48 protein-coding genes (1 of these 48 only partly in view) are annotated in these 56,845 nt (G+C 72.1%); 28 read left to right on the top strand and 20 right to left on the bottom strand.

All coding sequences use genetic code 11. The features are described 5' to 3' along the window. The 8 genes from ACIRQF_RS14850 to ACIRQF_RS14885 form a co-directional block, all read left to right on the top strand. Positions 1-504, top strand: the 3' portion of a protein-coding gene (locus ACIRQF_RS14850) for a hypothetical protein (RefSeq protein WP_404092309.1). 144 nt of this gene lie to the left of the window's left edge; 504 of the gene's 648 nt are visible here — the last part of the coding sequence; its start codon lies off the left edge, out of view; the stop codon is at positions 502-504. Beyond that, positions 504-5,066 carry a putative T7SS-secreted protein gene (locus ACIRQF_RS14855; protein WP_404092853.1) on the top strand — a complete coding sequence of 1,521 codons (4,563 nt, stop codon included), beginning with the start codon at positions 504-506 and terminating at the stop codon, positions 5,064-5,066. Before ACIRQF_RS14850 ends, ACIRQF_RS14855 begins: the two co-directional genes overlap by 1 nt. A 1-nt stretch (position 5,067) precedes the next feature. Continuing rightward, positions 5,068-5,559: an Imm50 family immunity protein gene (locus ACIRQF_RS14860; protein ID WP_404092312.1), complete on the top strand. Its 492-nt coding sequence runs from the start codon at positions 5,068-5,070 to the stop codon at positions 5,557-5,559. After that, positions 5,546-5,953 (top strand): Imm50 family immunity protein, encoded by a 408-nt coding sequence (locus tag ACIRQF_RS14865; protein WP_404092315.1) that lies wholly within the window; start codon positions 5,546-5,548, stop codon positions 5,951-5,953. Before ACIRQF_RS14860 ends, ACIRQF_RS14865 begins: the two co-directional genes overlap by 14 nt. A 376-nt stretch (positions 5,954-6,329) precedes the next feature. Next, a complete protein-coding gene (locus ACIRQF_RS14870; protein ID WP_404092855.1) occupies positions 6,330-6,545 on the top strand; it encodes an HNH/endonuclease VII fold putative polymorphic toxin in 216 nt (71 codons plus the stop codon). After that, positions 6,545-6,937, top strand: a complete 393-nt coding sequence (locus ACIRQF_RS14875; protein ID WP_404092318.1) for an Imm50 family immunity protein — start codon at positions 6,545-6,547, stop codon at positions 6,935-6,937. Before ACIRQF_RS14870 ends, ACIRQF_RS14875 begins: the two co-directional genes overlap by 1 nt. 395 nt (positions 6,938-7,332) lie before the next feature. Further along, positions 7,333-7,641, top strand: a complete 309-nt coding sequence (locus ACIRQF_RS14880) for a hypothetical protein (protein ID WP_404092321.1) — start codon at positions 7,333-7,335, stop codon at positions 7,639-7,641. Between the two features lie 233 nt (positions 7,642-7,874). Beyond that, a complete protein-coding gene (locus ACIRQF_RS14885; RefSeq protein WP_404092893.1) occupies positions 7,875-8,057 on the top strand; it encodes a hypothetical protein in 183 nt (60 codons plus the stop codon). A gap of 58 nt (positions 8,058-8,115) precedes the next feature. Here ACIRQF_RS14885 and aspS read toward each other — a convergent pair whose 3' ends face one another. Beyond that, a complete protein-coding gene (gene aspS / locus ACIRQF_RS14890; protein WP_404092324.1) occupies positions 8,116-9,933 on the bottom strand; it encodes an aspartate--tRNA ligase in 1,818 nt (605 codons plus the stop codon). Positions 9,934-10,075: 142 nt separating this feature from the next. Here aspS and ACIRQF_RS14895 point away from each other — a divergent pair, with 142 nt between their 5' ends. Together ACIRQF_RS14895 and ACIRQF_RS14900 are read left to right on the top strand one after the other, a co-directional pair. Further along, the gene (locus ACIRQF_RS14895; protein ID WP_404092327.1) at positions 10,076-12,166 is read left to right on the top strand and encodes a SpoIIE family protein phosphatase; all 2,091 of its coding nucleotides are present in this window, start codon (positions 10,076-10,078) and stop codon (positions 12,164-12,166) included. Between the two features lie 390 nt (positions 12,167-12,556). After that, on the top strand, positions 12,557-13,372 hold the full coding sequence (locus tag ACIRQF_RS14900) for an MBL fold metallo-hydrolase (protein ID WP_404092330.1): 816 nt from the start codon (positions 12,557-12,559) through the stop codon (positions 13,370-13,372). Positions 13,373-13,522: 150 nt separating this feature from the next. On the opposite strand, the gene ACIRQF_RS14905 is transcribed toward ACIRQF_RS14900, so the two are convergent. Then, the gene (locus tag ACIRQF_RS14905; RefSeq protein WP_404092332.1) at positions 13,523-14,596 is read right to left on the bottom strand and encodes an AI-2E family transporter; all 1,074 of its coding nucleotides are present in this window, start codon (positions 14,594-14,596) and stop codon (positions 13,523-13,525) included. A 507-nt stretch (positions 14,597-15,103) separates the two neighbouring features. Here ACIRQF_RS14905 and ACIRQF_RS14910 point away from each other — a divergent pair. Then, entirely contained in the window at positions 15,104-15,964 is an 861-nt protein-coding gene (locus ACIRQF_RS14910; protein ID WP_404092858.1) for an RNA polymerase sigma-70 factor, read from the top strand. Positions 15,965-16,074: 110 nt separating this feature from the next. Next, positions 16,075-16,440 carry a hypothetical protein gene (locus tag ACIRQF_RS14915; protein ID WP_382487682.1) on the top strand — a complete coding sequence of 122 codons (366 nt, stop codon included), beginning with the start codon at positions 16,075-16,077 and terminating at the stop codon, positions 16,438-16,440. Between the two features lie 12 nt (positions 16,441-16,452). Here ACIRQF_RS14915 and ACIRQF_RS14920 read toward each other — a convergent pair whose 3' ends face one another. Together ACIRQF_RS14920 and ACIRQF_RS14925 are read right to left on the bottom strand one after the other, a co-directional pair. Next, positions 16,453-17,415, bottom strand: a complete 963-nt coding sequence (locus ACIRQF_RS14920) for a pirin family protein (protein ID WP_376627159.1) — start codon at positions 17,413-17,415, stop codon at positions 16,453-16,455. Positions 17,416-17,531: 116 nt separating this feature from the next. Further along, the gene (locus ACIRQF_RS14925; protein ID WP_376627630.1) at positions 17,532-18,050 is read right to left on the bottom strand and encodes an SseB family protein; all 519 of its coding nucleotides are present in this window, start codon (positions 18,048-18,050) and stop codon (positions 17,532-17,534) included. A gap of 173 nt (positions 18,051-18,223) precedes the next feature. On the opposite strand from ACIRQF_RS14925, the gene ACIRQF_RS14930 reads away from it, so the two are divergent. The 3 genes from ACIRQF_RS14930 (at position 18,224) to ACIRQF_RS14940 (ending at position 22,120) form a co-directional block, all read left to right on the top strand. Next, positions 18,224-20,053: an acyl-CoA dehydrogenase gene (locus ACIRQF_RS14930; RefSeq protein WP_376627632.1), complete on the top strand. Its 1,830-nt coding sequence runs from the start codon at positions 18,224-18,226 to the stop codon at positions 20,051-20,053. 159 nt (positions 20,054-20,212) lie between these two features. Next, positions 20,213-21,559, top strand: coding sequence for a M18 family aminopeptidase (locus tag ACIRQF_RS14935; RefSeq protein WP_404092336.1), 1,347 nt, complete (start codon positions 20,213-20,215; stop codon positions 21,557-21,559). Positions 21,560-21,562: 3 nt separating this feature from the next. Next, the gene (locus ACIRQF_RS14940; protein WP_404092338.1) at positions 21,563-22,120 is read left to right on the top strand and encodes a DUF6434 domain-containing protein; all 558 of its coding nucleotides are present in this window, start codon (positions 21,563-21,565) and stop codon (positions 22,118-22,120) included. A 110-nt stretch (positions 22,121-22,230) separates the two neighbouring features. Here the strand turns inward: ACIRQF_RS14940 and ACIRQF_RS14945 are convergent, their stop codons facing one another. After that, positions 22,231-24,066, bottom strand: a complete 1,836-nt coding sequence (locus ACIRQF_RS14945) for an NHL domain-containing thioredoxin family protein (RefSeq protein ID WP_404092340.1) — start codon at positions 24,064-24,066, stop codon at positions 22,231-22,233. 131 nt (positions 24,067-24,197) lie between these two features. Between ACIRQF_RS14945 and ACIRQF_RS14950 the strand changes: the two genes are divergently transcribed. Further along, positions 24,198-24,689: an LURP-one-related/scramblase family protein gene (locus ACIRQF_RS14950; RefSeq protein WP_404092343.1), complete on the top strand. Its 492-nt coding sequence runs from the start codon at positions 24,198-24,200 to the stop codon at positions 24,687-24,689. A gap of 131 nt (positions 24,690-24,820) precedes the next feature. Here the strand turns inward: ACIRQF_RS14950 and ACIRQF_RS14955 are convergent, their stop codons facing one another. Next, complete coding sequence (locus ACIRQF_RS14955) at positions 24,821-26,017, bottom strand: trans-sulfuration enzyme family protein (RefSeq protein WP_404092345.1); 1,197 nt, start codon at positions 26,015-26,017, stop codon at positions 24,821-24,823. A 73-nt stretch (positions 26,018-26,090) separates the two neighbouring features. Here ACIRQF_RS14955 and ACIRQF_RS14960 point away from each other — a divergent pair, with 73 nt between their 5' ends. Then, positions 26,091-27,593: a PLP-dependent aminotransferase family protein gene (locus tag ACIRQF_RS14960; protein ID WP_404092348.1), complete on the top strand. Its 1,503-nt coding sequence runs from the start codon at positions 26,091-26,093 to the stop codon at positions 27,591-27,593. Between the two features lie 51 nt (positions 27,594-27,644). Beyond that, positions 27,645-28,253 (top strand): hypothetical protein, encoded by a 609-nt coding sequence (locus tag ACIRQF_RS14965; protein ID WP_404092351.1) that lies wholly within the window; start codon positions 27,645-27,647, stop codon positions 28,251-28,253. Between the two features lie 58 nt (positions 28,254-28,311). On the opposite strand, the gene ACIRQF_RS14970 is transcribed toward ACIRQF_RS14965, so the two are convergent. Beyond that, on the bottom strand, positions 28,312-29,094 hold the full coding sequence (locus tag ACIRQF_RS14970; RefSeq protein ID WP_376627173.1) for a carbon-nitrogen family hydrolase: 783 nt from the start codon (positions 29,092-29,094) through the stop codon (positions 28,312-28,314). A 206-nt stretch (positions 29,095-29,300) separates the two neighbouring features. Between ACIRQF_RS14970 and ACIRQF_RS14975 the strand changes: the two genes are divergently transcribed. Continuing rightward, complete coding sequence (locus ACIRQF_RS14975) at positions 29,301-30,128, top strand: maleylpyruvate isomerase family mycothiol-dependent enzyme (protein WP_376627175.1); 828 nt, start codon at positions 29,301-29,303, stop codon at positions 30,126-30,128. A gap of 4 nt (positions 30,129-30,132) precedes the next feature. On the opposite strand, the gene ACIRQF_RS14980 is transcribed toward ACIRQF_RS14975, so the two are convergent. The 5 genes from ACIRQF_RS14980 to pdhA (ACIRQF_RS15000) form a co-directional block, all read right to left on the bottom strand. Next, the gene (locus ACIRQF_RS14980; protein WP_382477268.1) at positions 30,133-31,446 is read right to left on the bottom strand and encodes a nitrate/nitrite transporter; all 1,314 of its coding nucleotides are present in this window, start codon (positions 31,444-31,446) and stop codon (positions 30,133-30,135) included. After that, positions 31,443-32,111: a GntR family transcriptional regulator gene (locus tag ACIRQF_RS14985; protein ID WP_376627179.1), complete on the bottom strand. Its 669-nt coding sequence runs from the start codon at positions 32,109-32,111 to the stop codon at positions 31,443-31,445. Before ACIRQF_RS14985 ends, ACIRQF_RS14980 begins: the two co-directional genes overlap by 4 nt. Positions 32,112-32,286: 175 nt before the next feature. Beyond that, entirely contained in the window at positions 32,287-33,690 is a 1,404-nt protein-coding gene (locus tag ACIRQF_RS14990) for a dihydrolipoamide acetyltransferase family protein (protein WP_389750763.1), read from the bottom strand. Positions 33,691-33,721: 31 nt separating this feature from the next. After that, on the bottom strand, positions 33,722-34,702 hold the full coding sequence (locus tag ACIRQF_RS14995) for an alpha-ketoacid dehydrogenase subunit beta (RefSeq protein ID WP_382477270.1): 981 nt from the start codon (positions 34,700-34,702) through the stop codon (positions 33,722-33,724). 2 nt (positions 34,703-34,704) lie between these two features. Further along, positions 34,705-35,880 carry a pyruvate dehydrogenase (acetyl-transferring) E1 component subunit alpha gene (pdhA, locus tag ACIRQF_RS15000; protein ID WP_376627183.1) on the bottom strand — a complete coding sequence of 392 codons (1,176 nt, stop codon included), beginning with the start codon at positions 35,878-35,880 and terminating at the stop codon, positions 34,705-34,707. 343 nt (positions 35,881-36,223) lie between these two features. Between pdhA (ACIRQF_RS15000) and ACIRQF_RS15005 the strand changes: the two genes are divergently transcribed. The 3 genes from ACIRQF_RS15005 to ACIRQF_RS15015 all read left to right on the top strand — a co-directional run bounded on the left by ACIRQF_RS15005 (position 36,224) and on the right by ACIRQF_RS15015 (position 38,558). Beyond that, the gene (locus ACIRQF_RS15005; RefSeq protein ID WP_404092355.1) at positions 36,224-36,883 is read left to right on the top strand and encodes a response regulator; all 660 of its coding nucleotides are present in this window, start codon (positions 36,224-36,226) and stop codon (positions 36,881-36,883) included. Between the two features lie 133 nt (positions 36,884-37,016). Beyond that, entirely contained in the window at positions 37,017-37,493 is a 477-nt protein-coding gene (locus ACIRQF_RS15010) for a pyridoxamine 5'-phosphate oxidase family protein (protein WP_404092357.1), read from the top strand. 15 nt (positions 37,494-37,508) lie between these two features. After that, positions 37,509-38,558 carry a phosphotransferase gene (locus ACIRQF_RS15015; RefSeq protein ID WP_376627189.1) on the top strand — a complete coding sequence of 350 codons (1,050 nt, stop codon included), beginning with the start codon at positions 37,509-37,511 and terminating at the stop codon, positions 38,556-38,558. A gap of 7 nt (positions 38,559-38,565) precedes the next feature. On the opposite strand, the gene ACIRQF_RS15020 is transcribed toward ACIRQF_RS15015, so the two are convergent. Beyond that, complete coding sequence (locus ACIRQF_RS15020; protein ID WP_404092361.1) at positions 38,566-40,251, bottom strand: protein kinase; 1,686 nt, start codon at positions 40,249-40,251, stop codon at positions 38,566-38,568. A gap of 277 nt (positions 40,252-40,528) precedes the next feature. Here ACIRQF_RS15020 and ACIRQF_RS15025 point away from each other — a divergent pair, with 277 nt between their 5' ends. The 6 genes from ACIRQF_RS15025 (at position 40,529) to ACIRQF_RS15050 (ending at position 48,409) form a co-directional block, all read left to right on the top strand. Further along, on the top strand, positions 40,529-42,178 hold the full coding sequence (locus tag ACIRQF_RS15025) for a protein kinase domain-containing protein (RefSeq protein WP_376627193.1): 1,650 nt from the start codon (positions 40,529-40,531) through the stop codon (positions 42,176-42,178). 178 nt (positions 42,179-42,356) lie between these two features. Continuing rightward, entirely contained in the window at positions 42,357-43,079 is a 723-nt protein-coding gene (locus tag ACIRQF_RS15030) for a hypothetical protein (RefSeq protein WP_404092363.1), read from the top strand. A gap of 96 nt (positions 43,080-43,175) precedes the next feature. Beyond that, the gene (locus ACIRQF_RS15035) at positions 43,176-43,823 is read left to right on the top strand and encodes a PadR family transcriptional regulator (RefSeq protein WP_404092366.1); all 648 of its coding nucleotides are present in this window, start codon (positions 43,176-43,178) and stop codon (positions 43,821-43,823) included. A gap of 325 nt (positions 43,824-44,148) precedes the next feature. Next, on the top strand, positions 44,149-44,886 hold the full coding sequence (locus tag ACIRQF_RS15040; protein ID WP_376627199.1) for an ABC transporter ATP-binding protein: 738 nt from the start codon (positions 44,149-44,151) through the stop codon (positions 44,884-44,886). Next, positions 44,883-47,750 (top strand): FtsX-like permease family protein, encoded by a 2,868-nt coding sequence (locus ACIRQF_RS15045; RefSeq protein ID WP_404092368.1) that lies wholly within the window; start codon positions 44,883-44,885, stop codon positions 47,748-47,750. The genes ACIRQF_RS15040 and ACIRQF_RS15045 overlap by 4 nt, the downstream gene beginning before the upstream one ends. A 107-nt stretch (positions 47,751-47,857) precedes the next feature. Continuing rightward, positions 47,858-48,409: a bacterial proteasome activator family protein gene (locus ACIRQF_RS15050; protein WP_376627203.1), complete on the top strand. Its 552-nt coding sequence runs from the start codon at positions 47,858-47,860 to the stop codon at positions 48,407-48,409. A gap of 187 nt (positions 48,410-48,596) precedes the next feature. On the opposite strand, the gene ACIRQF_RS15055 is transcribed toward ACIRQF_RS15050, so the two are convergent. The 7 genes from ACIRQF_RS15055 to pdhA (ACIRQF_RS15085) all read right to left on the bottom strand — a co-directional run bounded on the left by ACIRQF_RS15055 (position 48,597) and on the right by pdhA (ACIRQF_RS15085) (position 56,837). Then, complete coding sequence (locus ACIRQF_RS15055) at positions 48,597-49,583, bottom strand: NAD(P)H-quinone oxidoreductase (RefSeq protein WP_404092371.1); 987 nt, start codon at positions 49,581-49,583, stop codon at positions 48,597-48,599. 57 nt (positions 49,584-49,640) lie between these two features. Then, on the bottom strand, positions 49,641-50,699 hold the full coding sequence (locus ACIRQF_RS15060; RefSeq protein ID WP_389750764.1) for a potassium channel family protein: 1,059 nt from the start codon (positions 50,697-50,699) through the stop codon (positions 49,641-49,643). Between the two features lie 20 nt (positions 50,700-50,719). Then, positions 50,720-52,081 carry a molybdopterin molybdotransferase MoeA gene (locus ACIRQF_RS15065; protein WP_404092373.1) on the bottom strand — a complete coding sequence of 454 codons (1,362 nt, stop codon included), beginning with the start codon at positions 52,079-52,081 and terminating at the stop codon, positions 50,720-50,722. Continuing rightward, positions 52,078-53,082, bottom strand: a complete 1,005-nt coding sequence (locus tag ACIRQF_RS15070; RefSeq protein ID WP_404092376.1) for a DUF6457 domain-containing protein — start codon at positions 53,080-53,082, stop codon at positions 52,078-52,080. The genes ACIRQF_RS15065 and ACIRQF_RS15070 overlap by 4 nt, the downstream gene beginning before the upstream one ends. A 211-nt stretch (positions 53,083-53,293) precedes the next feature. After that, positions 53,294-54,646, bottom strand: coding sequence for a dihydrolipoamide acetyltransferase family protein (locus ACIRQF_RS15075; protein ID WP_404092378.1), 1,353 nt, complete (start codon positions 54,644-54,646; stop codon positions 53,294-53,296). Beyond that, entirely contained in the window at positions 54,646-55,677 is a 1,032-nt protein-coding gene (locus ACIRQF_RS15080; RefSeq protein ID WP_376627213.1) for an alpha-ketoacid dehydrogenase subunit beta, read from the bottom strand. The genes ACIRQF_RS15075 and ACIRQF_RS15080 overlap by 1 nt, the downstream gene beginning before the upstream one ends. After that, the gene (gene pdhA, locus ACIRQF_RS15085; RefSeq protein WP_376627215.1) at positions 55,674-56,837 is read right to left on the bottom strand and encodes a pyruvate dehydrogenase (acetyl-transferring) E1 component subunit alpha; all 1,164 of its coding nucleotides are present in this window, start codon (positions 56,835-56,837) and stop codon (positions 55,674-55,676) included. The genes ACIRQF_RS15080 and pdhA (ACIRQF_RS15085) overlap by 4 nt, the downstream gene beginning before the upstream one ends. Between the last annotated feature and the right edge of the window lie 8 nt (positions 56,838-56,845).

The raw sequence follows: 56,845 nt of genomic DNA on the forward strand, positions 1-56,845 counted from the left end.
CTGTCCGGGCTGGAGTTGGGGCACGGCGGTCTGACGTCGGAGTTCGAGACGTTCTGTGGCCGGTGGGAGTGGGGTGTGCGGGCGCTGGCGATGCGGGGGAACGGGTTCGCGCAGGGGGTCGGACTGTCGGCGGGGTCGTTCGCCGAGCAGGAGCAGTACATCAAGGACACCTTCAAGATCGGTGTGAACGCCCTGAACGGCAATCCGCATCTGTCCGAGGACGAGGTCAAGCAGATGAGCTGGGAGACCGTCCGCGACCAGAACACGTGGGACGGTGCGGACTGGAGCCCGGAGTCGTTCTCGAAGGCGCACGACGAGGTCAAGCAGACCTGGAAGAACACCGGCTACGACGTGATGGACGCGGAGCTGGACCAGATGGAGCGCTCCGGGCTGATCGACCCGCGCGACCGCGACCTCATGGACGCGAAGCTGAAGGAGAAGCTCGCCCCTGACCAGGCGACGGTCGACCAGGCCGAGGAGCCGCGGTGGGGGGAGAGCCGCTGATGGTCGACTGGAAGGGGTGGGGCGACAAGATCGTCGACGGGGTCGACCGGGGGCTCGACCGGGGCAAGGAGCTGGTCGGCGAGGGCGTCGACTACGTCACCGACAAGACCGGGCAGGCGCTGGACAAGGCCGGTGCGCACGACTGGGCGGACGCCGTCGAGGACTGGGGCGACGAGACCGCCTCCTCCCTGGGGGCGGAGGTCGGCGAGCAGCAGCTCGGGCAGACCGAGCAGGCGGACGAACTGATCCACGGCAAGCCGGACAGGATCACGGCCGCGGTGAAGAACCTGCGGGACTTCCAGAAGGCCTTCGACCTGGTCGGCGGCGGGATGAAGAAGCTGGACTCCGCGCACTGGAAGGGCGCGGCGGCGGACACGTTCCGGGAGAAGTTCCAGACGCTGCCGACGGACTGGCTGCACGCGGCGGACGCGATGGAGAACGCGGCCAAGGCGCTCGAGACGTACGCGCACGCGGTGACCACCGCGCAGGGCAAGGCGCGTGAGGCGATAGCCCTGTACAAGGAGGGCGACAAGGACACCAAGGACGCGGACGAGGCCTTCCGGAAGAAGTCCGCCGCCTACGAGGCGGCCCGCGACAGCGACAGCCCACTGCCCCACCCGGGCACGTTCACGGACCCCGGTGAGTCGAAGCGGAAGCGCGCGCAGGAGATCCTGAACGCCGCCCGCAAGGCCCGGAACGAGGCCGGCGAGACGGCGAAGGGCGCGGTGCGCGCCGCCCTCGCGCACGCGCCGAAGGAGCCGACCGGCCTGGAGAAGGCCAAGCTCGAGCTGATGGACTACGGGGTCGGGCAGGGCTTCGAGCTGGCCCACTTCGGCGGCGGCATCGTCAAGGGCACGGCGGGCCTGCTCAACTTCGTCCGCGCGGTCAACCCGATGGACCCGTACAACCTGACCCACCCCGCGGAGTACTACAAGGGCGTCAACACCACCCTCGCCGGCCTCGTCTCGACCGCCGCCAACCCGGACCGGGCCCTGAAGAACGCCTGGGACGCGGCCAAGGGCGACCCCTCGGAGTTCCTCGGCCGACTCGTCCCGGAACTCATCGGCACCAAGGGCGCGGGCGGCCTGAAGTCGCTGACACGGCTCAAGCACCTGGACGACGTGCCGGGAGGCTCCAAGCGGCCCGGTCGCACCGCTCAGACGGAGGACCCCCACGGCGCCGGACGCAAGCCGGACGAGAAGTGCGACTGCGGCGACCCCGTGGACATGGCCACAGGACGGGTCTTCCTGCCGCAGACGGATCTGGCCCTGCCTGGCGCCCTCCCACTGGTGCTCGGCCGGCACTACGAGTCCTCCTACCGGGCAGGACGCTGGTTCGGGCCGTCGTGGGCGAGCACGGTCGACCAGCGTCTGGAGATCGACGCGGAGGGCGTGCTCCTGCTCTGCGAGGACGGCAGCCTCCTCGCCTACCCTCACCCGGCCCCCGGCGTACCGGTCCTGCCCACACACGGCACCCGGCGCTGGGCCCTGGACCGGGACGCGTCGGACGCCACGTACACGGTGACGGACCCGGAGACGGGCCTCGTACGCCACTTCGCCACTGTCGGTAACGGGGACGAGGCCGTCCTCGTCCAGATCGACGACCGCAACGGCAACTGGATCACGGTCGGGTACGACGCCGACGGCGCACCCACCGAGATCGCCCACCACGGCGGGTACCGGCTCCGCCTGACCACCGACGGATCCCGGATCACGGCCCTGCACCTGGGCGACCAGGAGATCCGCCGCTACGGCTACACCGACGGTCACCTCACCTCCGTCGCCGACTCCGCGGGCCGCCCGCTGTGCTTCGGCTACGACGAGCGCGGCCGGATGACGTCCTGGACCGACAGCAACGGGCACCGCTACGAGTACGTCTACGACGACCACGACCGGTGCGTCTCCCAGTCGGGCCGGGACGGCGTCATGGCCGGCCGTTTCACCTGGGGCGACGGCGAGACGACATACACGGACGCCCTCGGCCGCACGACCACCTTCCAGGTGAACGACCAGGCCAGGGTCACGGCCGAGACGGCACCGGACGGCGCGACCACGCGGTCCACGTACGACAGCCGGGGCCGCCTGCTCTCCCGCACGGACCCCCTGGGCCACACGACCCTCTTCGTCTACGACGACGAGGGCCGGCTCAAGACCGTCACCCGCCCCGACGGGCGGACCACGACGGCCGAGTACAACGCCCTCGGCCTGCCCACCAAGGTCCGGCGCCCGGACGGCACGACGGTCCACCAGACGTACGACGAGCGCGGCAACCGCACCTCGGCGACGAGCCCCTCGGGCACGCGGACGGAGTTCGCGTACGACGACCGGGGACGGCTCACCACGGTCAGGGATCCGCTGGGCGGGGTCACGCGCGTCCGCAGCGACGCCGCGGGACTCCCGATCGCGGTCACCGATCCGCTCGGCGCGACGACCACGTACGGCTACGACGCCTTCGGCCGCACCGTCCTCGTCACGAACGCGGTAGGGGCGGTGATGAGGCTGGAATGGACGCCGGAAGGCCGTCTCGCCCGCCGCACCGCGCCGGACGGGTCCGTGGAGACGTGGACCCACGACGGCGAGGGCAACTGCCTCACCCACACCGATGCCGTCGGCGGCACCACGACCTTCACCTACGGGGACTTCGACGTCCTCGCGACCCGCACCGACCCGGACGGGACGCACTACTCATTCAGCCACGACGCGGCCTTGCAGCTGACGGGCGTCACCAACCCTCAGGGTCTGACCTGGTCGTACACCTACGACGGGGCGGGCCGCACGATATCCGAGACGGACTTCGACGGCAGGACCCTGACCTACACGCATGACGCGGCGGGCCGCCTGGAATCCCGCACCAACGGCGCCGGCGAATCGGTCCGATTCGAGCGGAACGCACTCGGACAGCTGCTGCGCAAGGACGCGGGCGGCGCCGTCACGACGTACGAGTACGACGTCTTCGACGAACTGGCGATGGCCGTGAGCCCGGACGCGACACTGACGCGTATGCGGGACCGGTACGGCCGCCTGATGTCGGAAACGGTCAACGGCCGTACGCTCACCTACTCCTACGACGAGGTGGGCCGGAGAACGGGCCGGACGACCCCGGGCGGATCCGCGAGCTCGTGGCGGTACGACGCGGCAGGCCGGCGCACGGAACTGACCACGTCCGGCCGGACGATGTCCTTCGCGTACGACGCGCTCGGCCGCGAACTTCACCGTACGGTGGACGACTTCGCCTCCCTGTCCTCGACCTTCGACGAAGTGGGCCGGCTGACCGGGCACGAGGTGACGAGCCGCGGTCACCGCCTCCAGCAGCGGTCGTACCACTACCGCGCGGACGGCAACCTCGTCGGCATCGACGACCACCTCGCGGGGCCGCGCCGCTTCGACCTGGACACGGCGGGCCGGGTGACGGCGGTCAGGGCGGACCGGTGGACGGAGCGGTACGCGTACGACGAGGCCGGCAACCAGACGGACGCCGACTGGCCCCGCGACACGGAAGCGACGGGCCCGCGCGCCTACACCGGCACCCGGATCGTCCGAGCGGGCGGCGTCCGCTACGAGCACGACGCACAGGGCCGGACGGTCCTGCGCCAGAAGACCCGCCTCTCGAGGAAGCCGGACACCTGGCGCTACACCTGGGACGCGGAAGACCGCCTCACGTCCGTCACCACCCCCGACGGCACGGAATGGCGCTACGTCTACGACCCCCTGGGCCGCCGCATCGCGAAGCACTCGCCCACGGAAACCGTGCACTTCACGTGGGACGGCACCACGCTGTGCGAGCAGTCGACGGAAACCCTCACCCTCACCTGGGACCACGCGGGCCTGCGCCCGCTCGCCCAGACGGAACGCCGCCGGGACACCGACGAGGCCCGCTTCTTCGCCATCGTCACGGACCTGATCGGCACCCCGACCGAACTCGTCGACGAGACAGGCGAACTGGCCTGGCGCTCCCGCACCACCCTCTGGGGCACGACCTCCTGGACGACGTCGGCCACGGCCTACACCCCACTCCGCTTCCCGGGCCAGTACTTCGACCCCGAATCCGGCCTCCACTACAACTACTTCCGCTACTACGACCCGGAATCGGCCCGCTACCTCTCACAGGACCCACTGGGCCTGGCTCCGGCACCGAACCCGGCGACGTACGTCCACAACCCACATACGTGGGCGGACCCGCTCGGGCTGGCGCCGGATGATTGCCCCAAAACGCCCAAGGTCGGCCGCACGCTTGCCGACGTCAAAGCGCAAGCACTGAGGGAGGCTGGAATCCCAGAGGGCGCCGTCCCGCTTGAGGTAAACGATTGGGCGAAGGCGACGAAACCGGAGTACGAAGGGGGCGGACAGCTCCTAAATGCGAACAACCAGCCGATCTATTACCGGGAAGAGGTCTACGAGCACCCCAACGGTCAGGATCTCGTCGTATTCCAGGACCATTGGTTCGGTCACCGGGAGCCCGGCGAACCGGGGCACCAGCCGTCACACGTTCATGTGAGACCGTTTGACAACACGCGGAACGGTCACATTCCCGGCACAGAGAAGCATTACTACTATGACCGATAGAATGAACATCGCCAACCTGGAACTGCTCACGTCCCTGTATGGAGAGATCCCCACCCTGAGCGGACTCCGCCTGCGCTCCATTAATGTGAACTGGCGAGGTCCGACTGTCACCTTGCGCGTCGACCTCCCCGAATTTCCCGAAGCAATTCCAAAAGATTGGCTGGAATCGGGGGTCGACACCATTCAGTGTCACCTACAGTTCCTCGCCGTGGCAGACCTCTCCCTGACGACTTGGGCGCCACCTGCCTGCAACGTCTCTTTCAGCGTGCAACCCCTGGAAGGCGAAAGCAGGGTGAGAGTGGAAGCGATCGCCCCTGAAGTAAATCTACACTTCACCAGTAGCCAGTCCGTCCTCGTCGGACACGTGAGCGCCTTCAGGGCACAGCCTGACGGGTCGGATTCCGGCCCCCATCTCTTCACACGCATACTGGACAGGCGACTTCACCATTCGCTCCCCGAGCCTAGCGAAAAGACGTTCTATGAGCGCCTCTGAATGGACTTCTCTTGTCGACCCGGAAGGTACATTGAGCGGCCTCTTCGGGGCCACTAACCTGCCCCTTGCCTCCTGCGAGCTGTTCTACCTGCAGATCGACGAGCGGGAGCGATCCGTGACCATCGGATTCGAGACGCCGAACCTGCCGCCGCACCCGCCCGCATCATGGGGCGAACGGCCGTACAACATGTTTGAATTCTACCTGGAATTCACGGACGTTTCCGGACTGTCGATTTCCGGGTGGGCCGCCAGCGCACGCGCAGGAATCGCGTTCGAAGCTCACGGGAGCCGATCAGTGCGAGTGTCCATCCGTCACGCCGACACCCATCTCCATTTCACGGCGACAGGATCCTCGGTGAGTCGGTTGCACCCCTACCTTGCCGGCGGTGAATAGCGACACCGGCCGTGAGCACGAGAAGGGGGCTACCGTTGCGTTCGAGGATCGCCGCCCCCGACGACGTTCCGTCGTCTTCCGTTGCGACGGTGCGCAAGGGCGACAAGGCCCGGGACCCGTCCGCTCGCGGACTGTCCCGCCACTGAGGTCGTGAGGCCGACAAGGTACGAGGCGCCCTCCTGTGCAGCCGCTCCCTCCGGGTTTACGGGGACGCGCGCGGATCGAAAGGGCGCGGGCGCCCTTCGCGCGACCGCCCCTCCCATCAAGGTCGCTGCCTCAACAGGCAGGCCGCCGGACGGAACTGACCACGTCCGGCGGGACGATATCCAGACAAATCGCCAAGGTTCCCATGACGGATCGATCGGGTCATCAAGTCATGACCGAGGACGGGAAACCGATCATGGCTCGCGAATACCGCTACACACGGGAGGACGGAAGTCAGGCGATCACACAAGATCACTCCGCGGGTCATTACTGCAACGAAGGCGGCGTTGGCGACCAGGAGGCGCATTACAACGTGCGCCCCGTCGAGAACCCTCGAACCGCCACGTTCCCGGGACAGCGAAAGATTACGAATACTGACAGGATATAATGAGCTGGGTCTCTCTACTCGTAAACCCCGCCGGCATCGAGCGAATCTACGAAGGCCGCGTACCAGATCTCACTGGAGTGCATTTCCACAGCGTTGAACTCAACAGAGAAGGCCCGTCTCTGCTCCTCCGATTCGACATGCCCTCCTATCCCGAAAATCTACCCCATAAGTGGCAGAAGCAAGGATTCAACGTCGTTCAGGTGACCCTGGGACTGTCCGGAGTGGAAGAACCCATATTGCACGGCTTCGCAATCGATCCTGTGGCCGACATTTCTCTGAGATCACAGGAAAGAATCACGCTCGACGTTCACTCTGCCTCGCTGCGACTTCACGCGACGGCGGCCACCGTCTACGTCGCCAACATCTCTGCGTACCGAGCCTGCCCCGAATGATCGGCTCCCCGAGTCAGCCGCTCCGACGCATGCCCGGGCAACCTCTTGGAACGACAGCCAAGGAGACGTCGCGGCCTCCCTGGGAGAGGCTCCGCGCGTCGAACGCCCAGTGACCCTCGCCCCTGACCACGAACTGCTCGGTCGAGGTGCAAGCACTGATCGAAAAAATTGGAGCTGTGGCTGTGACCGGCATGGAATTCCTCGCCTCCTTCCTCACCACCGGAGAGCTGTAAGGCCTCGGCGGCGGCTCGACGCTCGACGAGGTCGACCGGGCACTCCCCCACCCCTTCGTCGACGTCGTCGGGGAGGAAGGGGATTGGCTGCGACGGGACTACGGGCTCGTCGAGTTCGCCTTCACCCCGGAGCCGGATCCGGGACCGGCGTCGGAGTGGCTCGTGGCCACCGTGACGGTCCAGTTGCACCGCCTCGCGTCCGACGACGACCTTGCGTGTGCATGGGAGCGGAGCACGGGCGTCGCGTTCCCGCGGTACACCTCCTGGGAGGAGTTGCGCGAGGAGCTCTCCCGAACGCACGGGATCCCGGAACTGAAGGTCACCGACCAGGGCGGGTTCCTCCAGTACCGGGCCGCCTCCTCGAACGTCTCCGTCCTGGTGGTGGACGACCGTGACGAGGAGCGTGGCGAGCGCGTCGGCGACGGCGACGTGTGGAGCCTCGATCTGTGGGCGCCGTTCCGATCGGGCTGACGGGGGAGCAGGAGGGCTCGGAACCGCGAGAAGAGCTCCTATGAACGCCTCTGACTGGGCCTCGCTCGCCATAGCGAGAAGGCCCGGGACCCGTCCGGTCGCGGGCTGTCCGGCCACTGAGGTCGTGAGGCGGACAAGGGGGCGAGGCGCCCGCCTGGGGCAGCCGCTCCATCCGGGTTCGGACGGGGGGCCGTTCGGGCCCCCATTCCGTGGCGAGCCAACCCAGGCCACAGGTGTCGAAGACCGGATCCGGAACGGGTGCGGTCAGCATCCGGTCAACCGGGTTCCCGGACATCCACCCCACACCCGGCGGACCGCGCTACGCCACGCGGAGGGACCTCGTCTACGGCGAGGACGTCACCGTCGCCGGGTGGACCGTCTCGACCCACGACCTTCCTCGCTACGAGAACGAGTGAGGCCCGGACCCGTCGCACAGGACGACGGATCCGGGCCCCTCGCAAGGTGCCGGCAGGCTTACCGCGCCGCGTCCGGGTGGACCGACTCCGTGATCGGGCGGTCCTCCGTGGCCTTCTTCTCGACCGGCTTGCGGAGCTGGATGTTCAGCTCGCGCAGGCGGGACTCGTCCAGCTCGGTCGGGGCGCCCATCAGGAGGTCCTGGCCGTTGCCGTTGAGCGGGAAGGCGATGATCTCGCGGATGTTGGGCTCGTCGGCGAGGAGCATCACGATGCGGTCGACGCCCGGGGCGATGCCGCCGTGCGGCGGGGCGCCGTACTCGAAGGCGCGGAGCATGCCCGCGAACTCGGCCTCGACGGTCTCGCGGGAGTAGCCCGCGATCTCGAAGGCCTTGAACATGATCTCGGGCTCGTGGTTCCGGATCGCGCCGGAGGAGAGCTCGATGCCGTTGCAGACGATGTCGTACTGCCAGCCGAGGACGTCCAGCGGGTCCTGGGTCTCCAGGGCCTCGAGGCCGCCCTGCGGCATGGAGAAGGGGTTGTGCGAGAAGTCGATCTTGCCGGTCTCCTCGTCCTTCTCGTACATCGGGAAGTCGACGATCCAGGCGAAGCGGAAGACGTTCTCCTCGAACTGGCCCGCGCGCTTGGCGGCCTCGACCCGGACCGGACCCATGATCTTGGAGACCTCGTCGAACTCGCCGGCGCCGAAGAACACCGCGTGGCCGGGCTTGAGGCCCAGACGCTCGGTGAGGACCTTGACGTTCTCCTCGGTGAGGAACTTGGCGATCGGGCCGGTCAGCGCGTTCTCCTCGCCGACGCGGACCCAGGCGAGGCCCTTGGCGCCGAGGGAGACGGCGAAGTCGCCGAGGCCGTCGAAGAACTTGCGCGGCTGGTCACCGGTGTCCGGGACGGCGAGCGCGCGGACGTGCTTGCCGGCGAAGGCCTTGAACTCGGAGTTCTCGAAGACGTCGGTGATGTCGACGAGCTCGAGGTCGGTGCGCAGGTCCGGCTTGTCGTTGCCGTACTTCAGCATCGACTCGCGGAACGGGATCCGCGGGAACGGGGAGGTGACGGGGCGGCCGCCGCCGAACTCCTCGAAGAGCTCCGTCATCAGCTTCTCGATCGGCTGGAAGACGTCCTCCTGCTCGACGAAGCTCATCTCGACGTCGAGCTGGTAGAACTCGCCCGGCGAGCGGTCGGCGCGGGCGTCCTCGTCGCGGAAGCAGGGCGCGATCTGGAAGTAGCGGTCGAAGCCGGAGATCATCAGCAGCTGCTTGAACTGCTGCGGCGCCTGCGGCAGCGCGTAGAACTTGCCCGGGTTCAGACGGGACGGGACGACGAAGTCGCGGGCGCCCTCGGGGGAGGTCGCGGCGAGGATCGGGGTCGCCATCTCGTTGAAGCCGAGGGCCACCATCTTGGAACGGATGGAGGCGATGACGGCCGAGCGCAGCATGATGTTGCGGTGCATGCGCTCGCGGCGCAGGTCGAGGAAGCGGTACTCCAGGCGCCGCTCCTCGTTCACGCCGTCGTCGGCGTTGATCGTGAACGGGATCTGCTTGGCCGCGCCCAGGACCTCGACCGTGGCGGCCTCGATCTCGATCTCGCCGGTGGCGAGCTCGGGGTTCACGTTGTCGGCACCGCGCGAGACGACCTTGCCGTCGACGCGGACGACCGTCTCCTTGGTCAGCTTGTCGAGGACCTCGGCCGCCGGCGTACCGGGGCGGGCGACCAGCTGGGTGATGCCGTAGTGGTCGCGGAGATCGATGAAGAGGATGCCGCCCAGGTCGCGCCGATTGTGCAGCCAGCCGCTCAGCCGGACGTCGGTGCCGACGTCAGAGGCGCGGAGCTCGCCGCAGGTGTGGGACCTGTACCGATGCATCGTCGTTCATCCAGTTCTTCGGGATCCTTGGTGGGTGCCGGACACACACACGTCCAGCCGTCCCAGGGTACCGGGACACCCAAGATCGCGATTCGAATACTCTCAGTGGCGACCTGCTGTCCGATATTCATAAAGTGGGGCAATGCGCACCGAGGACGTCCTGGCCGCGATCGCGACCGGCCTGTGGCGCTGGGACAACGCTTCCGGGGTGGTCACCCTCGACGCCGAGGCGGCCCGGCTGCTCGGGCTGCCCGCCGAACCCGTGCAGCTCACCGAGGCGGCGGTGCGTTCCCGCTTTCATCCGGTCGACTGGAACGAGATCGACGGGGTCGTCGCCCTCGCCGTCGCCGAGGACACCCTCGCCGAGGCCCGGCTGCGGATCATGGACGAGCGCGGGCGGGTGATCCGTACGGTACGGAGCAGGTCGAAGCCGCTGATCGAGGGCGACGACTACCGGCTGGTCGGCACCCTCCAGGAGGTCGCCGAGCCGCAGCCCGGCACCGCCGCCCGCACCCCCGTCACGGGCGACTGGCGCCGCTCCCGCGAGGCCTTCCTGCTAGACGCGGGCCGGGCGCTCGCCGAGGCCCGGTCGACGGCGGAGGTGCTGCGGGTCGCGGCCTCGCTGTCGATGCCGGGGTTCTCCCCGGACGGGCTCGCCGTGTTCGGCATGTCGGGCGAGCGGCTCACGGTCATCGGGCACCACGGGCACGGCGACGGCGACGAGGGGCCGTTCACCTCGATGACCCTGGACACCGACTATCCGGCCGCCGAGGTCGTCCGGACGGGGCGGGCGATCTATCTGCCCACCGAGGAGGAGTACGCGCGCCGCTTCCCGATGACCTGGCCGCTGGCCCGGCGCTTCGGCCGCCACTCCTGGGCCTTCGTCCCGCTCGTCGTCGCCGGGCGCACGATGGGCGCCTGGATGGCCGCGTTCAAGCACCCCGTGGCCTTCACACCGGACGAGCGGAGCGTCCTGACGACGGTCGCCCGGATGCTGGCGCAGGCGCTGGCGCGGGCCGGGGTGGCCGAGTCGGAGCGCGAGCTGTCGCTCGGTCTGCAGCGGACGATGATGCCGGTGCTCGGGCCCGGGATCCCCGGCATCGCGGTCGCCGCGCGGTACGTGCCCACGGGCGGCGGTCTCCAGGTCGGCGGCGACTGGTACGACGTGATCCGGCTGCCCGGCGGGGCCGGAACGGGACGGATCGCCCTGGTCATCGGAGACGTGCAGGGGCACGACGTGCGCGCGGCGGGGCTCATGGGCCAGCTGCGGATCGCGCTCCGGGCGTACGCCTCCGAGGGTCACCGTCCGGACGCCGTGCTGTCCCGGGCCTCGCGCTTCCTCTACGGCATCAACGACGGCACGGACGGCGACGAGGGCGCGTACGGCGGGTCCCGGTTCGCGACCTGCCTTTACCTGGAGGTCGACCTGGACTCGGGCGTGGTCGAGATCGCCCGGGCCGGGCACCCGGACCCGGCGGTGCGGATGACCGACGGGACGGTCCTGCTCCGGCCGACGGCCGGCGGCCTGCCCCTCGGCATCGACCCCGACACCGACTACCCCACCACCCGGCTCACCCTGGAGCCCGGCGAGACCCTGATGATCTGCACCGACGGGCTCCTGGAAACCGGGGGCCACGACCTGGACAGCGGCTGGGAGCGGGTCAGGAAGCTGCTGGAGGCCGATGCGGGCGAGGACCTGGAGGAGCTCGCCGACCGGCTCGTCGAGGCCGTCCACGGTCCGGGCTCCCACCACACCACCGGTCCGCTCGCCGACCGCCGCGAGGACGACATCGCGGTCCTCCTGCTGTCCCGCCAGGGCACGGCCGTGCAGGAGGCCCCGCGGCGCACGATGATGACCGTCGCCCAGGCCGAGCCGGAGCGGATCGCCGCCGCGCGTGAGCAGGTGCGGCAGCTGCTGCACGACTGGTCGGACCCGGACCAGGTCGACTCGGCGGTCCTGATGGTCTCCGAGATGGTCACCAACGTCCTCGTCCACACCGACGGCGACGCGCTGCTCGTGGCCGAGGTCGTCTGCCTGGGGAACGCCCGCCGGCTCCGCGTCGAGGTCGCCGACGCCAGCGACGAACTGCCCCACCGGCGCCACCCAGGCGAGATGGCGTCCAGCGGGCGCGGGCTGATCCTCATGGAGATGCTGGCCGACGCGTGGGGCGTGGACCCGCGGGGCGAGGGCAAGGCGATCTGGTTCGAGCTGCACGAGTCGGGCTCGGCCTGACGGGTGCCACGCGGGGGTCCGCGGGCTGCCGGGCGCACTCACGGGCGCGGGCCCGCCGCGCGGGCGGCCGACGCGGGCCGGGCGTCGGGCGGGCGGCCGACGCGGGCCGGGGCCGGGCGCGGGCCGGAGCCGGGCGGGGCCGACCGGGGCCGGGCGGGGCCAGGCGGGGCCAGGCCGAAGCAGGGCGGGGCCAGGCGGGGCCAGGCGTGAGACGGCGCGGGACGGGTGGGAGCCGCGCGGAGGCCGGGCGCGGGCCGGGCGGAGGCCGGGCGCTGGCCGGGCGTGAGCCGGGCGGAGGCCGGGCCCGGGCCGGGTGGCCTGGCGAGCGGCCTCCGGCCCCTCGCAGGACACTGGTGGAGTACGGCCGCCGGGGGAACCACGGAGCGCGACATGGACACCCACAAGGTCGGCAGCGACACCACGGTCCTGGCAGACAGCCTCGAAGTGCCGGGGATCGGGCACATCCCCGTCAACGCGTACGTCCTCACGGCCCGCGAACCGGTCGTCGTCGACACCGGTATCTCGCTCTCCGACCGGGACTTCGTCGCCGCCCTCGGCTCGGTGATCGACCCGGCCGACGTGCGGTGGATCTGGCTCACCCACCCCGACCGCGACCACACCGGCGGCATCTTCGACCTCCTCGACGCCGCCCCGGACGCCAAGCTGGTGACCACGTTCATCGCGGCCGGGATCATGTCCACCGAGCGGCCGCTGCCCATGGACCGGGTCCACTTCCTCAACCCCGGCCAGGCCCTCGACGTCGGCGACCGGGTCCTCGACGCCTTCCGGCCCCCGCTCTTCGACAACCCCGCCACCGTCGGCTTCTACGACGGGAAGACCCGCATCTGCTTCAGCTCCGACTGCTTCGGCGGCCCCATGCCGACCGCCGAGCTCGCCGAGAGCGGCCACGCCAACGACCTCAAGCCGGAGGAACTGCGGAACGCGCAGCTGCTGTGGGCGACGGTGGACAGCCCCTGGGTGCAGATCGTGGACCCGCTGAAGTACGGGACGTGGGTGGACCGGATCCGGCAGATGAACCCGGAGATCGTGCTGAGCACCCATCTCCCGCCGGCCGTACGGATGACCGGCCGCATGATCGAGACGATCACCATGGCCCCGGACGTCGACCCCTTCGTCGGCCCGGACCAGGCGGCCCTGGAGGAGATGCTGCGCGCCTTCGAGCCGGGCGGACTGACGCCCGCGTAGCCCCGGCGCCCGGACGGACTCCGCCGGCCCCGGCCACCCAGGCAGCCCCGGCCTCCCCGGCCGCCCCGGCCGCCCCGGCCGCCCCGGCCGCCCCGGCCGCCCCGGCAGGCGCGGCAGCCCCGGCCGCCCCTGCGGCCCCGTCACCCCGGCCTACTCCGTCGCGTCCGCCCCCGTCCCGTACCGGCTGCGCAGCTCGCCAAGGACCCCGAAGAAGGCGGCCGTCAGCGGTACGGCGAGCAGCATGCCGAGGATGCCGGCGACCGATGCCCCCGCGGTGATCGCCAGCATCACCACCGCCGGGTGCATCTGCACCGTCCGGCTCTGCACCATCGGCTGGAGCACGTTGCCCTCGATGACCTGGACGGCGAGGACGACCCCGAGCACCCACAGGGCGATGACGAAGCCCCGGTCGGCGAGGGCGACGAGGACGGCGACGGCGCCGGACAGGAAGGCGCCGAGGTACGGGATGTAGGCGGTGACGAACACCAGCGCGGCGAGGCCCACCGCGCCCGGGACCTGGAGGACGAGCAGGCCGATCCCGATCAGGACCGCGTCGACGAACGCCACCAGGGTGGTGCCGCGCATGAAGCCCTCGACGGCCTCGAAGGCGCGTCGCCCCATGGCCTCCGCCGTGTCGCCGGTCGAGCGCGGGGCGAGCGAGCGCAGGACGTCGGCGGCGCGGTCGGAGTCGCGCAGGAAGAAGAAGATGAGGAGCAGGGCGAGGACCGCGGTGGCGAGCATCTCGCCGACGACGCTGAGCCCCGAGATCACCCCGGAGGCGGCCGTCCCGCCGAACTTCTCCAGGAGCTTCTGGGCGTTCTTGGCGAGGTCGTCGAGGGAGGTGCCGGCCGCGCCGAAGTGTTCGGCGATGTCGACGGCGGCCTGCCGCAGCGAGGCGACGATCTGGTCGCCGGTCTCGACGATCGCGGCGACCACGATGTACGTGGCGCCGCCGACGACCGCGAGCACGGCGAGGACGGTGAGCCCGGCGGCGAGCGACTTCTGCACCTTCATGCGCAGCAGGCGCCGGTAGAGGGGGCCGAGCAGGGCGGTGCCGAGGAGGGCGAGCAGGACGGGGGTGACGGCGGTCTTGAAGGCGACGCACAGCCAGATGAAGACCGCCGCGACGCCGGCGACCAGCAGCGCGACGACGCACCAGGCGGCGGTGCGGCGGGCGCCCTCCGGCAGCAGCGGGCGGTCGGCGGCGGGTCGTTCGGTGGGCACGCCTCCACCGGACCACGCCGCTCGGCGTGTCGTCGCGCGTTCGGCGCCGTACGGGTGACGGCTCGTCAGCACGGGCTCGGGGTGGAGCGGACGGGGCGCCTCTGCCCTGTTCTTCGTGACCCGCGTCACATTCCGTAAGAGCGCCGTGGTCGCCGGTGTCTTGTGGCCGAGCCTGGGCCCGCACCCGGCCGACGCCGTACGGACGGCGTGACCAGGTGCCACCCGTGAAGGAGAGAGGGACACATGACCGGCCGCGCCACCGACCCGACCGACCCGACGGCCCGGACCGCCCCGACGAGGCAGGCCGACCCCACCGACCGGACCGCCCCGACGAGGCAGGCCGACCCCACCGGCCGGACCGACCGGACCGACCGGACCGCCCCGACAGAGCCGGCCGACCCCACCGACCGGACCGCCCCGACAGAGCCGGCGGATCCGTCCGCCCCCACCGACCCCACCGACCGGACCGCCCCGGCGGATCCGTCCGACCCGGCGACCGGGACCTTCCTGGCCCACCGCAATCTGCTCTTCACCGTCGCCTACGAGATGCTCGGCTCGGCCGCCGACGCCGAGGACGTGCTTCAGGAGACCTGGCTGCGCTGGGTCAAGGTGGACCTGGCGGGGGTCGAGGACCGGAGGGCGTACCTGGTCCGGATCACCACCCGGCAGGCGCTCAACCGGCTGCGCACGCTGCGGCGGCGCAAGGAGGCGTACGTCGGGCAGTGGCTGCCCGAGCCGCTGCTGACCGCGCCGGACGTGGCCGAGGACGTCGAGCTGGCCGACAGCCTGTCGATGGCGATGATGCTGGTCCTGGAACGCCTCTCGCCGACCGAGCGCGCCGTGTTCGTGCTCCGCGAGGTCTTCGACGTCGGGTACGACGAGATCGCCGCGGCCGTCGACCGGACACCCGCGGCCGTCCACCAGATCGCCCACCGCGCCCGCAGGCACGTCGAGGCCGACCGCCCCCGCGGGCCGGTGTCCCCCCGCGCCGCCCGGGCGGCCGTGGAGTCGTTCCGGCGCGCACTGGAGACCGGGGACCCGCAGGTCCTGCTGGACGTGCTCGCCCCGCAGGTCGTCCTGGTCAGCGACGGCGGCGGCGTGAAGCGGGCGGCGCTGCGGCCCATCGTCGGCGCCGAGAACCTGGCCCGCTTCTATCTCGGCGGGAGGACCGGCGCCTTCGGCACCACGGTCACCTCCGAGCCGACCGTGGTCAACGGCCAGCCGGCCCTCGTCATGCACCGGGACGGCGAGCTCGACGGCGTCATGGCCTTCCGCGTCGAGGACGGCCTCATCACCGGTCTCTACTACGTCCGCAATCCGCAGAAGCTGACGCGCGTCACGTCGGAGACCCCGCTCACCCTGCGCTGAACCCCGCACACCGGATACGAGGAGTCGACATCATGGCCGGACAGACGACGACCGCACAGCCGACGACCGCACAGCCGACGACGGCGCCCCGGGGCGGCGGTGGCGGCGTCATGTTCCTGAGGATCTCGGTCGCCCTGCAGACCCTGTCCCTCTTCTTCCAGGCGACCACCGCCGGACTGCTGCTGACCTCGGCGCTCGGCGAGACGCTGCACGGCGTCGGCGCGCGCGTGATGTACGGCGCGTCGATGCTGTACGTGCTGGCCGCGGTCCTCGCGTGGCGGCCGGGCGGCGGATCGCCGCGCCCCGTCCTGTACGCGAGCGGGTTCCTGGTCCTCGCCTCGGTCCAGGTGGTGCTGGGCATCGCGCACGTGCCGTCGGCGCACGTCCCGCTGGGCGTCCTGATGTTCGGCCTCAGCGTCCTGGACCTGGGCCGGCTGCTGACCGCGCGCCCGGCGGCGGTCAGCAGCGTCTCGTAGCCCTCGCCCCGGCTACTCGCCCATCCCGTGCACCGCCGGGATGGTGCCGAGCCGGCCGGCCTGGAAGTCCTCGAAGGCCTGGCGGAGTTCGGCCTGGGTGTTCATGACGAACGGGCCGTAGTGCGCCATCGGCTCGCGGATCGGCCGGCCGCCCAGCAGCACGACCTCCAGGTCCGGGGTGTTCCCGTCCTGCTTCTCGTCGGCGCGGACGGTGAGCGAACCGCCCTTGCCGAAGACGGCGGTCTGCCCGGTGTGGACGGGCCGCCGCTCCTGGCCGACGGTGCCGCGCCCGGCCAGGACGTAGGCGAGGCCGTTGAAGTCCTCGCGCCACGGCAGCTCGATCTCCGCCCCGGGGCGCAGGGTGGCGTGGAGCATCGTGATCGGGGTGTGGGTGATCCCGGGCCCCTGGTGCCCGTCCAGCTCGCCGGCGATGACGCGGAGCAGCGCGCCGCCGTCGGGCGAGGTGAGGAGCTGCACCTGGCCGCCGCGGATGTCCTGGTAGCGGGGCGCCATCATCTTGTCGGAGGCGGGCAGGTTCACCCACAGCTGGAGGCCGTGGAAGAGGCCGCCGCTGACGACGAGGTGCTCCGGCGGGGCCTCGATGTGGAGCAGGCCGGAGCCCGCGGTCATCCACTGGGTGTCGCCGTTGGTGATGGTGCCGCCACCACCGTTGGAGTCCTGGTGGTCGAAGATCCCGTCGATGATGTACGTGACGGTCTCGAAGCCGCGGTGCGGGTGCCAGGGCGTGCCCTTGGGCTCGCCGGGGGCGTACTCCACCTCTCCCATCTGGTCCATCATGATGAACGGGTCGAGGTACTGGTAGTTGATGCCGGCGAAGGCCCGGCGCACCGGGAAACCCTCGCCCTCGAAGCCCTGGGGCGCCGTGGTCACGGCGAGCACGGGGCGGGCGACGGCGTCGGCGGCAGCGGCCACGCGCGGCAGGGTGAGCGGGTTCTCGACAGTCACAGCAGGCATCGGGGGGACCTCCTTGTGCCACCACTTTAGTTGAATCCTGAACTTCCTGCCACCCGGAACGCGAAACGCCCGGGAGTAATTCCTCCCGGGCGCTCTCCCTGTCCTTCCAGCCTGCGTCAGCCGTACATCCGGCGCATCGCGTAGTCGACCATCTGCTCGACGGCCTTGGCGTCGAAGACCATCCGGTGGTCGCCCTCCATGTCGAGGACGAAGCCGTAGCCGGTCGGCAGCAGGTCGATCACCTCGGCGCCGGTGATCACGAAGTACTTGGACTCCTTGCCCGCGTACCGCCGCAGCTCCTTGAGCGAGGTGAACATGGGGATCACCGGCTGCTGGGTGTTGTGCAGCGCCAGGAAACCCGGGTTGTCGCCGCGCGGGCAGTAGACCTTCGAGGTCGCGAAGATCTGCTGGAAGTCCTCGGCGGCGAGCGTGCCGGTCGTGAAGGCCCGCACGGCGTCGGCGAGCGAGGGCGGCGACGGCTCGGGGTAGAGCGGGGGCTGCTGGGCGTAGCCGCCCTGCACTCCGCCGGCCTGCATGCCCGGCTGCATGCCGGGGTGCATGCCGCCCGGCATCCCCTGCTGCGGAGGCGGGCCGTACTGCTGCTGGGCACCCGGATTCTGCTCGTAGCCGTACATGCGGGCCAGCCTATCGAGGCCCGGGAAGGGGCTGCGGCCCGCGTCACAGATGTCCGGAAAGGGGTTGCCTTTATTACCGACGGGTAGCATCATCGTAGAGAGCCTGAGCTACTCACGGGTAGTTGTACGTCTACGAGGACATCCGCCTCCCCGATCCTTACGGAGCCGTCGCCATGGGGCACTACAAGTCGAATCTCCGCGACATCGAGTTCAACCTCTTCGAGGTGCTCGGCCGCGACAAGGTGTACGGCACCGGTCCGTTCGAGGAGATGGACGTCGAGACCGCGAAGAGCATCCTCGACGAGATCCGCCGCCTCGCCGAGAACGAGCTGGCGGAGTCCTTCACCGACGCCGACCGCAACCCGCCGGTCTTCGACCCCGAGACCAACACGGCCCCGGTCCCGGCCTCCTTCAAGAACTCGTACAACGCCTTCATGGAGTCCGAGTACTGGCGCCTGGGCATCCCCGAGGAGATCGGCGGCACCGTCTCCCCGCGCTCGCTCATCTGGGCCTACGCGGAGCTGCTGCTCGGCTCGAACCCGGCCATCTGGATGTACTCCTCCGGCCCGGCCTTCGCCGGCATCCTCTTCAACGAGGGCAACGAGGCGCAGAAGAAGGTTGCGCAGATCGCCGTCGAGAAGCGCTGGGGCTCCACCATGGTCCTCACCGAGCCCGACGCGGGCTCGGACGTCGGCGCCGGCCGCACCAAGGCGGTCCAGCAGGAGGACGGCTCCTGGCACATCGAGGGCGTGAAGCGCTTCATCACCTCCGGTGAGCACGACATGGAGGAGAACATCCTCCACTACGTCCTCGCCCGCCCCGAGGGTGCCGGCCCCGGCACCAAGGGCCTCTCCCTCTTCCTCGTCCCGAAGTACGAGTTCGACTGGGAGACCGGCGAGCTCGGCGCCCGCAACGGCGTCTACGCCACCAACGTCGAGCACAAGATGGGCCTCAAGGCCTCCAACACGTGCGAGATGACGTTCGGTGACAAGCACCCCGCCAAGGGCTGGCTCATCGGCGACAAGCACGACGGCATCCGCCAGATGTTCCTCATCATCGAGTTCGCCCGCATGATGGTCGGCACGAAGGCGATCTCCACCCTCTCCACGGGCTACCTCAACGCCCTGGAGTACGCCAAGGAGCGCGTCCAGGGCACCGACCTGGCGAACTTCATGGACAAGCACGCCCCCAAGGTCACCATCACGCACCACCCCGACGTCCGCCGCTCGCTGATGACGCAGAAGGCGTACGCCGAGGGCATGCGCTCCCTCGTCCTCTACACGGCCTCCGTCCAGGACGCCATCCAGCTCAAGGAGGCCGCGGGCGAGGACGCCAAGGCCCTGCACGGCCTGAACGACCTGCTGCTCCCGATCGTCAAGGGCTACGGCTCCGAGAAGGGCTACGAGCAGCTCGCCCAGTCGCTGCAGACCTTCGGCGGCTCCGGCTTCCTGCAGGAGTACCCGATCGAGCAGTACATCCGGGACTCCAAGATCGACACCCTCTACGAGGGCACCACGGCCATCCAGGGCCAGGACTTCTTCTTCCGCAAGATCGTCCGCGACCAGGGCGCGTCCCTGAACACGCTGGCCGAGGAGATCAAGAAGTTCCTCGCGGTCGGCACCGGCGGCGAGGAGCTGGCCGGCGCCCGCGACGCGCTCGCCAAGGCGGCCGTCGACCTGGAGGGCATCGTCGGCGCGATGCTGACCGACCTCACCGCCACCGGCGAGGACCTCAAGAACATCTACAAGGTCGGCCTCAACACCACCCGCCTGCTCATGGCGTCCGGTGACGTGGTCATCGGCTACCTGCTCCTCAAGGGCGCGGCCGTGGCCGCCGAGAAGCTGGCCGCCGGCGCCTCCGGCAAGGACGTCGCCTTCTACCAGGGCAAGATCGCGGCCGCGAAGTTCTTCGCCGCCACCGTCCTGCCGGGCGTCTCCACCGAGCGCCTCCTCGCCGAGGGCGTGGACAACTCGCTGATGGACCTGGACGAGGCCGCGTTCTAAGTACCGCACAGGTACGCGCCACGTCCGCATCAGGAACGGCTCGCTCCCGGGGAGGGGAGCGGGCCGTTCCTTCTGTGCGTCCACAGGCCACGGGCGACGTGTCCACAGCTGTTCGACGCTCGCACGTCCGCATGTCGAGATCTGCGTAAGGTGAAGGACATGAGTAGCGCACCAGCCCGCCCGTCGCACGCCACCGCCACCGAGAAGAGCGCTTCGCGCGCCCCTTCCCGCTTCGACCGCGGCCACACCGATGACCTCATGACCTTCCTGGCGGCCTCGCCGTCGCCGTACCACGTGGTGGCCAACACGGCCGGGCGGCTGGAGAAGGCCGGCTTCCGCAAGGTCGAGGAGACCGACGCCTGGGACGGGACGTCGGGCGGGAAGTACGTGATCCGCGGCGGCGCGATCATCGCCTGGTACGTGCCCGAGGGCGCCTCCCCGCACACCCCCTTCCGGATCGTCGGCGCCCACACCGACTCCCCGAACCTGCGGGTCAAGCCGCAGCCCGACTTCGGCCGCGAGGGCTGGCGCCAGGTCGCCGTCGAGATCTACGGCGGACCGCTGCTCAACAGCTGGCTCGACCGGGACCTCGGCCTCGCCGGCCGGCTCACCCTGCGCGACGGCTCCCAGCACCTGGTGAACGTCGACCGCCCCCTGCTGCGCGTGCCGCAGCTCGCCATCCACCTGGACCGCCAGGTCAACGAGGGCATGAAGCTGGAGCGCCAGCGCCACATGCAGCCGATCTGGGGCCTGGGCGACGTCCACGAGGGCGACCTGATCGCCTTCCTCGCCGCCGAAGCCGGGCTCGACGCCGAGGACGTCGCCGGCTGGGACCTCATGGTGCACGCCGTCGAGGCCCCCGCCTACCTCGGCCGCGACCGCGAACTGCTGGCCGGCCCGCGCATGGACAACCTGATCTCGGTGCACGCCTGCGTCGCCGCCCTGGCCGCCGCGGCCGCGCACGGCGACGACCTGCCCTACATCCCGGTCCTCGCCGCCTTCGACCACGAGGAGAACGGCTCCGAGGCCGACACCGGCGCCCAGGGCCCGCTGCTCGGCACCGTCCTGGAGCGCTCCGTCTACGCCCGCGGCGGCGGCTACGAGGACAAGGCCCGCGCCCTCGCCGGCTCGGTCTGCCTCTCCTCCGACGTCGGCCACGCCGTGCACCCCAACTACAGCGAGCGGCACGACCCGACGCACCACCCCCGCCCCAACGGCGGCCCGATCCTCAAGGTGAACGTCAACCAGCGCTACGCCACCGACGGCACCGGCCGGGCCGTGTTCGCCGCCGCCTGCGAGAAGGCGGGCGTCCCGTGGCAGTCGTTCGTCTCCAACAACGACATGCCCTGCGGCACCACGATCGGCCCGATCACCGCCGCCCGGCACGGCATCACGACCGTCGACATCGGCGTCGCCTGCCTGTCCATGCACAGCGCCCGCGAGCTGTGCGGCTCGGACGACCCGCACCACCTCGCGAACGCGCTGCTCGCCTTCCTGGAGGGCTAGCCGATGAGCTCCGCCCCGGCAGGACGGCCCCCGCTCACACCGGACCTGACGGGCGCGGAACTCCTGCGCTGGTACTGGACCCTCGCGGAACTGACCGTGCTCGCCCGCACGATGGGCCTGTCGGCCGGCGGCGGCAAGGCAGCCGTCACCGAGCGGCTCGCGGCCGCCCTCGACGGCCGCCCGCTGCCCCCGGCCCCGGCCCGGCGCCGGGCCGCGGGGGCGGCCGGCCGGCTCACCGCGCCGGTCGACGCGACGACCGTGATACCCGAGGGCCAGCGCTGCAGCCAGGTGCTGCGCGCCTGGTTCCAGGCCGAGCTGGGGCCGACGTTCCACTTCGACGCGTACATGCGCGCGTACATCGCGGAGAACGCCGGCCGCACCCTGGCCGACGCCGCCCGCCACTGGCGGGAGACCCGGGACGAGGCGGCCCGCCCGCAGGAGATCGGCGCCCAGTTCGAACTCAACCGCTTCCTGCGCGACTGGCACGCCGCCCACCCGAAGGGCACCCGCACCGAGGCCCTCACCGCCTGGCGGGCCCACCGGTCCCGGCCGCGGGACTGAGGGAAACCGAGGGCGACACCTCCGTGGGCGAAGAGCCCCAGGAGCTTCGCCGACATGAAGTGGCGTGACGGAGCGGGCCCCCGGCAGCAGCCGGGGGCCCGCTCCGTGCGTCAGGCGCCCGCGCCCGCCTCGTCCATCCCCGCCAGGATCAGCGGCAGCCGGGCCGCGCCGCCCTCGGCGACGCGGACCGGGACGCCCCAGTCCTGCTGGTGGACGTGGCAGGCCGGGTACTCGTTGGCCGGGTCGTCGTCACAGGAGGCGGCCATCGCCGAGACGTGCAGGACACCCTCGGTCAGGTCCGGGTTCAGCTCCAGCTCGCGGAAGAGATCCGTGCCCTTGCCCTCACCGGCCAGCAGCAGCTCGGGCGGGGTCGAGGAGACCAGCAGCCGGGTCGAGGGGCCGTAGCGCTCGTCGAGCTTCTGTCCGTTCGGGGCCTGGAAGACCACGTCGAGGCGGACCCGACCCGCGGCCACGTCGGTGGCCTCGCGCCGCGTGCGGTGGGCGACCGACTCGACCTGCACCGCCTCCTCCGGCAGACGCAGCCGGGTCAGACGGTGCCGGGCCGACTCGACGACCACCACGTCCTCGCCGACGACGACCGCGTCGCTGGGCTCCCGCAGATCGGTGGCCAGCGTCGTCACCTCGCCGCTCGCCGGGTCGAAGCGGCGCAGCGCGTGGTTGTACGTGTCGGAGACCGCGACCGAGCCGTCGGGCAGCGCCGTGACCCCCAGCGGGTGCTGGAACAGGGCCTGGTCGGCGGCGCCGTCACGGTGGCCGAAGTCGAAGAGGCCGGTGCCGACGGCGGTGCGGACGACGTAGCCGTCACCCTCCGTCTCGACGAAGCGCAGCGCGCTGGTCTCGGAGTCGGCGATCCACAGCCGGTCGGCGGTGGCGGCGAGACCGGAGGGCTGCGCGAACCAGGCTTCGGCGGCCGGGCCGTCGACCAGACCCTCGTTGGTGGTGCCGGCCGCGACCTCGACGGTCCGGGTCGCCGGGTCGTACGTCCAGATCTGGTGGACGCCGGCCATCGCGATCCACACCTTGCCCTGCCACCAGGCCACGTCCCACGGCGAGGACAGGTCGACCTCCAGCGCCGGACCCGAGGTGGGGGAGCCCTGCCACCACTGGCGGCCGGTGCCGGCGATCCGCTCGATCGCGCCGGTGGCCGGGTCCAGCCGCTTCAGGGCGTGGTTCACGGTGTCGGCGACGACGACCGTGCCGTCCGGCAGCAGCGCCAGGCCCTGCGGCTCGCGGAACTCGCCGTCGGCGCCGATCCGCCGTACGACGGTCTCGCCGTCGGTGGCCAGCTCGACGAGCTGGTGCCGGGTGGTGTCGGAGACGAGGAGGTTCCCGGACGGCAGCAGGACCGTCTTCCCCGGGAAGCGCAGATCGCTCGCGACCGGCTCCGGCGCGACGTAGGGCCCGTCCCCGCGCCGCAGCGTGCCCTTGGCCTCGTGCTCGGCCTCCAGCTCCTCGACCAGGGTGCGGAGCGCGTTGGCGTGCCCCTCGCCCGCGTGCTGGGCCACGATGTAGCCCTCGGGGTCGATCACGACGAGCGTGGGCCAGGCCCGCACCGCGTACTGCTTCCACGTCGCCAGCTCGGGGTCGTCCAGCACGGGGTGGTGCACCTCGTACCGCTCGACGGCGTCGACGACGGCCTGGTGCTCGGCCTCGTGCACGAACTTGGGCGAGTGCACCCCGACGATCACCAGGGTGTCGCGGTGCTTCTCCTCCAGCTCACGCAGCTCGTCGAGGACGTGCAGGCAGTTGATGCAGCAGAAGGTCCAGAAATCCACAACAACGCACTTACCTCGCAGGTCGGCGAGGGTGAGCTCTTTGCCGCCGGTGTTCAGCCAGCCGCCCTTGCCGATCAGCTCGGGGGCACGGACACGGGCACGCTTGCGGGGTGCGGGCGCGGGGGTGGGCGCCGGGGCAGCATCGTTCATCCTTCAAGCTTGCCATCCGCCCGTGAAGGTCGGATCACGGGCGGATGGCGCCGTGGACCGGGGCGGAACCCGCCGCCTCCATCCGCCGCTCCCGGCGCGAGTTCCGCGCCCGGCGGGGAAGGCATTCCGGCATGAAATACCTGGTACGGGACAAGCTCTTCGCCATCGGCGACGACTACTGGATCGAGGACGAGCGGGGTCGGCACGCCTTTCTCGTCGACGGCAAGGCGCTGCGGCTGCGCGACACCCTGGAGCTGAAGGACCCCGACGGGCAGGTCCTGATCACGCTGCGGCAGAAGATGTTCAGCCTGCGGGACGCGATGACGATCGAACGGGGCGAACACCCGCTCGCCACGATCCGGCGCAAGCGGCTCTCGCTGCTGCGGAACCACTTCCGGGTGACCCTGGTCGACGGCACCGAGCTGGACGTCAGCGGTCGGATCCTCGACCGGGAGTTCACCATCGAGTACGACGGCGAGCTCCTCGCCCACATCTCGCGGCAGTGGTTCCGCGTCCGCGACACCTACGCCGTGAACGTGGTCCGCGAGGACGCCGACTCCGCCCTGCTCATCGCCCTCGCGGTGTGCGTGATCCGGATGGCCGAGCGGGAGCGGGAGGACTAGGCCCTGTCGTCGAACTCCCGCCTGCCCCGCGACGCCATGCGGGCCACGACGGGAGTTTGACGACAGCACCTAGGCCCGGCCCTGGCCCGGGCGCCGTCGGTCAGGGCCGGTCCGCCGGGCGGCCGGGCCGGTTACAGCGCCTTGGTCAGAGCCTGGTCGAGGTCCGACCACAGGTCCTCGACGTGTTCGATGCCGACCGACAGGCGGGCCGTGCCGGGGGCGATGCCCGCCGCCGCGAGGGCCTGCTCGTCGAGCTGGCGGTGGGAGGTCGAGGCCGGGTGCATGACCAGGGTCTTCACGTCGCCGAGGGAGACGCTCAGCGAGGCCACCCGGACCGCCTCGACGAAGGTCCGGCCCGCCTCGCGGCCGCCCGCGAGGTCGAGGGAGACGACTCCGCCGCCGCCCTTCGGCAGGAGGCGGGCCGCCACCTCGTGGTCCGGGTGGCCCGCGACCGCCGGGTGGCGGACGGCGGCCACCGCCGGGTGGGCGGCGAGGCGGCCGGCCAGCTCGGCGGCGCTCGCGCTCTGGCGCTCGATGCGCAACGGCAGGGTCTGCAGCCCGCGCAGGGTCAGCCAGGCGGCGAACGGGTCGGTGACCGCGCCCTGCTCGACGGCGTGGTGGCGGATGCGCCGGTGCATGTCGACGTCCTTGAAGACGGCGATGCCGCCGAGGACGTCGGCGTGGCCGGCGAGGTACTTGGTCGCGGAGTGGACGACGATGTCGGCGCCGTGCTCGATCGGCCGGCACAGCAGCGGCGACGCGAAGGTGTTGTCGACGACGGTCGGAACCCCGGCCTCGCGGGCGGCGGCGGCGAGCGCGGGCAGGTCGGAGACCCGGGTGGTGGGGTTGGCGATGGTCTCCAGGTAGAGCAGCCGGGTGTGCGGGCGCAGCGCGGCGCGCACCTCGTCGGCGTCGGTGCCGGAGACGTAGGTGACCTCGACGCCCCAGCGCGCGGCGAGGTCGGTGAGGACGGCGTAGGTGCCGCCGTACAGGCAGCGTTGGGCGACGATGTGTCCGCCGGTGGACAGCAGTCCGAGCAGGACGCTGTTGATGGCGCCCATCCCGGAGGCGTACGACTGGGCGTCGGCGCCGCCCTCCAGGCGGGCGACGGCGGTCTCCAGGGCGCGGACGGTGGGGTTGCCCATGCGGCTGTAGAGGAAGGCGTCGGGCGACTCGAAGGCCTCGGCGAGCGCGTCGGCGCTCTCGAAGGCGAAGACGTGGCCCTGGTGGAGGGGCACGCCGAGCGGCCGGCTGCCGCGGATCTCCGGCTGGGGGGAGTGGACGGCGAGGGTCTCGGGACGGGACGTTTCGGGGAGTTCGGCGCTCATGACGTCCAGTCTGGGCAGGGCGGGCTTGCGTCCACAGGACCAATCCCGGCAGATTGGTCCGCCGATGGATCCAATGGCACCTTCCGTGGAAGAGCTGGTCGCGTGGCTCGGGCGCTGGTCGGCCGGGCGGGGACCGCTGTACCTGCTGCTCGCCGCCCGCGTACGGCAGTTGATCGACGAGGGCCTGCTGCCGCCGGGCGCTCCGCTGCCGCCCGACCGGCGGCTCGCGTCCGCGTTGTCGGTCGGCCGGACGACGGTGGTCGCCGCCTACGACACCCTGCGCCAGGAAGGGCGCCTGGTGCGTCGGCAGGGCAGTGGTACGCGCGTGGCGCCGGCCGCGCTCGCTGCACCGGGGCCGCGGGTGACGGAGACGTCCAACCCGATGTTCCTGCATCTGCTCGAACCGTCCGACGACGTCATCCTGTTGAGCTGCGCGGCCCCGCCGGGGCCGCCGCGTGAGCTGACCGAGGCGTACGCAGGGCTCGTGCTGCCGCCGGACGACCTCGGTTATCACCCGGCCGGCCTCGCGGCCCTGCGGGCGGCGATCGCGCGGCGGTACGAGGCGCGGGGCGTGCCGACGGACCCGGCGCAGGTCCTGGTCACCACCGGTGCCCAGCAGGGCATCGCGCTGCTCACCCGGCTCCTGGTGGCGCCCGGCGACGCGGTCCTCGTGGAGGCGCCCAGCTATCCGGGGGCGCTCGACCTGTTCCGGGAGGCGGCGGCCGTTCCGTGTCCGGTGGCGGTGGGGCCGGACGGGCTGGACGTTCCGGCGGCGGTCGCGGTGATGGAGCGTCACCGGCCGGCCCTCGCCTATGTGGTGCCGCATCTGCACAATCCCACCGGCACCGTGCTGCCGCCGCTGCTGGGGCGGCGTCTGGTCGAGGCGGCGGAGGCGTCCGGGGTGCCGCTGGTGGACGACGAGGTGCTGGCGGAGCTGCGCTTCGACGGGACCGCCGGCGAGGCCGGGCCGCCGCCCCTGTCCTCGTACGGTACGGAGGTCATCGGCGTCGGCTCGCTCAGCAAGGCGGTGTGGGGCGGCCTGCGGATCGGCTGGGTGCGCGGCCCTGCCCCGCTGGTCGCGCGGCTCGCGCGGCTGAAGGCCCTGCACGATCTCGGCAGTGACGTGCCGGCCCAGCTGGTGGCCACCCGGCTGCTCGGTTCCTTCGGCCCGCTGCTGCGGGCCCGGGTGGCGGACCTGCGAGCCGGCCACGACCTGCTGCGGGCCGAGCTCGCCCGCCGGCTCCCCTCCTGGGAGTGCCCCGCGGCCGCGGGCGGGCAGACCCTGTGGGTCCGGCTCCCGTACGGCGACGGGGTGTCCTTCGCGCAGATCGCGATGCGCCACGGGGTGGCCGTGCTGCCCGGTTCCACCATGGACGCGCTCGGCGGCAGCGCCCGCATGCTGCGGCTGCACTTCCTGTTGCCGGCCGGCCTCCTGGTGGAGGCGGTCCGCCGCCTGGCGGCGGCCTGGGAGGAGTACGCGCCGGCGGACCGGCCGGACGCCCCCGTCGCCGCGATCGCCACCACCGCGGCCACCGTCCCTGCCCCCTCCGCCTCCCCCACCGTCCCCGCCGCCTGAACGCCATCACCGTCTGAGCGTCCGGGTCCCCTGCGTCTCCGAAGGAGTCACGTGCACACCACCGTCACCCCGTTCGCCCTCGTCCCCTGGAAGGAGGGGAAGCGGCCGGACGTGCGCTCCGGCTGGCGGGGCGTCTCGGCGGAGTTCGGCGAGATCGTGCTGACCTGCCCGCTGCCCCGCACCGCGCCGGAGACGGTGGTCTCCGAGGCACGCGGCGGCCGGATACCCGCGGCCACGTTCGAGTCGCGCGGCATCCACACCGACTCCCTGCGGCTGCCGACCCTGAACCGGGCCACCCTGCGGGTCGGTGACCGCGTCGTGTACATGACCCGGAACCGGTGGGGCGCCACCCTGGAGCGGCGCGCCCTGCTGCTGCGGTACGCGGGCGACCACTACCGTCTGGCCGCCCTCGACGCCCGGGGCTTCGTCCTGACCCGGGCCGCCGACGCCGAGGACCCCGGGGTCACGGTCACCGTGCGCGAGTCGGGCCGCGGCAGGGGCCGCCGGCTTTCGGTCCACGCCGACGGGCGCGCGGAGGGCGGCGACCTGGCGCTCGCGCTGGCCTTCGCGGGAGTGGACCGCGCGGCCCTGACCCGGGTCGGGGCGGTGCGGTCCGGGGTGCGCCGGGTGACGGAACTCTGGGCGGAGGCGAACTCCTGAAGGGTGTTGCGGACGGCTCGGTCCCGGGCACGTGCACCACCCTCCAGGTCCTGTCCGGTTACGGGCGGCCCAGGACCCGGTCCTTCAGCGCGGGGAACTGCTCGCGGGTGGTGGCGACCCTGGCCGGGTCGAGGGCGACCCGCAGGATCTCCTCGTCCGGGCCGGCCTCCCCCAGGACCTCGCCCCAGGGGTCGACGACGATCGAGTGCCCGGCCTGTTCGACGCCGGCGTGGGTGCCGGCGGTGCCGCAGGCGAGGACGTACGCCTGGTTCTCCACGGCCCTGGCCTGGGCGAGCAGCGTCCAGTGGGCGCGACGGCGGGCGGGCCAGCCGGCGGGGACGACGAAGGCCTGGGCGCCGGCGTCCACGAGACCGCGGAAGAGCTCGGGGAAGCGCAGGTCGTAGCAGGTGGCGACGCCGACGGTGAGCTGCGGAAGGTCGACCGTGACGAGGTCCTCGCCGGCCGCCATCAGGACGGCCTCTCCCTTGTCGAAGCCGAAGCGGTGGATCTTGCGGTAGCTGGCGGCGAGCTCGCCGTCGGGGGAGAAGACCAGGGAGGTGTTGTAGAGGGCGCCGGAGACGGCCTCGACGATCGAGCCGGCGTGCAGCCACACCTCCGCGTCGCGCGCGGCGGCGGACATGGCCTGGTAGGTGGCGCCCTTCAGCGGCTCGGCCTCGGCGGCGAACGCCTCGTAGGCGAAGGCTCCCATGGGCCAGAGTTCGGGCAGGACGACGAGTTCCGCGGTGCCCCGCTCCTCCCGCACCAGTCGGGCCACACGGGCCCGCCGGTCCTCGACCGGTTCGTCCGGGTCTACCGCGATCTGGATCAGCGAGGCGCGCACACTACCACCGTCCTGGCATTCGAGCCGTCAACACCGGCCTACGATCGTCACACGAAAGCACTGCCGGGGTGCCTTCGGGCAGCGTAACTTAGCGACCGAGCCTCCCACGGAGTCATGTTTTCGGCCGCCAGAACTGCATACCGAAGTCCCTACCGTCGCCCGCCAGCCAGCCCAGCCCGCGCACCGCAGAACCGCCGAGGGGTCCCGTGACCGTCCATCCCAGCCTCCAGAACTACGCCGACGCCTGGACCCACTCCATCGAAGCGATAGCCGAGCTGGTGCAGCCGCTCGTCGAGGGCGAGTGGAACCGCGCCACGCCGTGCCCGGGCTGGTCGGTGCGCGACATCGTCTCCCATGTCATCGGCATGGAGACCGAGATGCTCGGCGACCCGCGCCCGATCCACAGCCTGCCCCGCGATCTCTACCACGTACGCACGGACTTCGCCCGGTACATGGAGATGCAGGTCGACGTCCGGCGGCACCACACGGCGCCGGAGATGACCTCGGAGCTGGAGTACATCCTGATCCGCCGGGCCCGCCAGCTGCGCAACGAGAACCGGCAGCCCGACACCCTGATCCGCGCCCCCCTCGGCGCCGAGCAGACCCTGGAACTGGCCTACCGGATGCGCGCCTTCGACTGCTGGGTGCACGAGCAGGACCTGCGCGCCACCCTCGGCGTCCCCGGCAACCTGGACTCCCCCGGCGCCTACGTGACCCGCGACGTGCTCCTGGAGGCCCTGCCGCACGTGGTGGCCAAGGAGGCCGGGGCCCCGGCGAATTCGGCGTTCGTCTTCGACGTGAGCGGCCCGGTGGAGTTCCTGCGGACGGTCCGGGTGGACGCCCAGGGCAACGGCACGGTCGACGGCGCCCCGTCGCTCGGGCCCGCGGTGACGCTGGCGACGGACTGGGAGACCTACGTCCGCCTGGCCTGCGGCCGGGTCCGTCCGGCCGACGTGGCCGACCGGGTCAAGACGGAGGGCGACGAGGACCTGGCGCGGGCGATCCTGGCGAACTTCGCGGTGACGCCGAACTGATCCTTCAGGCCGGTACGTGCACGGCCTCCACCCGGCTGGCGACCAGTCGCTCCCGCTCCCGGCGGGCGGTGCGTGCCTTGAGCCGGAGGATCTGCACCACGCCCAGGGCCTCCAGGACGAAGACGGAGGAGAACGCGATCCGGTAGTCGTCGCCGGTCGCGTCGAGGAGCACGCCGACGGCGAAGAGGGTCGTCATCGAGGCCACGAAGCCGCCCATGTTGACGATGCCCGAGGCGGTGCCCTGCCGCTCCGGCGGATTGGCGGGGCGGGCGAAGTCGAAGCCGATCATCGAGGCGGGACCACAGGCGCCGAGCACCGCGCAGAGGGTGATGAGCAGCCACATCGGTGCCCGGCCGCCCGGGTAGCCGAGGGTGGTGGCCCACAGCAGGGCGGTGGCGGCGACGGTGCCGAGCGCGAGCGGGGCGCGGGCGGCGTGGTGCCGGGCGATGATCTGGCCGTACGCGAGACCGACGGCCATGTTGGAGAGCACGACGAGGGTGAGCAGCTCGCCGGCGGTCCCGCGGTCGAGGCCCTGGTCCTCGACGAGGAAGGGCAGCCCCCACAGCAGCAGGAAGACCATGGCGGGGAACTGCGTGGTGAAGTGCACCCACATGCCGAGCCGGGTGCCGGGCTCCCGCCACGACGCGGCGATCTGGCGGCGGACGTAGGCGGCGCCGGCGTGGCTGACGGGTTCGGGCGCGTACCCCTCGGGGTGGTCCTTGAGGAAGAACACGAGGAGCACGAGGACGAGGACTCCCGCGAGCGAGCTGCCGACGAAGGTGGTGGTCCAGCCGAGGTCGTGCAGGGCGCGGGAGAGGAAGATCGTCGAGACGAGGTTGCCGGCCATCCCGAAGAGGGCGGCGACCTGCCCGATCAGCGGCCCGCGGCGGGCCGGGAACCAGCGGCTGCCGAGCCGCAGCACGCTGATGAAGGTCATCGCGTCGCCGCAGCCGAGCAGGGCGCGGGAGGCGAGCGCCATGCCGTACGAGGGGGAGAGCGCGAAGCCCAGCTGCCCGAGCGTGAACAGCAGGACCCCGATGGTCAGCACCTTCTTGGTGCCGAGCCGGTCGACCATGAGGCCGACGGGTATCTGCATGCCCGCGTACACGAGCAGCTGGAGTATGGAGAACGTCGACAGGGCCGAGGCGTTGACGTCGAAGCGCTCGGCGGCGTCGAGCCCGGCGACACCGAGCGAGGTCCGGAAGATGACGGCGACGAAGTAGACCGCGACGCCGACGCCCCAGACGAGCGCGGCCCGGCGGCCGCCCGGCGGGTCCCCGGGCAGGGTGACGGCGGAGCCGAATCCGTCCCGGCTCATCGCTCCTCACCCCGGACCAGCACCTTGACCCAGCTGAGGTGCTGCCGCACGCAGTGTGCGGCGCCCTCGACGTCACCGGCCTTGATGCGGTCGAGGATCTCGGCGTGCTCGGCGATGTTCTTGGCGATGCGGTCGGGCTGCGACTGCATGACCGCCACGCCCATGCGCAGCTGCCGGTCCCGCAGCTGGTCGTACAGCCGCGCCAGTATCTGGTTCCCGGCGTGCTTCACGATCTCGGCGTGGAAGCAGCGGTCGGTGACGGCCACCTCGGCCAGGTCCCCGGCCTCGGCCCGCCTCTTCTGCTCCTCCAGGAGCTCCTCCAGCCGCGTGACCAGTGCCGGCGCCGCGGGCACGGCCCGGCGCACGGCGAACTCCTCGACGAGCAGCCGGGTCTCGACGACGTCCGCGATCTCCTGGGCGGACACGGCGAGCACCAGGGCGCCCTTCTTGGGGTAGAGCTTGAGCAGCCCTTCCATCTCCAGCTTGAGCAGTGCCTCGCGCACGGGTGTCCGCGAGACTCCGACGGCCTCGGCGAGCTCCCCCTCGGTGAGGAGGGTGCCCCCTTCGTAGCGACGGTCGAGGACGGCCTGCTTGACGTGCATGTAGACGCGATCGGCGGCGGGGGGCTGCTTGGCGGCAGGCTGCTGGGCTGGGGCGGCTGGCATGCACACAGCTTAGATACAACAGGGGTGCAACAGACAGGCCCGTCCGCGATGCGGACGGGCCTGCCCCTCCGTCAGCCGCTCGCCGTCACGGCGAACCTGACGTCGCACACGAAACGCCCGGCCGGGACATGCCGTCCCGACCGGGCGTTTCACGTGAAACAACGCATCCGGGCCGTCAGGCCCAGGTGATGAGCCGCTTCGGCTCCTCCAGGATCGCGGCCACGTCGGCCAGGAACTTGGAGCCGAGCTCCCCGTCGACCAGGCGGTGGTCGAAGGAGAGGGCCAGGGTGGTGACCTGGCGCGGCTTCACCTTGCCCTTGTGTACCCACGGCTGGAGCTTGATCGCGCCGACCGCGAGGATCGCGGACTCGCCCGGGTTGAGGATCGGCGTGCCCGTGTCGACGCCGAAGACGCCGACGTTGGTGATGGTGAAGGTGCCGCCCTGCATCGCCGCCGGGGTGGTCTTGCCCTCGCGGGCGGTGGCGACCAGCTCGCTCAGGGACCGCGACAGCTCCGGCAGGGTCTGCGCGTGCGCGTCCTTGATGTTCGGCACGATCAGACCGCGCGGGGTGGCCGCGGCGATGCCCAGGTTCACGTAGTGCTTGAGCACGATCTCCTGTGCGGCCTCGTCCCAGGACGCGTTGATGTCCGGGTTGCGCTTGGCCGCGACCAGGACCGCCTTGGCGATGAGCAGCAGCGGGTTGACCCGCAGGCCGGCCATGTCCTTGTCGGACTTGAGTTCCTCGACCAGCTTCATCGTGCGCGTGATGTCGAAGGTGATGAACTCGGTGACGTGCGGCGCGGTGAAGGCCGAGCCGACCATCGCCGCCGCCGTGGCCTTCCGTACGCCCTTGATGGGGATACGGGTCTCCCGGGCGTCCGAGGAGACGGCGGGTGCCTGCGCCGGCACGGCCGCCGCGACCGGAGCCGGGGCTTCGGCGACCGGGACCGACTCCACGACCGGGGCCGCGACCGGGGCGGCCGCGCGGTGCACGTCGTCGCGGGTGATGACGCCGTCCGGACCGGTCGGGGTGACCGTCGCCAGGTCGACGCCGAGGTCCTTGGCCAGCTTGCGCACCGGCGGCTTGGCCAGCGGGCGGCCGGCCACGGGACCGCGGCCGTTCAGCTGCTCGGGGACCACCGGGGCGGGCGCGGCGGGCGCGGCGACCTGGGCCGGCTCGGCCGCCGACGCCTTGCGGGCACGCCGCTTGGTCGAGCTGGCGGAGACGCCATAGCCGACGAGGACCGGCTGACGGCCCTCCGGCTCGGCCTCGGTGACCGGCTCGGCGACCGGGGCGGCGACGGGCTCCGGGGCCTCGACGGCGGCCGGGGCCTCCGGGGCCGCGGGAGCGGCTCCGCCGCCCACGTTCACCGAGATGATGACCTGGCCGACGTCGACCGTGGTGCCCTCGGGGAAGAGCAGCTCGTGGACCGTGCCGTCGAACGGGATCGGCAGCTCCACGGCCGCCTTCGCCGTCTCCACCTCGCACACGACCTGCCCGTCGGTGACGGTGTCACCGGGCTGGACGTACCACTTGAGGATCTCGGCCTCGGTCAGGCCCTCGCCCACGTCGGGCATCTTGAATTCGCGGATCGTCACGGTGCTCTCCTCAGTACGCCAGCGAGCGGTCGACGGCGTCGAGCACGCGGTCCAGACCCGGCAGGTACTCCTCCTCCAGGCGCGCCGGCGGGTACGGCGCGTGGTAGCCGCCGACCCGCAGGACGGGGGCCTCCAGGTGGTAGAAGCAGCGCTCGGTGATGCGGGCGGCGATCTCCGCGCCGGAGCCGAAGAACACCGGGGCCTCGTGCACCACGACCAGGCGGCGGGTCTTCTCGACCGAGGCCTGGACGGTGTCGAAGTCGAGCGGGGAGATCGAGCGCAGGTCCACGACCTCGATCGACTTGCCCTCCTCGGCGGCGGCCGTGGCCACCTCCAGGCAGGTCTTCACCATCGGTCCGTAGGCGACGAGGGTGAGGTCCGTGCCCTCCCGGGCGACCCGGGCCTTGTGCAGCTCGCCCGGGATGGCCTCGGTGTCGACCTCGCCCTTGTCCCAGTAACGGCGCTTGGGCTCGAAGAAGATGACCGGGTCGTCGCTCTGGATCGCCTGCTGGAGCATCCAGTACGCGTCGGAGGGGTTCGCCGGGGTGACGACCTTGAGACCGGCGACGTGCGCGAAGAGCGACTCGGGGGACTCGGAGTGGTGCTCGACGGCGCCGATGCCGCCGCCGTACGGGATGCGGATGACGATCGGCATCTTCACCGTGCCGAGTGAACGGGCCCGCATCTTCGCCAGCTGGGAGACGATCTGGTCGTACGCCGGGAAGACGAAGCCGTCGAACTGGATCTCCACGACCGGACGGTAGCCGCGCAGCGCGAGGCCGATCGCCGTGCCGACGATGCCGGACTCGGCGAGCGGGGTGTCGATGACGCGGTCCTCGCCGAAGTCCTTCTGCAGGCCGTCGGTGATCCGGAAGACACCGCCGAGCTTGCCGACGTCCAGACCCATGACGAGGACCTTGGGGTCGGTCTCCAGGGCCTTGCGCAGCGACTCGTTGAGCGCCTTCGCGAGGGGAAGCTTCTGAACAGCCATGGTTACTCGGCCTCTCCGCCCTCGAAGGACGCCTGGTAGGCGGCGAACTGCGCGCGCTCCTCGTCGACGAGCGCGTGCCCGTCCGCGTACACGTTGTCGAACATCGCCATGTGCTCCGGAACGGGCATGGCGCGGACGACCTCGCGGACGTGCTTGCCGAGGGCCTCGCTCTCCGTCTCCAGCTCCTCGAAGAAGGACGCGTCGGCGTGGCCCTCGCGCTCCATGTACGCCTTGAGGCGCAGGATCGGGTCCTTGGCCTCCCACTCCTCGCGCTCGGCGTCGCGGCGGTAGCGGGTCGGGTCGTCGGAGGTGGTGTGGGCGGCCATGCGGTAGGTGTACGCCTCGATGAGCGTCGGGCCCTCGCCGCGGCGGGCGCGCTCGAGCGCCGAGCGGGTCACGGCCAGGCAGGCGAGGACGTCGTTCCCGTCGACGCGGACGCCGGGGAAGCCGAAGCCGCGGGCGCGCTGGTAGAGCGGGACGCGGGTCTGCTTCTCGATGGGCTCGGAGATGGCCCACTGGTTGTTCTGGCAGAAGAACACGACCGGGGCGTTGTAGACCGCGGAGAAGACGAACGACTCGTTGACGTCACCCTGGCTGGAGGCGCCGTCGCCGAAGTACGCGATCACTGCGGAGTCCGCGCCGTCCTTGGCGATGCCCATGGCGTAGCCGGTGGCGTGCAGGGTCTGCGAGCCGAGGACGATCGTGTACAGGTGGAAGTTGTTGCTGCTGGGGTCCCAGCCACCGTTGTTCACACCGCGGAACATGCCGAGGAGGTTGGTGGGGTCGACCCCGCGGCACCAGGCGACGGCGTGCTCGCGGTAGGTGGGGAAGACGTAGTCGTCGTCCCGCAGCGCGCGGCCGGAGCCGATCTGGGCGGCCTCCTGGCCCAGCAGCGAGGCCCACAGGCCCAGCTCGCCCTGGCGCTGCAGGGCGGTGGCCTCGGCGTCGAAGCGGCGGCTGAGGACCATGTCGCGGTAGAGACCGCGCAGCTCCTCGGCGCTCAGGTCGATGTCGTACTCGGGGTGCTGGACGCGCTCCCCTTCGGGCGTCAGCAGCTGTACGAGCTCGGGCTCGGCGCTCTCCGCCGCCGGCGCCTTCTTGGCGCTGGCGCTGGTGGTGCGCTTGGTGCCGCTGCTGCGTCGCGTCGTCTTGCGCGCGGCAGTGCTCTCCACGGTCACGTGCGTGCTCCTCCGTCGGTCCGGCCCCCGGGTTCGCCGGGCAAGGCCAGTGCGGCTCTCCGCCTTATCCGTACCCTTCGCACGGGGTGGGTGCGACGCGGCCGGGGTCGGGCGTGACAGGTGCCCCGGCGAACGCCGTCATAGGCACGTTACCCACAGCGCAACATTTCTGCGAAACCCCATTTGACCTGCGATTTTGCTTGGATTTCCAAGTAAATCGAGAAATGGGGGACTCAGCCCTGGTCAGCGCGATGACAACGGGCCCGACGCCGTCGTCGGAACACCCGGCACGTTATCCCGGGCACCCCGGGCGCGGGAAGAGCCAATATGTGAGACTGACCGCGTGCGCGAAGAAGGAAAAATCCGGGTATTTCTGCTGGACGACCACGAAGTCGTGCGGCGCGGCGTCCACGAGCTGCTCTCCGTGGAGGACGACATCGAGGTGGTCGGCGAGGCCGGTACCGCCGCGGACGCCCTGGTCAGGATCCCTGCGACGCGCCCCGACGTGGCCGTGCTCGACGTCCGTCTCCCGGACGGCAGCGGCGTCGAGGTCTGCCGCGAGGTCCGCTCGCAGGACGATGCGGTCAAGTGCCTGATGCTCACCTCCTACGCGGACGACGAAGCCCTCTTCGACGCGATCATGGCCGGCGCCTCGGGCTACGTCCTGAAGGCCATCCGGGGCAGCGAGCTCCTCAACGCCGTCCGGGACGTCGCCGCGGGGAAGTCGCTGCTCGACCCTGTGGCCACCGCGCGGGTCCTGGAAAGGCTGCGGGACGGCAACAGCCCGAAAGGCGACGACCGGCTCGCCCATCTCACCGAGCAGGAGCGCAAGATCCTCGATCTGATCGGCGAGGGCCTGACCAACCGGGCCATCGGCGAGCGGCTCCACCTCGCCGAGAAGACCATCAAGAACTACGTCTCCAGCCTGCTGTCGAAGCTGGGCATGGAGCGGCGTTCCCAGGCCGCCGCGTACGTGGCGAGGATGCAGGCCGAGCGGCACTGAGCCCGCCCCGCCGGGCCGGTTCACCCGAAAGGATGTGGCCGGGCCGGACGGCCCGCATGAGGGACCTACGTCCCCGCGAGACGGGGCGGGGGCCCCTTTCCCGGCACGGTGCCGGTGGCGGAGAGTGGAAGGCATGTCCACCGAGGAGATCCGCGCCGTCGAGCTGCTGAACCGCGTGTCGTACGGACGCGTGGCCACGAGCATGCGGGCGATGCCGTTCGTCGCCCCGGCCCGCCACATCGTGACCGCCGACGGCGTCCTGATCCGCCTCCACCGGGGTCTCGGCTACCACCGCGCCTGCGCCGGGAGCGTCGTCGCGTACGGCGCGGACAACCTCACCTCCGGCGCCGAGCAGCTGTGGTCCGTGCAGTTCACCGGCACCGCGGAGATCGTCGAACCCACCGCGGAGCAGCTGGCGGCCTTCGGACCGGCCCCCCGCTCGGTGGACGGCGAGCCCTTCGACCCGGTCTACATGCGCATCGAGCCCCAGTTCGTCACCGTGCACACCCTCGACCACACCCCCGAACGGACGACGGCACCCGCCGCTCCGGCGGGGGGTGCCGCCGCCTCCGCTCCCTCGTTCGAGCGACATCTCCACCACGTAGCGTGATCTAACATCTGGGGAGTGCCGCGCTCATCTGCACCCCCGGCGTCCTCGGGCGCCTGCTCCTCCGCCCCCCTCGCCCCGCCCGTCGGCGCCCTGCTGCGCCGCTACACGGACGCCGGCGAGCCGCTGTCCTGCCAGCCCGTCGCGCAGGGGCTGCTCAACCGCGGCTACCGGCTCGCGACCACCCGCGGCTCCTACTTCCTCAAGCAGCACCTGGACGCGCGCACGGCCGACCGGGACACGATCGTGCGGCAGCACCGGGCCACCCAGCGGCTGCACGCGCTCGGCGTGCCCGTGGCCCCGCCACTCCCCGACTCCGCCGGGCGCACCGTCGCCGTCATCGGGGGCCACTGCTACGCACTGCACCCCTGGATCGACGGGCGGCACCGGGACGGCGCCCAGCTCTCCGCCGCCGGGTCCCGGCGGCTCGGCACCCTGCTCGGGCAGGTGCACACCGGCCTGGAGCGGGTGATGGAGCCCCCGGCGCCGGACTCCGGACACGAGAGCGCCCGTCCCGAGGACACCTTCCGGCTCATCGACGAGCTGCTGCGCCTGGTCCGCGCCCGCCGTCCCCGGGACGGCTTCGACGAGCTGGCCGAGCACCGGCTGCGGGAACGCCGGGTGCTGCTCGCCGCCCATGCCCACCGCCGGCCGCCGGCCGCCGCCGCGACCGGCTGGGTGCACGGCGACTTCCACCCCTTCAACCTGCTCTACCGGGGCGCCGTACCGGCCGCGATCGTCGACTGGGACCGCCTGGACGTCCGCCCGCGCGCCGAGGAGGCGGTCCGGGCCGCCGCGATCTTCTTCGTACGGCCGGGGGGCGAGCTGGCCCTGGACAAGGTGCGGGCGTACGCGCGGGCGTACCGGCGCGCGGCGGGCGTGGACCGCGCCGAGCTGGCGGCCGCGGTGGACCGGGTGTGGTGGGAGCGGCTGAACGACTTCTGGACGCTGCGCTGGCGCTACCAGCGGCACGACCGCAGGGCCGACCCGCAGTTTCCCGCGGTGTCGGCCCTGGCGGTGTGGTGGACCCGTGAGTACGAGGCGGTGCGCGACGCGTTCACGAGCTGAAACCGGGTCAGGGGGTGGTGCCGGTCCCCGTGCCCGTCGTGGTGCCGGTGGAGGTGCCCGTGGACGTACCGGTCGAGGTGCCCGTGGACGTACCCGTCGAGGTGCCCGTGGACGTACCGCTCGAGGTGCCGGTGGACGTGCCCGTCGACGTGCCGGTCGAGGAGCCCTCGGTGGTCCCCTCCGTGCCCGAGCCCTCCGTGGAGCCCTCACTCGACCCCGTGCTGCCGCCGTCGGTGCTGTCCGTCGGATCCGTCGAGGGCTCGCCCGTCGGGGTCTGCTCGGTCGACGGGCGGATCGTCGGCGGGTTGGTGGGCGCCCAGGTCTGCTGGTTGCCACCCGAGGAGGAGTCGGGGCTCTCGGTCTCCTCGGACGGCTCCTCGGACGGGGTGGGCGACTCCTCCTGCGTGGAGGGCGAGTTGCTGACCGCCGGCGGCTTCGTGCCGCCGCCGTCGTTCTTGTCGCCCGCCTTGTCGATCGCGTACGCGACACCGGCGATGATCGCGACCAGGGCGAGCGCGACGAACAGCAGCATCTTGCCGCGGCCGTCCCTGCGCTTGCCGCCCTGCGCGCCGTAGCCGCCGTCCGGACCGTAGCCGCCGGCGGTCCCGTCGTAGCCGCCGTCGTCGGGGTTCATCGGCGGGAGGATCGTGCCCTGCGCGGTGTCGTAGTGCGGGGCGTGGCCGGGGTGGCCGCCCATCACCGCGGTCGCGGCGACACCGGCGCCCGGGGTGTGCGGGCCGTCGTACATCTCGACCGGGCCGGTGTTCCACGCGCCGGTGTGGCCGCCCTGCTCCTGGAGCATCGCCAGCCCGTACTGGATCAGGCCGCGCATCTCCTCGGCGCTCTGGAACCGGTCGTCCGGGTCCTTCGCGAGGGAGCGCATGACCAGGCCGTCGAGCTCCGGGGGCGCCGCCTGGGCGACCTCGGACGGCGGGACCGGGGTGTCCTGCACGTGCTGGTAGACCACCGACAACGGTGTCTCGCCGGTGAAGGGGGGGCGCAGCGCGAGCAGTTCGTAGAGGAGGCAGCCCGTCGCGTACAGGTCGGAGCGGTGGTCGACGGCCTTGCCGAGCGCCTGTTCGGGGGAGAGGTACTGCGGAGTGCCCATGACCATGCCGGTCTGGGTCATCGTCGACTGCGCTCCGTGCAGGGCGCGCGCGATGCCGAAGTCCATGACCTTGACGGCGCCGGTGTGGGTGATGATGACGTTCGCCGGCTTGATGTCCCGGTGCACGATGCCGTGCTGGTGGGAGTAGGCGAGCGCCTCCAGGACGCCGGAGACGATGATCAGGGCCTGCTCGGGCCCGGGCGCCTCGGCGCTGATCAGCAGGTCGCGGATGGTGCGGCCCTCGACCAGCTCCATGACGATGTACGGCACGGACTGGTTGCCGACGACGTCCTCGCCGGAGTCGTAGACGGCCACGATGGCGTGGTGGTTGAGGCCGGCGACCGACTGCGCCTCACGTGTGAAGCGGGCCTTGGACACCGGGTCCTCGGCCAGGTCGGGGCGCAGCAGCTTCACGGCGACGGTGCGCCCGAGGCGCACGTCCTCGGCCGCGAACACCTCGGCCATGCCGCCGCGTCCGAGACGGTGGGTCAGCCGGTAACGCCCGTCACCGACGACGCCTCCGAGACCCCATGACTCGGCGGAAGGGTCCGGCACACCGCCACCTGCTCCGGATTCGGGTGCCATCAGTCCTCGCCGTCGTCTCTCGTGCCGTGTCCAGTCGTCACGCTACAGGCTCCGTACGACATCACGGTCCGCGATGGACGGGCCATCCCACTCCCTGCACGTACACCTGTGCAAATTCCATGGCGTTCCTGTCACAGCCGCGGGACGTTTTCCGTGCGGAGGGTCACGGAACGGGCACCGAACGGGTGCGCCGCTTGACGTGTCACTGCCCTGGGGCAGACTTGGCCGGGAATATTCGGGATCAGCGCCGCCACGCGCGCGTAGGGGGAAGCACGAGATGAGCCAGGACGGCGCACAGGGCCGCTATGCGGGCGGTTCGGTCGCGGGCGGCCGGTACCAGCTGCGCGACCTGCTCGGCGAGGGCGGCATGGCGTCGGTGTACCTGGCGTACGACAGCGCGCTCGACCGCCAGGTCGCCATCAAGACGCTGCACACGGAGCTGGGCCGCGAACAGTCGTTCCGCGAACGCTTCCGCCGTGAGGCGCAGGCTGTTGCGAAGTTGTCGCACACGAACATCGTCTCGGTCTTCGACACCGGCGAGGACACCCTCGACGGCGCCGTCATGCCGTACATCGTCATGGAGTACGTGGAGGGCCAGCCGCTCGGCTCGGTGCTCGGCGCGGACATCCAGCAGTACGGCGCGATGCCGGCGGACAAGGCGCTGAAGGTCACGGCCGACGTGCTCGCCGCCCTGGAGACCAGCCACGAAATGGGCCTGGTCCACCGGGACATCAAGCCCGGCAACGTCATGATGACCAAGCGCGGCGTGGTCAAGGTCATGGACTTCGGCATCGCCCGCGCCATGCAGTCCGGCGTCACGTCGATGACGCAGACCGGCATGGTCGTCGGCACCCCGCAGTACCTGTCCCCCGAGCAGGCCCTGGGCCGCGCGGTCGACGCCCGCTCCGACCTGTACTCGGTCGGCATCATGCTCTTCCAGCTCCTGACGGGCCGGCTGCCCTTCGACGCGGACTCGCCGCTCGCGATCGCCTACGCGCACGTCCAGGAGGAGCCGGTCGCGCCGTCCTCGGTGAACCGCTCGGTGACCCCCGCGATGGACGCCCTGGTGGCCCGCGCGCTGAAGAAGAACCCCAACGAGCGTTTCCCCAGCGCCGCCGTGATGCGCGACGAGTGCCTGCGGGTGCTGTCCGCCGGCCAGACCGGCGCACCGGTGATCGTCGCGGGCGGCCCGGTCCAGAGCGGCTCGGGCGTCGGCTCGGCGGTCTTCCCGCCGGTCGGCCAGACCCCGCCGCCGGCCACGCACGGCGTCCAGACGCCGTACCAGCCGCACCCCACCGGGTACCCGACCCCGCATCCGACCGCGCAGCCCGGCCCGTACGGCCCGCCGACCCCGGCCCCCTCGTACGGCTATCCGCAGGCCCCGACCCCGGCCCCGGTGCCCGCCTACCAGACCCCGGCACCGGCGCCTTCCCACGCGTCGCCGTACACCGTGCAGCAGAGCGCCCCGGTCGGCGGCGGCGGCGCGCAGAACCGCACGAACAAGATCCTCATCGGCGCGATCGGCCTCCTGGCCGTCATCGGTGTGATCGTGGGCGTCTCGCTCATGGACAAGGACCCGGACGACAAGGCGGACGGCAACGACCCGAGCCAGACCACGAGCAGCGCTCCCGGTCACAAGGGTCCGGACTACTCGAAGACCATCGAGACGAAGAAGTGCCTGGAGCCGACCGAGTCGAGCAGCGACCCGGACAAGTTCGAGGTCCCCGACTTCACGTACAAGAACATCCAGTCCGTGAAGGCGTGCATCCAGGCGGCCGGCTGGAAGGTCAAGGCCGAGTCGTCGGTCGACGAGGCCACGTACGGCCAGGGCACGGTCATCACCCAGTACCCGCGCCAGGGCACGGACATCAGCAAGGAGGACGCCGAGTTCACGCTCGAGGTGTCCACCGGCAACCCGGCGCAGTAGGCCCCGCCGCCGCGCCGGGTGCGGTGCGGCGGCGCCCGCCGCCACCGCGGAAACCCAGGTCATCGGCACCGTCCCGGACGGCCGCCCCCGGGCGGACCTGCCCGGGATGCCGTGTTTCTCCCGACATGTGACGCTGAGTTGAACAACTCGGCTGCTCGGTACGGGAGGGGGTCACCCGGTGACTCCAGGACAAGGCCCTCGTGCGCGGGCGGTCGCGCCCGTCCTCGCCTGCTGGCTCGTGGCAGGCGCCGCCTGCACCGTCGCCTCCGTCGCCCACGGGGCCGTCGCGTACGCCGCCGAGGCCACACCCGGCAGTCGGAACTCCTCCCCGACGGCGCCGCCCCCGTCGGCCACGCCGCGGCCCCCGGTGTCCGCGACCGCCTTCCCGCGCCCGTCTGCGACTCCCGGCCGGACACCCCCTTCCTCGACCGTCTCCCCCGCCCCCGCGCCGAGCGGCTCCTCCGCCACCGGCGACTCCCCGGACGCCTCCGAGGCGACCGACCCGGACGAGCCGCCGGAGCCGTCGGAGCCTCCCCGGCCCAGCGTGTCCGCCTCCCTCGCGGGCCGCCCGGCAGGGGAGGGCAGGGCCCGCCCCGGGCGGCCCGCCGCCGCCCCCTCGGCCCGTGCCCCGCAGAGTCCGGCAGCACCCGCTCGTACCAAAACGGCAACAGAGGACGAGACCTCGGCGGAGTCCGACGAGGACACCGGAGCGGTACCCGAGACGGACGCGACGGCAACGGAGGACGCGGACGCCGAAGCGCCGGCGGCCGCGCAGCGGATCGGCGCCGAGGGCCCGACCACCCTCTCCGACCGGCGGATTCCCGTGCTGACCCTGGGGGTCGGGCTGGCCCTGATGGGACTCGGCATCGGCTTCCTCGGGGTCCGGATGCGGCGGCGCTGAGCGCCTCCCGGCGGCCCGGGTCCTCCTTGAGTCGGACCTCCCGGGTCCGACTCAGGACGCTTGTCGGTCTCGACTTACTCGGTATACATACTCGGTATGTCGATCCGCCACGGGCTTCTCGCCCTCCTCGAACACGGCCCGCGCTACGGCTCTCAGCTCCGCACGGAGTTCGAGTCCCGCACCGGTTCCACCTGGCCGCTGAACGTGGGCCAGGTCTACACGACCCTCAGCCGTCTCGAACGGGACGGGATGATCGTGCAGGACGGCGAGGACGGTGCCGGCCACGCGCTCTACGCGATCACCGACTCCGGTCGCGCCGAGCTGCGCAGCTGGTTCGAGAACCCCGTCGACCGCACCAGCCCGGCCCGGGACGAGCTGGCCATCAAGCTCGCGATGGCCGTCGGGGCGCCCGGGGTCGACATCCGCGACGTCATCCAGTCCCAGCGCCGGCACACCGTGAAGGCCATGCAGGACTACACCCGGCTCAAGGCGCAGGCGATCACCGCCGTCGAGAAGAACGGGGCCCGGGAGCGCGACGACGTCGCCTGGCTGCTCGTCCTGGAGCAGCTGATCTTCCAGACGGAGGCGGAGGCGCGGTGGCTCGACCACTGCGAGGCCCGGCTGATCCGCCTCTCGGCGGCGGCCGCGGCCGCGGCCCCGGATGCCACCCCGTCACCGCCCGTGCCCACCGCAGCGCACGGCACCACCGCGGCGCGGACCGCGTCGAAGGCACGGGGGCGCTGAGGGCACGGGGGCGCTGAGACCGGGAAGCGCTGAGGACCGGGGCGCTCGACGCCCCGCGTCACCACCGCTGCCCCGCTCGCGGCACGCCCGACCACCGCTCCTCCTGCTCCACCGCAGTCCCACGGCCGCTCTCACCGCTCCACCGCAGCCCTACGGCCGCTCTCTACCGCTCCACCGCAGTCCCACGGCCGCTCTCTACCGCTCCACCGCAGTCCCTACGGCTCCACCGCCGTTCCACCACCCGACCAGACCCAGACCGTACGCACGGCGCCGTCAACGACCGCTCCGCACCACACCGTTCGCCGGCGTACCCCGAGGGGGATTCATGTCCACACAGCAGCAGCCCGTGCTGCGTCTGCAGAACCTGACCCGCGTCCACGGCGCGGGCGCCACCGAGGTGCACGCCCTGCGCGGCATCGACCTCGACGTCTACCCCGGTGAACTCGTCGCCGTCATGGGCCCGTCCGGCTCCGGCAAGTCGACGCTGCTCACCATCGCCGGCGGCCTCGACACCCCCACCTCCGGCCAGGTGATCGTCGAGGACACCGACATCACCAGCGCGGGCCCCAAGGAACTGGCCGCCCTGCGCCGTCGCAGCATCGGCTACGTCTTCCAGGACTACAACCTCATCCCGGCACTCACCGCCGCCGAGAACGTGGCCCTGCCCCGCGAGCTGGACGGCGTCTCCGCCCGGAAGGCCCGCACCGAGGCCCTCGCCGCGCTCGCCGAGATGGACCTCGGGCATCTCGCCGAGCGCTTCCCCGACGAGATGTCCGGCGGCCAGCAGCAGCGCGTGGCCATCGCCCGCGCCCTGGTCGGCGAACGCCGCCTCGTCCTCGCCGACGAGCCCACCGGCGCCCTCGACTCCGAGACCGGCGAGTCCGTGCTCGCCCTGCTGCGCTCCCGCTGCGACGCCGGCGCCGCCGGCATCCTGGTCACCCACGAGCCGCGGTTCGCCGCCTGGGCCGACCGCGTCGTCTTCCTGCGGGACGGCGCCGTCGTCGACCAGACCGTACGCAGCGAGGCCGACTCGCTCCTGACCGGCCGGGCGGCGCAGCAGTGACGACCTGGTTCCACTCCTGGCGGGCCGCGGTCCGCATCGCCCGCCGTGACGCCTGGCGCTCCAAGGGACGCAGCTTCCTGGTCCTGGCCATGATCGCCCTGCCGATCCTCGGTGTGAGCGCCTTCGACCTGACGATCCGCAGCTCGGAACTCTCCACCGAGCAGCAGTTGGAGCGTTCCATAGGCGCGGCCGACGCCTTGTTCACGGACGGCCACGTCGACGGGGTGCCGCTCCTGCAGGACCCCAAGGGCGAGCAGAGCACTCCGGCCGAGGACTACGACAGCGCGAACAAGCCCTGGCCCAGCGGCTCCACGGACGTCGGGAAGGCCATTCCGGCCGGCTCTACGGTCCTCACCGACAGCTCCGGCAGCGCCAAGCTGACCACCACCCACGGGCTGCTCCACACCCAGGTCCGCGAGCTGAAGGCCGCCGACCCGGTCGCCCGGGGCATCATGCGGCTCCGCGAGGGCCGCTTCCCGGAGAAGACCGACGAGATCGCCGCGACCACGGGCTTCCTGAAGAGCAGCGGACTCACGGTCGGTTCCACCCTGACCGCCCGCGGCTTCGACCGGACGTACACGATCACCGGCGCGTACGAGCTGCCCAGCGACCTCAAGGCCGAGCAGGTCAACGCCCTGCCCGGCGCCTTCCTCGCCGTCTACGGCCAGGCCGTGGAGAAGGCCGGCATCCCGAAGCCCGACGTCTCCACCACCTACCTGGTGAAGAAGTCCGGTGGTTTCACGTGGAACACGGTCCAGGAGATCAACAAGAAGGGCGTCGTGGTCACCTCCCGGGCCGTGGTCCTGGACCCGCCCGCCGACTCCGAGGTCCCGCTGTACCAGAAGGACGGCTGGGGCACCTACCAGGAGAGCGCGGCCGCCCGCGCCGCCGCCCTCGCCGCGGTCGGTACCGTCGTCGGCCTGGCGATGCTGGAGATCTGCCTGCTCGCCGGTCCCGCCTTCGCCGTCGGCGCCCGCCGCTCCCGCCGCCAGCTCGGTCTGGTCGGCGCAAACGGCGGTGCCCGCAGCCACATCCGGGCCATCGTGCTGAGCGGCGGCCTCGTCATCGGCGTCGCCTCGGCGGTGGTCGGCACGGTCCTCGCCCTGATCCTCACCTTCACCCTCCGCCCCTACCTGGAGGAGTACATGGGGCAGCGGTTCGGCGGCTTCACCGTCAAACCGCTGGAGATCCTGGCCATCGCCGGGCTCGCCGTCCTCACCGGCCTGCTCGCCGCGATCGTCCCCGCCATCACCGCCTCCCGGCAGACCGTCCTCGCCTCCCTCACGGGCCGGCGCGGCGTCCGCCGCAGCAGCCGGGTGCTGCCGCTGGTCGGCCTCGCCGCCATCCTGCTCGGCGGTGTGATCGCCCTGTACGGCTCGGTCGTCACCGACCAGCTGTTCATCGTCGCGGGCGGCTCCGCGATCGCCGAACTGGGCGTGGTGGCCATGACGCCCGCCCTGGTCGGCCTCTTCGGACGCACCGGACGCTGGCTGCCGCTCTCGCCGCGCCTCGCCCTCCGCGACGCCGTGCGAAACCGGGGCCGTACGGCTCCCGCCGTCGCCGCCGTCCTGGCCGCCGTCGCGGGAACCGTCGCCGTCTCCACCTATGCCGCGAGCCGCGACGCCCAGGACCTGGCCGGGTACCACCCGAGCCTGCCGTACGGCGCGGTCTCCGTGCTCGTCACGCAAGAGGGCGGCCGCGACGCCGCGACGGCCCGGGACGCCGTACAGCGCACCCTGCCCGTGGACGTCCGCGCCGACGTCTTCCGCATCTCCGTCGGCAAGCCCGGCTGCCCGCCCTGGGGCGGCAGCCCCGGCTGCGGCCGCTACGAGGTGGTCCTCCCGCCCGCCAACGAGTGCCCGCTGTGGATGTCCACACCTGACGGCACCGACCCCTCGGAGAAGTTCACCAAGGAGCAGCGGCGTGCCCTGGCGAAGGACTGGCGCTGCAAGAGCGACCCCAACAGTGGATCCATCTCCGTCGAGAGCGGGCTCCTGATCGCCGACGGCCGGCTCCTCACCGTCCTCGGCATCGACGACCCCGGCGCCGCGCGGGCCCTCGCCGACGGCCGGTTCGTGAGCTTCTCCCGCGCCCAGGTCGACAAGTCCGGCAAGGTCGGCGTCAAGCTGATCACCGACACCGAGGCCGCCGACCGGGCCGCCGAGCAGCGCAAGCCGATACCCGGCGAGATCAAGTCCTTCACCGCCTACCAGGTGCCCGGCTCCCCGGCCACCTACGGCGTCGCGGGCCTGATCAGCCCCGACGCGGCCAAGGCCGCCGGCCTGAGCACGGTCCCGCTCGGCTCCTTCTTCACCACCGACCACCTGCCGAACACCGAGCAGCGGCAGAAGCTCGACGCCGAACTGGCCAAGATCGGCGGCGACGTCGACCTGGTCGTGGAGGAGGGCTTCGTCAGCAAGAACAGCATCGTGCTGCTGGCGCTGACCGTCTTCGCCGGTCTCGTCACCATCGGTGCCGCCGGCATCGCCACCGGTCTCGCCCAGGCCGACGCGGAGGCCGACCTGAAGACGCTCGCCGCGGTCGGCGCCCCGCCCCGGGTACGCCGTACGCTCAGCGGCTTCCAGTGCGGTGTGGTCGCCGCGATGGGCGTGATCCTGGGCTCCGCCGCCGGTGTGCTGCCGGCGGTCGGCCTGCGGCTCACCGAGGAGCGGCAGGAGCTGCACTTCTACCAGGAGGCACTCGACAACGGCTGGGGCATCTCGGACACCCCGCCGTACGTGCCGGTCGTCGTCCCCTGGGAGACGCTCGCCGCGCTCCTCGTGGCCGTTCCGCTCGGCGCCGCCCTGCTCGCCGCCCTGGTGACCCGCTCCCGCGGGGCGCTGGCCCGCCGCGCCGCGCACTGACGAGGACCGCGAGGTCCGTTGCCGGGCTGTGCCCCTGGAAGAGGGTGGATCACCCTCTTCCAGGGGCACACCGTGTGATGAGGCGTGCGTGCGAGAGAATGGACGGCATGGAGATGCCGAGGAATGACAGGTCGCAGGAGAGCCCCCAGGTCCTCATCGTGGGCCAGGACGGGATGGCGCTCGGCGGCACTCAGGGTGACGACGAATCCCGCGAGGTCCCGGTGACGGAAATGGTCGAGCAGCCTGCGAAGGTCATGCGGATCGGCAGCATGATCAAGCAGCTTCTGGAGGAAGTCAGGGCGGCACCTCTCGACGAGGCGAGCCGCGTACGGCTGAAGGAGATCCACGCCAGCTCGGTGAAGGAGCTGGAGGACGGGCTCGCCCCCGAGCTGGTGGAGGAACTGGAGCGGCTCTCCCTGCCGTTCACCGACGAGGCCATCCCCTCCGAGTCGGAACTGCGGATCGCTCAGGCCCAGTTGGTGGGCTGGCTGGAAGGCCTCTTCCACGGCATCCAGACCGCGCTGTTCGCCCAGCAGATGGCGGCCCGGGCCCAGTTGGAGCAGATGCGCCGGGCCCTGCCGCCCGGCACCGGGCACGACGAGGACGACGAACCCGGACCCGGCCGGGGCCGCGCGGTCGGCTCGGGACCGTATCTGTAGGCCCCCTGACATGTCGATGGGCCCGGTCCGCACGGCGTACAGCGTGCGGACCGGGCCCTCTTCCGTGCTCGGCGTACGCCGTTCGAACCGGGCCCTCTTCCGTGCTCGGCGTACGCCGTTCGAACCGGGCCCTCTTCCGTGCTCGGCGTACGCCGTGCGGACCGGGCCCCCTTCCCGGCTCTGGGCGCTACGTCCCCGGCGCGAGCAGCAGCACCTTGCCCACGTGGCTGCTCGCCTCGACGGCCCGGTGTGCCTCGGCAGCGTCGGTCATCGCCACGGTCCGGTCCACGACCGGGGTCACCGTGCCCGCCGCGATCAACGGCCACACGTGCTCACGCACCGCGGCGACCACCGCCGTCTTCTCACCGAGCGGCCGGGACCGCAGGGTCGTCGCCAGGACCGCGGCGCGCTTGGCCATCAGGGCGGCCAGGTTCAACTCGCCCTTGACGCCGCCCTGGAGACCGATGACGACCAGACGCCCGTTCACGGCGAGCGCCTTGATGTTCCGGTCCAGGTACTTGGCGCCGACGATGTCGAGGATGACGTCCGCACCGGCCCCGTCCGTCGCCTTGTGGAGCTCCTCGACGAAGTCCTGCTCGCGGTAGTCGATGAGGATGTCCGCGCCCAACTCCGCGCAACGGGCCAGCTTCTCGGGCCCGCCCGCGGTGACCGCCACCCGCGCGCCGACCGCCTTGGCCAGCTGGATCGCCATGGTGCCGATGCCGCTCGCCCCGCCGTGCACTAGGAGCGTCTCGCCGGGCCGCAGGTGCGCGAGCATGAAGACGTTCGACCAGACGGTGCAGGACACCTCGGGCAGCGCCGCGGCCGTCACCAGGTCCACGCCGTCCGGCCTGGGCAGCAACTGCCCTGCCGGGACGGCGACCTTCGTCGCGTAGCCTCCGCCGACGAGCAGCGCGCACACCTCGTCCCCGACGGACCAGCCCGAGGCCCCGGGGCCGAGCGCGACGATCCGGCCCGAACACTCGAGACCGGGGTACGGGGAGCTGCCCGGCGGCGGATCGTAGAAGCCCTGCCGCTGGAGCAGATCGGCACGGTTGACGGCGCTCGCCACCACCTCGACGAGAACCTCGCCCTCGGCGGGAACGGGGTCGGGCACCTCGGCCCAGACCAGTGCCTCGGGCCCGCCGGGTTCCGGAATCGTGATCGCATGCATGTCGGCGAGGCTACTCCGGGCGCCGGGGACCGGGACGCGGACGGGGCGGAGAGGGGCTCAGTCGTCGGACGGGGTGGTGAGCGGGGTGACGGGCGTGGCGCGCACGATGGTGATCACGCGGTCGGTCAGCTGGAGCGGACTGGCGGCAGGATCGTCGTAACCGAGCAGCCGGTGCCCGCGCAGCACGCTCACCACCAGGTCCTGCGTCTCGCGCACGTTCTTGCCCGCCTCGGCCTTGGTCACCGGGCGTTCGACCAGGTCGAGGCCGGAGCCCTGCTGGATCAGGTCCTCCATCACGGTGCCCGCGCTGGGGCTGAGCACGGAGAGGCCGAGCAGTCGGCCGGCGGCGCTGGCGCTGGTGATCACGGCGTCGGCGCCGGACTGACGCAACAGCGGCGCGTTCTCCTCCTCGCGGACCGCAGCGACGATCTTCGCGCCCCGGTTGAGCTGGCGGGCCGTCAGGGTGACCAGGACGGCCGTGTCGTCGCGCTGGGTGGCGATGACGATCTGACGGGCCTTCTGCACCTCGGCCCGCAGCAGCACGTCGCTGCGGGTGGCGTCGCCGATGACACCGACGAAGCCGTCGGCGTTGGCCGCCTCGATGACCTTGCCGGACGGGTCGACGATGACGATCTGGTCCTTGCGCAGGCCGGTCGCGCACAGCGTCTGGATCGCCGACCGCCCCTTGGTGCCGAAGCCGACGATGACGGTGTGGTCGCGCAAGGTGGACCTCCAGCGGTTCAGCCGGAACTCCTCCCGGGTCCGCTCCGTGAGGACCTCGAGGGTGGTACCGACCAGGATGATCAGGAACAGCACGCGCAGGGGCGTGACGAGCAGGATGTTCGCGAGCCGGGCGGAGTCGCTGTAGGGGACGATGTCGCCGTAGCCCGTGGTGGAGAGGGTGACGGTCGCGTAGTAGACGCTGTCGAGGAAGTCGAGCGTCTCGTTGGCGTTGTCGTGGTAACCGTCCCGGTCGACGTAGACGATGAGGACGGTCACCAGCAGTACGCCGAAGGCCATCAGGAGACGCTTGGCGACCTGCCGCAGCGGCTTCTCGACCACCCGGCGCGGCAGCTTGATCCGCGAGCTCGCCTTTTCGTCGGCCTGGCGGGCCATCGCGTCGCGGCTGGGCAGTTTCACGTGAAACACACTCCTTGGGCCTCCCCGTGGGCGGGGAGGCCCGTCCAGGGCAGGTCGAGGACGTCCAGCGCCTCCCCGGGGCGCGCGCCGCCGGGCGGCACCACGGCCATGCCGTCGGCGGCGGCGATGCCCCGGAGCATCGCGGGGCCGTTGTAGTGCAGCGGCGCGGCCTCGTCGCCGCGCAGCACGACGGGCACGAGGCGGGTGTCGTACGGGTGCCCCTGGATCTCCTCGCGCACGGGGACGCGGTACGGCTCCGGGGCCGGGCGGCCGGCGAGGGTGCGCAGCAGCGGCTCGGCGAGCGTGAGCAGCCCGGAGACGGCGGCGAGGGGGTTGCCGGGCAGGCCGACGAGGTGGGCAGGGCCCACGCCGAGCTCGGCCAGGAGCATGGGGTGGCCGGGACGGACCTTCACCCCGTCGACGAGCAGGGTGGCGCCCGCCCTGGCCAGCACCGGGTGCACGTGGTCCACCGGACCGGCCGCGGTGCCTCCGGTGGTGACGACCACGTCGGCGGTGGAGCGGGTGACCGCCGCGTACAGCGCCTCGGCGTCGTCGCCGACCCGCCGGGTGCCGAGCACCTCGGCGCCGAGCGCCCGCAGCCAGGGGGCGAGCATCGGGCCGAGGGCGTCGCGGATCAGGCCCTCGTGGGGGAGGCCGGAAGCCAGCAGTTCGTCGCCGAGGACGAGGACCTCCACCCGCGGGCACGGGTGCAGGGTCAGCTCGTCGTAGCCGGCCGCGGCCGCGAGACCCAGGACGGCGGGCGTCACGGTGCTTCCGGCGGGCAGCAGCCGGTCGCCCGATCGGCATTCCTGGCCGCGGGGCCGGATGTCCTGGCCGGGGACGACCTCGCGCCGCGCGTGCAGCTGCCCGGCGGCGTCGGTGCGGGCGTGCTCGCTGCGGATGACGGCGGTGGCCCCCGGAGGGACCCGGGCGCCGGTCGCGATCCGTACCGCGTGACCGTCGTCGAGGACGGTGGCGGGCGCGTGCCCGGCGAGGACGGCGCCCTCGGGGTCGACGCGCCAGGGGCCCGGGCCAGCGACGGCCCACCCGTCCATGGCAGAGGTGTCGAAGGACGGCAGGTCGGTCAGCGCGTGCAGCGGCTCGGCCAGGACCCGGCCGAGCGCCTGCCCGAGCGGAACCGGTTCCGGTGCCCGTCCCGCGGCCGCCTTCGCCCCGGCCCGTGCGGCCACGGCCCGGGCCTCGTGCCAGGGGATGGCGCGATGACGCTCGGCACCGGGCGCCGGGGCGGACCCGGGCGCGGAGCCGGCCGGGGGGCCGGGAGCGTCCCTGCGGGAGCGCCCCACGAGGGCGAGGACGTCGTCCACCCCGTCGTCGGGCACGCTCTCCTTCATGGTCATCCGGCCCCGTCCTGCTCGGCGGCCCAGCGCTGCGCGAGCGCCGCGGCCTTCTGCACGGCTTCCTTGACGGCCTCGGGACCGCCCTCGCCGCCGGCGGCCCGTGCCGCCGCGTATCCGACCAGGAACGTGGTCAGCGGCGCGGCGGGCCGTGCGACCCCGTGCGCGGCGTCACGAGCCAGGTCGAGCAGCAGGCCCGTGTCGACGTCCAGGTCGATGCCCAGTTCGTCCTTGACTGCGGTGATCCATTCATCCAGCACGTTCCCATGCTCCCTGATCCGCGCGCGGGCGGCGGCAATGTCCTCCCAGGTGTCGCAGTCGAAGGAGGCCGAGGCCTCGGCGGGAATCCGTACGAGGCGCAGTCCGGCGGTGATCCGCCGCAGCGGCAGCCCGTCGAGCCGGCCCCGCTCGGCGGCCGCGCCCGCCAACTCGCGCCGCAGGGCCGCGGCGCGATAGGCGGCGACCAGGGGCTGCTCCCGGCCCTCGGCGTCGACTCCCACCACGGCCTCGGCCCCGGGCGCGGCGGCCAGGGCGTCCACCAGCCGCCGGGCGGTCCCGGCGTCGAAGAACGGGAGGTCGGCGGAGAGGACGAGAACGAGGTCGGCGGAGATGCCGGAGCCGCCCGGCCGGGCCGGGCCCGCGTCGGGACGGCCGGGCACGGCCTCCTCGGACGAGGAGTCGGCGGAGGAGCTGTCGGCACGAGCGGGCGCGGAGGGTTCGGCCGGGGCGGCCCCGGCGGGGGAGGCGTCCTCGGCGAGACGGCGCAGGCCCGCCGCGAGGGCGGCGACCGGGCCGCCGCCGGGCGGCTCCTCCCGGGCCCACTCGACGGGGCGGGCGGTGGCACGGGGTTCGGCGACGACGACGGTGCGTCCGGCATCGCGGCAGCCGGCCAGCACCCGGTCGAGCAGCGGGCGCCCGCCCACCCGTACGCCGGGCTTGTCGGCCCCGCCGAGGCGCCGGGCGGCGCCGCCGGCGAGCACGATGGCGTCGTACGCGGTCGTCATCCCAGCAGTATGGTCCGCGCCCGGCGGGGACCGCCCGGCGCCCACCCGTTCGTCTCACAGAGGAAGACGCCCCGGCCCGGATCGGACCGGGGCGTCATGAGGAAACGCGTCCGGGACCCGGCGTGGGGTTGGGTCCCGGACCAGGCCGCCGGGAACCGGCGGGGCCCCGTGCCCCGGTCGGCGTCCGTCCCGGCGGAGTTCCGTCGTCCCGTCAGAGCGTGCGCAGCAGCACCGCCGGGTTCTCGACGCAGTCCGCGACGTAGCGCAGGAAGCCGCCGGCCGTCCCGCCGTCGCAGACCCGGTGGTCGAAGGTGAACGAGAGCTGCACCACCTGACGCACCGCCAGCTCGCCCTGGTGCACCCACGGCTTGGGCACGATCCGGCCCACGCCGAGCATGGCCGCCTCGGGGTGGTTGATGATCGGCGTGGAGCCGTCGACCCCGAACACGCCGTAGTTGTTCAGCGTGAACGTGCCGCCGGTGAGGTCCGCCGGGGTGAGCGTGCCCTGCCGCGCGGCCTCCGCGAGACGGGCGAACTCGGCGGTGAGCGACTCGGCCGTACGGCCGCCCGCGTCCCGGACCACGGGGACGACCAGACCGCGGTCGGTCTGGGCGGCGAACCCGAGGTGCACGGAGGGCAGGCGGACGATCTCCCGCGCGGCCGTGTCCACCGTCGAGTTGAGCTCCGGGAAGCGGGCCAGGGCATGGGTGCAGATCCGGGCGAGCAGCGCCAGGACGGAGATCTTCGGCCCGCCCGCCGCGTTCATCGCCGCCCGCGCGGCCATGAGCTCGGTCGCGTCGGCGTCGACCCAGCAGGTCGCGTCCGGGATCTCGGTACGGCTGCGCGACAGTTTGTCGGCGACGGCACCGCGCACCCCGCGCAGGGGGACGCGCTCACCGGCGACGGAGGCACCCGTGGAGACGGGGGCCGGCGCGGGCGCCGCCGCGCCGGCGTACGCGGCCGTGGACCGGTCCCGTACGGCGAGCGCGGTCTCGACGTCCGCCCGCAGGATCAGGCCCTCGGGTCCCGAGCCGCGGACCTGCCGCAGGTCGAGCCCCTGGTCGCGGGCGATCTTGCGCACCAGCGGCGAGATGACGGGCACGGGCCCCGTGGGGGCCTCGGGCTCCACGAGCGCGACCGGCGCGGCCGGGGCGGCGGCCGGGCTCTCGCGCCGCACGCGGCGGCGCCGGGCGGCGGGCCCGGCGGTGCCGTAGCCGACGAGCACGTTGCCCGAGTACTCCGACGACTCGGCGGACTCGGCCGCCGTCGCGGCGGCGGCCTGCGCGGCGGGGGCGGCGGGGCCGTCCCCTCCGGGGGCGCCGCCGACCGCGACGGTCAGCAGCGGCGCGCCGACCGGCAGCTCGGTCCCCTCGTCACCGAAGCGGGCGGTGACGACGCCGCCGTACGGGCAGGGCACCTCCACCATCGCCTTGGCCGTCTCGACCTCGACGACCGGCTGGTCGATGGCGACGACGTCGCCCACGTTGACCAGCCAGCGCACGATCTCGGCCTCGGTGAGACCCTCACCGAGGTCCGGCAGCTTGAATTCGAGCACCTGGGCCATCAGCTGCCCGCCTCCCACTGGAGCCGCGCGACCGCGTCGAGGACCCGGTCCACGCCCGGCAGGTGGTGGCGCTCCAGCATCGGCGGCGGGTACGGGATGTCGAAGCCCGCGACCCGCAGCACCGGCGCCTCCAGGTGGTGGAAGCAGCGCTCGCCGACCCGGGCGGCGATCTCTCCGCCGGGGCCGCCGAAGCCGGTCGACTCGTGCACCACGACGGCCCGGCCGGTCCGCCGCACGGAGGCGCACACGGTCTCGTCGTCGAAGGGCACCAGGGAGCGCAGGTCGACGACCTCCAGGTCCCAGCCCTCGGCCTGGGCGGCCTCGGCGGCCTCCATGCAGACCGGCAGGGAGGGGCCGTAGGTGATCAGGGTGGCGCTGGTGCCGCGGCGGCGCACGACCGCCTTGCCGATGGGCTCGACGGCCGTCGGCGCCTCGGGCGACCAGTCGCCCTTCGACCAGTAGAGCCGCTTGGGCTCCAGGAACACCACGGGGTCGTCGGAGGCGATGGCCGCCCGCAGCAGCCCGTAGGCGTCCTCGACGGTCGCCGGCGTGACGACGTGCAGGCCGGGCGTCGCCATGTAGTACGCCTCGGAGGAGTCGCTGTGGTGCTCGACGCCGCCGATCCCGCCGCCGTACGGCACGCGGACCACGATCGGCATCGGCATCGTGCCCCGGGTGCGGTTGCGCATCCGGGAGACATGGCTGATGAGCTGCTCGAACGCCGGGTAGGCGAAGGCGTCGAACTGCATCTCGACGACCGGTCGCAGCCCGTACATCGCCATGCCGACGGCCGTGCCGAGGATGCCCGCCTCGGCCAGCGGCGTGTCGGTGCAGCGGTCCTCGCCGAACTCCTTCGCCAGCCCGTCGGTGACCCGGAAGACACCGCCGAGGGTGCCCACGTCCTCGCCCATCACGTGGACGGTGGGGTCCTCGGCCATGGCGTCCCGCATGGCCCGCTGGAGCGCCTGGGCCATGGTGGCGGGCTTGGCCGCCTTCTTCGCGGCCGGCCGCGCAGTCGCGTGGGTGGTCATCCCGCCTCACTCTCGGCGTCGAGCTCCGCCCGCAGCTGCTCCGCCTGCTCGCGCAGCTGCGCGGTCTTCTCGGCGTACACGTGGGCGAACAGGTCCATCGGGTCGAGCACGGGGTCGGCGTTCATGCGCTCGCGCAGCCGCGCCGCCATCGTCTCGGCGTCCTCGGCCGCCGCGCGGCGGGCCTCCTCGTCGAGGAGTCCGCGCTCGGTCAGCTCCCGCTCCAGGATCAGGATCGGGTCGTGCGCCCGCCAGGTCTCGACCTCGCTGTCACCGCGGTAGCGGGTGGCGTCGTCGGCGTTGGTGTGGGCGTCGATCCGGTACGTGATCGCCTCGACGAGCGTCGGCCCGCCGCCGCGCCGGGCGCGGGCGACGGCCTCGGTCAGGACCTGGTGCACGGCGACCGCGTCGTTGCCGTCGACGAGCCGGCCGGGCATCCCGTATCCGACGCCCTTGTGGGCCAGCGACGGGGCCGCGGTCTGCTTGGCGAGCGGCACGGAGATCGCGAAGCCGTTGTTCTGCACGAAGAAGACGACGGGGGCCTGCCACACGGCGGCGAAGTTCAGCGCCTCGTGGAAGTCGCCCTCGCTGGTGCCGCCGTCGCCGACCATGGCCAGGGCGACCACGTCGTCGCCCTTGAGGCGGGCGGCGTGGGCGAGCCCCACGGCGTGCGGGAGCTGCGTGGCGAGCGGAGTGCTCAGCGGGGCTATGCGGTGCTCGTGCGGGTCGTAGCCGGTGTGCCAGTCGCCGCGCAGCAGGGTGAGGGCCTGGACGGGGTCGAGCCCGCGGGCGACGGCGGCCAGGGTGTCCCGGTACGAGGGGAAGAGCCAGTCCCGCTCCTCCAGGGCCAGCGCCGCGGCGACCTCGCAGGCCTCCTGGCCGGTCGTGGAGGGGTAGACGGCGAGCCGGCCCTGCTTGGTGAGGGCGGTCGCCTGCGCGTTGTACCGACGGCCGCGGACGAGCTCCCGGTAGAGGCGGCGGAGCAGCTCGGGGTCGGCGTCGGCCACGGCGTCCGTGCCGAGCACGCGCAGCGGCTCGGCGTCCGGCAGCAGCGGAGTCGGGTCGATGCGGGGCTGCCAGGCCGGCGGCGGCGTGGGCCGGTACGCACGGGCGGCACCGGGGGGCTCTTGGACTGTCGAACTGCGCTGTTGCAACGAGTCCACCTCCTCGT

It is taken from the genome of Streptomyces sp. NPDC101191, assembly GCF_044767915.1.
In the GTDB taxonomy this organism is placed as follows: domain Bacteria; phylum Actinomycetota; class Actinomycetes; order Streptomycetales; family Streptomycetaceae; genus Streptomyces.

Excerpts from the sequence above, each read along its gene's own strand:
- ACIRQF_RS14855 (WP_404092853.1), top strand. The coding sequence starts at position 504 with ATGGTCGACTGGAAGGGGTGGGGCGACAAGATCGTCGACGGGGTCGAC.
- ACIRQF_RS14860 (WP_404092312.1), top strand. The coding sequence starts at position 5,068 with ATGAACATCGCCAACCTGGAACTGCTCACGTCCCTGTATGGAGAGATC.
- ACIRQF_RS14865 (WP_404092315.1), top strand. The coding sequence starts at position 5,546 with ATGAGCGCCTCTGAATGGACTTCTCTTGTCGACCCGGAAGGTACATTG.
- ACIRQF_RS14870 (WP_404092855.1), top strand. The coding sequence starts at position 6,330 with ATGACCGAGGACGGGAAACCGATCATGGCTCGCGAATACCGCTACACA.
- ACIRQF_RS14875 (WP_404092318.1), top strand. The coding sequence starts at position 6,545 with ATGAGCTGGGTCTCTCTACTCGTAAACCCCGCCGGCATCGAGCGAATC.
- aspS (WP_404092324.1), bottom strand. The coding sequence starts at position 9,933 with ATGCATCGGTACAGGTCCCACACCTGCGGCGAGCTCCGCGCCTCTGAC.
- ACIRQF_RS14895 (WP_404092327.1), top strand. The coding sequence starts at position 10,076 with ATGCGCACCGAGGACGTCCTGGCCGCGATCGCGACCGGCCTGTGGCGC.
- ACIRQF_RS14900 (WP_404092330.1), top strand. The coding sequence starts at position 12,557 with ATGGACACCCACAAGGTCGGCAGCGACACCACGGTCCTGGCAGACAGC.
- ACIRQF_RS14915 (WP_382487682.1), top strand. The coding sequence starts at position 16,075 with ATGTTCCTGAGGATCTCGGTCGCCCTGCAGACCCTGTCCCTCTTCTTC.
- ACIRQF_RS14920 (WP_376627159.1), bottom strand. The coding sequence starts at position 17,415 with ATGCCTGCTGTGACTGTCGAGAACCCGCTCACCCTGCCGCGCGTGGCC.
- ACIRQF_RS14925 (WP_376627630.1), bottom strand. The coding sequence starts at position 18,050 with ATGTACGGCTACGAGCAGAATCCGGGTGCCCAGCAGCAGTACGGCCCG.
- ACIRQF_RS14930 (WP_376627632.1), top strand. The coding sequence starts at position 18,224 with ATGGGGCACTACAAGTCGAATCTCCGCGACATCGAGTTCAACCTCTTC.
- ACIRQF_RS14935 (WP_404092336.1), top strand. The coding sequence starts at position 20,213 with ATGAGTAGCGCACCAGCCCGCCCGTCGCACGCCACCGCCACCGAGAAG.
- ACIRQF_RS14940 (WP_404092338.1), top strand. The coding sequence starts at position 21,563 with ATGAGCTCCGCCCCGGCAGGACGGCCCCCGCTCACACCGGACCTGACG.
- ACIRQF_RS14945 (WP_404092340.1), bottom strand. The coding sequence starts at position 24,066 with ATGAACGATGCTGCCCCGGCGCCCACCCCCGCGCCCGCACCCCGCAAG.
- ACIRQF_RS14950 (WP_404092343.1), top strand. The coding sequence starts at position 24,198 with ATGAAATACCTGGTACGGGACAAGCTCTTCGCCATCGGCGACGACTAC.
- ACIRQF_RS14955 (WP_404092345.1), bottom strand. The coding sequence starts at position 26,017 with ATGAGCGCCGAACTCCCCGAAACGTCCCGTCCCGAGACCCTCGCCGTC.
- ACIRQF_RS14960 (WP_404092348.1), top strand. The coding sequence starts at position 26,091 with ATGGCACCTTCCGTGGAAGAGCTGGTCGCGTGGCTCGGGCGCTGGTCG.
- ACIRQF_RS14980 (WP_382477268.1), bottom strand. The coding sequence starts at position 31,446 with ATGAGCCGGGACGGATTCGGCTCCGCCGTCACCCTGCCCGGGGACCCG.
- ACIRQF_RS14985 (WP_376627179.1), bottom strand. The coding sequence starts at position 32,111 with ATGCCAGCCGCCCCAGCCCAGCAGCCTGCCGCCAAGCAGCCCCCCGCC.
- ACIRQF_RS14990 (WP_389750763.1), bottom strand. The coding sequence starts at position 33,690 with ATGCCCGACGTGGGCGAGGGCCTGACCGAGGCCGAGATCCTCAAGTGG.
- ACIRQF_RS14995 (WP_382477270.1), bottom strand. The coding sequence starts at position 34,702 with ATGGCTGTTCAGAAGCTTCCCCTCGCGAAGGCGCTCAACGAGTCGCTG.
- ACIRQF_RS15010 (WP_404092357.1), top strand. The coding sequence starts at position 37,017 with ATGTCCACCGAGGAGATCCGCGCCGTCGAGCTGCTGAACCGCGTGTCG.
- ACIRQF_RS15020 (WP_404092361.1), bottom strand. The coding sequence starts at position 40,251 with ATGGCACCCGAATCCGGAGCAGGTGGCGGTGTGCCGGACCCTTCCGCC.
- ACIRQF_RS15025 (WP_376627193.1), top strand. The coding sequence starts at position 40,529 with ATGAGCCAGGACGGCGCACAGGGCCGCTATGCGGGCGGTTCGGTCGCG.
- ACIRQF_RS15035 (WP_404092366.1), top strand. The coding sequence starts at position 43,176 with ATGTCGATCCGCCACGGGCTTCTCGCCCTCCTCGAACACGGCCCGCGC.
- ACIRQF_RS15040 (WP_376627199.1), top strand. The coding sequence starts at position 44,149 with ATGTCCACACAGCAGCAGCCCGTGCTGCGTCTGCAGAACCTGACCCGC.
- ACIRQF_RS15050 (WP_376627203.1), top strand. The coding sequence starts at position 47,858 with ATGGAGATGCCGAGGAATGACAGGTCGCAGGAGAGCCCCCAGGTCCTC.
- ACIRQF_RS15055 (WP_404092371.1), bottom strand. The coding sequence starts at position 49,583 with ATGCATGCGATCACGATTCCGGAACCCGGCGGGCCCGAGGCACTGGTC.
- ACIRQF_RS15060 (WP_389750764.1), bottom strand. The coding sequence starts at position 50,699 with ATGGCCCGCCAGGCCGACGAAAAGGCGAGCTCGCGGATCAAGCTGCCG.
- ACIRQF_RS15065 (WP_404092373.1), bottom strand. The coding sequence starts at position 52,081 with ATGACCATGAAGGAGAGCGTGCCCGACGACGGGGTGGACGACGTCCTC.
- ACIRQF_RS15070 (WP_404092376.1), bottom strand. The coding sequence starts at position 53,082 with ATGACGACCGCGTACGACGCCATCGTGCTCGCCGGCGGCGCCGCCCGG.
- ACIRQF_RS15075 (WP_404092378.1), bottom strand. The coding sequence starts at position 54,646 with ATGGCCCAGGTGCTCGAATTCAAGCTGCCGGACCTCGGTGAGGGTCTC.
- ACIRQF_RS15080 (WP_376627213.1), bottom strand. The coding sequence starts at position 55,677 with ATGACCACCCACGCGACTGCGCGGCCGGCCGCGAAGAAGGCGGCCAAG.